Genomic DNA, 57671 nt, shown 5'->3' on the forward strand with positions numbered 1-57671 from the left:
CGGCGAGCAGGAAGAGCAGCATCATCACCACCAGGGCGAGCGTGCCCGCGCGGGAGGCGTCCCGCGGGTCGCGGACCTCCTCGCCCACGCTGAACACCGACTCGAAGCCCCAGTAGCAGAACACCGCGAGCACCATGCCCTGGGCGAGCGCGCCGAGCGAGGGGATGTCGAAGGGGTTGAACCACTGCAGCGAGAAGGGCTGGTCCCCGGCGAACAGGCCGTAGCCGCAGAACGCGAGCAGCACCCCGTACTCGAAGACCAGCAGGTACTTCTGCAGCCGGGCGGCGAGGTCGAGGCCGCGGACGGCGACCAGCGAGGCGGCGATCAGCACGGCCAGGCCGATCAGGGTGCACTGGAGTGTGGAGTCCGGGTCCAGGCGCAGACCGGCGACGGAGTGGACGGCGGCCTGGCCGAGCAACTGGACGATCGCGGAGCCGGTCACGGTCGTCGTGTAGGCCATGAAGACCACGGTGCCGACGGTGTTGACCCAGCCGGTGAGGAAGCCGAGCCAGGGGCTGAGGGTGCGGCCGACCCAGCGGTAGCTGCTGCCGGCGTCCGGGTCGATGCGGTTGAGCCGCCCGTAGCCGCCGGCGATGGCGAGCACGGGCAGGAAGGCGAGCAGCATGATCGCCGGGAGGTGGAGGCCGACGATGCCGGCCGTCAGCCCGAGGCCGATGCCGATGCTGCTGGTGGCGGCCGTGCTGGAGGCGGCGATCGCCGCCCCGTCGAGCAGGCCGAGGGACTTGCGCATGGAGACGGGGGAGTCGGGCGAGCCGAATCTCGTGCCGGAACCCGTGTCCTGGACGGTTTCTGCCAAGGGAGCACCGCCTTGCGTGTGGTGGGGGAGGAGTGGGGGTGCGGCCGAACGGCCGGTGGCTGGCCATGAAACCGCCGCCCCCGTTACACGTCAATGCTGTTGTCATAAGCTTGGGGCATGGCAGAACGAGTGGTTCCGGAGCCGCAGCGGCGGCGCAGGCGGCCGACCAAGCAGGGCACCGTGCTCTCGGCCGAGATGATCGTCGGCACCGCGCTGCGGCTGGTCGGGCAGCACGGCGCCGAGGCGCTGACCGTCCGCCGGCTCGGGGCCGCGCTGGGGGCCGACCCGAGCGCGATCTACCGCTACTTCCACAGCACCGACGACCTGCTGCTGGCCCTGGCCGACGAACTGGTCGGCCAGGCCCAGGACGGCTGGCGGCCCACCGGCGACTGGCGGGCCGACCTGCGCTCGATCGGCCTGCGGATCCACGCCGCCTACCAGGCCCACCCGCAGGCCGCGCTGCTCGCCGCGCACCGGACCACCGGGCGCGGCCACGAGATGCTGGCGGTGGAGCGGATCCTCGGGGTGCTGCGCCGGGCAGGCTTCCCCGACCACGAGGCGGTGCCGATCTACCACGCCTTCGTCGACCAGGGCCTGGCGTTCGCTGCGCTCGACGCGGCCGCCCTCGCGCTGCCGGCCGCCGCGGCGACGGCGGACCTCCAGGTCTGGCGCCAGCGCTACAGCAGGCTCGGTGCCGACACCCACCCGAACATCGCGGCCACCGCGCCGCTGCTGGAGGCGGAGATGCGGCGCAGCGGGTACCCCTTCGCCCTGGAGCTGCTGCTGGACGCGGTCGCGGCCCGCCACCCCGACGCGGGCGCGCAGGCGGGCACCGGCGCGGCGGAGCAGCCGGTGCGGGCCGCGGAGCAGCCCGCGGACCGGACGCCGGAGGAGACCCCCGGGCGGCCCCGAGTGGCCCAGGATCCGGGAGCTCGATCGGACCTGTCGGCCGGTCCGCCCGCTCCGTAGCCTCGGTCGGGTGACCACCAGAGTCGACTTCTACTTCGATCCCGTGTGCCCGTTCGCCTGGATCACCTCCCGCTGGATCCTGGAGGTGGAGCGCCGGCGCGAGCTCGACCTCACCTTCCGGGTGATGAGCCTGTCCGTCCTGAACGAGGGCCGCGAGGACCTCCCCGAGCGGTACCGCCGGCTGCTCGACACGGGGTGGGGGCCGGTGCGGGTCTGCATCGCCGCCGCCGAGCGGTTCGGCGAGCACGTCCTGCGCGACCTCTACACCGCGCTCGGCACCCGCCTGCACGAGCAGGACCGGGAGGCCGACGACGCCGTCCTGCGCGAGGCGCTGGTCGAGGCCGGCCTCCCCGAGGAGCTGGCCGAGGCCGCCACCGGCACCGCGTACGACATCGCGCTGCGCAAGAGCCACCACGAGGGGATGGACCCGGTCGGCGAGGAGGTCGGCACGCCGACCATCCACGTCGACGGCACCGCCTTCTTCGGGCCGGTGCTCACCGCGATCCCACGGGGCGAGGACGCCGTCCGGGTCTTCGACGGCGTCCGGCTGCTGGCCGGCCACCCGAAGTTCTTCGAGCTCAAGCGCACCCGGACCGGCCCGCTGGACTTCTCCTGAGGGCTGCGCCCGGGGTCGGTCCGGCCCGCACGGGCGGGCCGGGCCGGGCCGGGCCGGGCTTGCCGCGCGGATGAGCCCGGCGACGGTGGGCCCTTACGATGGCGCCATGAGCGGGAGCCTTCGGCTGTCAGGTGCGCAGAGGTCGCAACAGCACGTCCACGACCGGCCGGGCGGCGAGGGCCGGACCGGGAACGACGAGCGGCTGGAGACGGCCGCGGGCATCCTGGCGCTGCTGGCGGACCGGACCAGGCTGGCACTGATGCAGCGGCTGAGCGAGGGCGAGGCCGACGTGACCACGCTGACCGAGGCCTGTGGCGCGGCCCGGCCCTCGGTCAGCCAGCACCTGGGCAAGCTCCGGCTGGCCGGCCTGGTGAGCACGCGCAAGGACGGGCGGCGGGTGGTCTACGCGCTGCGGCACGGGCACCTGCGCCGTCTCGTCGACGAGGCGCTGAACGTGGCCGACCACCAGCTCGGCGGGCTGCCGCCGCACGACTGAGCCGTGTCGCCCGGTCCGCGCCGCCCGAGTCACGCCGCCCGGGTCGCGGCCCGGGTGCAACGGCCGCAGCAGGCCGGGGCGGCCCGTCCGGAACGCGTCCCACGCCCGTCCCGGACGGGCCCCTCCGACCGGTGCCGACCGGCCCGGCGCCACGGTGGGGCGCGCGCCGGGCCGGCTCACCCTGCTCCGCTACCGGCGCAGGGGGCCTTCGCAGGTGTAGTCGGCGGTGCCGGCCCGGCCGTCCGGCCAGACGTCGACCTTGCCGAACCAGCAGTTCATGTCGGCGAGGTTGTTGGCGGCGCCGCCGCCGCGTGCCAGCAGGTAGTAGTCGACCGTGGCGGCCATGTCCTGGCGGATCCGGCCGGCGTCGGCCGAGTCGGTGAGGTTGGCGGTGATGCGCCCGCTGCAGCTGAAGCGCATCTTGTTGTCCCAGTCGGCGTTGTCCTTGCAGGCGGGGGTGTTCCGGGTGGCGGCGGCGAAGGCGGACTGCACCTCCGAGGCCCAGGCGTAGGCGAGCGCACCGTTCGGGGCGAAGGCGGTCACCGGTACGTAGAGGTCGTCCGCCTGCGGGATGCGTGCGTCCAGGTAGGCGGTGTACTCGGCCTGGAGGCCGGCGTCGTGGCCGAGGCGGTCGCGCCAGGCGTCGTAGCCGGCCCTGTCGTCGGCGCGCAGCAGCCGGTACATCTCGGCCAGCCGGTCGGGGTGCCTCTCGCCGAGCAGGTTGAAGAAGGTCGCCGCGTACGGGTAGGCGCGGAACCCCTGGCCGTCCCAGGTGGCGTGCAGGATCTGGTCGACGGTCAGGCGCGGTGTCCCGGCCTGGTCGTCCCACCCGACCTGGCGGACCATGTACTTGCGCGCCTTGACGCCGCCGTCGCGGGTGGCGCCGGCGAAGTACTCGGCGGTGCCCTCGTTCATGGCGAAGGTGGCGTCCCCCGGCCAGCGGGTGGTGTAGCCGGACTCGGGGATGGCCCAGCGGGCGTTCAGGTAGTGGGTGTACTCGTGCCGGAACAGCTCCTCCAGGCTGAAGTACGACTCCTGGGCGGTGCGCTGGTAGGTGTAGAAGGTGGAGCGGTCCTCCAGGAACATGCCGCCGTTGTTGACGTCGCCGATGCCGAACAGCAGGCTCTGGAACGCCTGGTAGTTCGTCTTGGTGTCGTACAGCTGGACGGTGAGCACGGGGTGCTCGTCGCCCGGCAGCGGCTGGTCGGTGCCGACGACCCGGAAGAACTGGGCCTTGACCTGTTTGGTGGCGTAGTACAGCTGGTCGGCGGTGGCGCGGTCGAGCGCCGTGCGGACGACCAGGGTGCCGTTGTCGTAGCTGTAGGCGTGGGGGAAGAGCTCCCGCTCGACGTCGGCGCGGCAGACCCCGTACCGGGTGCAGAGGCCGAGGTCGTTGACCGGGCCGACCAGGTTGGCCCACGGACGGCTCATCCGGCCGAAGCCGGCCTCGACCTGCTGGAGTTGGCCGCCGATCCGCTGGGTGAGCTCGGGCCTGAGCACGGCGATCTGGCCGAAGCGGCCGTACTCCAGCATCGCGTCGGCGACCGCCCACTCGCTGGACGTGCCCTTGAGGTGGGTGTAGCCGGCGTAGGCGCGGAAGGCCTCACGGTAGTCGGCGTCGGCGGCGACGGCGGCCCGGAACAGGCCCTGCGGGTCCTCGCCGACGTTCGAGATGCCCTGGAAGTCGAGCTGGAGGGCGCCCTGGACGGCCCAGTTCCACCCGGGGTTCCCGACGGCCGCGCTGCCGGGCGCGAACATTCGCATCACCTGCTTGACCAGCCCGAGGCGGTTGGTGCGCAGGCCTGGCGCGGTGCCGGCCTGCAGCAGCTCGCCCATGGTGTCGCCGTTGGCCGTGGTGGGCTCGAAGACGCGGGGGTTGGCGGTGTGGTCGCGGATCGCGCGGTCGATCGCCGCGACGGTGGCGCCGTCGCCGATGTCGACCTCGGGGTGGTAGAAGTCGAAGTACACGGCGACGTGCAGGAAGTACCAGAGCTCGTGCTGGTTGTGGTTGTCGCTGCTGTCGAAGGAGGGTGCCAGTGCGCTCACCCGGGCGGCGACGGCCTGCACGTGCGCGGGCGTCATCACCTTGGCGGTGCGGACGTCCCAGTTGACCAGCAGCGGGCGCAGGCAGTCCTGGTAGGTGTGCGCCGGGTCGGCCAGGAAATCGGCGAGCGCGGTCGGGCCGAGGGCGGTGAAGGCCTCGGGGGTGCAGGCCGCCCCCGGGGTGGTGGCTTCTACGACGGTCGCGGGGCCGACCGGGGCGCCGGGCCGGGTGCCGGTGGTCGGCTGGAGGGCCGCGGCGCCGGGCCAGCCCTGCGGACCGACCGCCGACGCGCCGCCGGGGGCCGCGCGGTGGCCGACCCGGTCCGCGGCGGGCGCGGCGGGCGACGACGCGGCGGCCCGGGTGGTGGCGCCCGGGCCGGAGCCGGCGGCGGCCTGGACGGTCTGTACCAGCGGCGTCGCGAGGGCGGCCGCCAGGGCGGAGGCGAGCAGGGTGTTGCGCACGATGGCAGTCGGGGACACCGGATCTCCTCGGTGAGGTGTGGGGGCGTCATATCCGCGGTCCGCCGCGGGAGTGGGGCCCGGGCGGCGGAGCTTCCTGTCCGGTCGAGGGGCCGGAGGGATGACGCAATGCAACATAGTAATGTGAAATTGCACTGACAAGAGGGTGGCGGGTCGTTATCGATTCGTGTCCCGACAGGTGCTGCGCCCCGGGTTGCGCGCTCTTGAGTGTCCGTCATCCGCCCCTGCGCCCCCCGTCGCACTCCCCGGAGGGTGCAGGTGCGGTGGAGCCCCTTCTGTTGCAGGGGGCTTGACTCCGCCGGTGGTGCGGGCGTTTCCTGTGGGCCAACGCGTTGGAACGTGTTTGGTTCTGGTCTGTTCTGTGAGTTTGAACGTTCAAATCGAAGGGTGCGGTGCAGCATGCTGGTGCGGACGACCCTGCCGGTCACCGAGGTCACCGACTACCTGCGGCAGTTCGACGAGCCTGCGGGCTACCTGGACTTCGCGCGCTTCGGCCCCGTGTCGGCCGGGGTGTGCCGGGTGCTGACCAGGGCGGCCCGGCGGATGCACAGCGGGCACGGCTGGGACACCCTGTCCGAGCTGGACGCCGCCACGCTCGGCGCCGCCCGGTCGGCGGCGGACCTGCTCGGCGCCCGCCCGGAGGAGATCGCCTTCGTCGGCTCCACCTCGCACGGCCTGTTCGCCGCCGCCCACGCCCTCGCCGGCACGGCGCCGGGCCCGGGCGCGGCGCCGGGAGCAGGCGGGGCGTCGGGCGCGGGAGTCGCCGCCGGCACCGTCCTGGTCGGCCGGCGTGACTTCCCCGGCGCCGTCTACCCCTGGCTGCGTGCCGCCGACCACGGCGGCCTCGCGGTCCGCCCGATCGACGGCCCGGTCACCGCCGACGCCGTCCGGGAGCACCTGGACGGCGCCGTGCGCGCCGTCTCGGTCTGCGCGGTGGACGCGGCGACCGGCTTCCGGGCGCCGCTGGCCGAGATCCGGGAGGTGATCGGCCCGGACCGGGTGCTGGTCGTGGACGCCGTGCAGGCGCTCGGCGCGGTCGACCTCGACGCCGGTCCGGCGGACGTGCTGGCCTGCGGCGGACAGAAGTGGCTGCGCGCCGGCTGGGGTGCGGCGCTGCTCCTGGTCCGCGACCGGGTCGCCGGCCGGCTCAGGCCCGGGCTCTCCGGCTGGTCCGGGGTGGTCGATCCGATCGACGCGCCGTACCACCCGCGCCCGCCGCGGCCCGGCGCGGTCGCCCACACCCTCACCAACCCGGACGGGCCCGCCGTCGCCGCGCTCGGCGCGGGACTCGACCTGGTCCGGGCGGTCGGCCCGGCCCGGATCGCCGCCCTGGTGGCGGAGGCGCTCGACAGCCTGCTCGACGCCGCAACGTCGGCCGGCGCCGAGGTGGCGCGGCCGGTCGGCGGCAGCGGGATCGGGCGGCTGCGGATGCCCGGCGCCGACCCCCGGTCGGTGCACCGCACGCTCACCGACTCCGGCCTGGCCACCACCCTGCGCGGCGGCTGGATCCGGCTCTCCCCGCACGCCTCCACCGGGCCGGAGGCGGCCGCCCGGCTCGCCGGGGCGCTGCGCTCCGTCCCCGTGGCCTGACCGGCCGCGGCCCCGCCCGGCCCACCGGGCCGTCCACGCCTCTCCCCGCCCCGTACGCCGCCCGACTCGTCCGGTTCCGTCCCGCCGCCCCGAAGTCCTGACGGCCCGACGTCCCGCACCCCCGAAGCCCCGCACCGCCCCCGGCCCGGCGTCCCGTGCCGGCCGCCCGACCCCCGCCCGTTCCGGGATGTCCGCCCCACGGCCGCGGCGGGGCCGCCAACCCCTCAGAGAGGACTGCCATGTCACACCTTTCCCGCCGCGACCTGCTGCGCGCCTCCGGAGCCGGCCTGTTCGCCCTGGCCGCCGGCGGCTCCCTCGCCGCCTGCGGCTCGGGCTCCGACTCCGGTTCCGGCGGCGACGCCGCCACCGGCACGGTCACCGTCTGGTCCTGGACCACCGCGGCCGAGGCCCTGCGCGGCGTCGTCCCCGCCTTCGAGAAGGACAACCCGGGGATCAAGGTGGACGTCCAGGACGTCGGCAACCCGGCGATCTGGGACAAGATCACCGTCGGCCTGGCCGCCGGCGGCCAGGGTCTCGCCGACGTTCTCCACATCGGGTGCGACTACCTCCCCGGCTACCTGGAGAAGTTCCCCGGCGGCCTGGCCGACCTCTCCGCACTCGGCGCCGACGCCCACAAGGAGAAGTTCTCCAAGGGCCTCTGGCCCGTCGTCACCGGCAAGGACGGCAAGGCCTACGCGCTGCCGTGGGAGGTCAACTCGCTCGGCTTCTTCTACCGCAAGGACTACTTCGACAAGGCCGGCCTCGACCCGAACACCTTCGGCACCTGGGACGACGTGCTCGCCGCCGCGCCGCAGTTCAGGGCGGCCAACCCCGGCGTCTCGCTGATCGCCGTCAACAAGCCGGCCGCCCCCGCCGAGGACCTCGACTTCCTGCAGTCGCTGATGCAGCTCCAGGGGTCGTTCTACTTCGACCTCAAGGGCAGGGTCACCATGGGCTCGCCCGAGGCGGTCCGGGCGCTCACCATCATCAAGCGCCTCGACGAGGCCGGGCTGGTCGGGGACGCCGCCGGCGACCACGGCTGGGTCAACCTGCTGAAGGCCGGCAAGGTCGCGGTCTGCCCCAACCCCGCCTGGGCCGTGCACTACCTGGAGACCAAGGTCCCCGACCAGAAGGGCAACTGGCGGCTCGCCAAGCCCCCGGCCGTGGTGACGGGCGGCAAGCGGACGGCGATCGTCAACTCCACCCACCTGGCCGTCGCCGCCTCCAGCCCGCGGCGCGTCGCCGCCTGGCGGTTCGTCGAGTACGCCCTCACCCGGCCGGCCTCGGTCAACAGCATGTTCGACGCCGGCGGCGTCTTCCCCGCGCTCACCGCCGCGTACGCCGACCCGATGTACTCCGCGCCCAGCCCCTTCTACGGCGACCAGCCCGTCCTGAAGACCTTCACCGACCTGCTCGGCGAGGGCGCCGACGCCACCAACTACTCCGGCGACTACGCCCGCGCGCTCAAGCTCGCCAGCGACGCCCAGGTCAAGGTCTTCCTCAAGGGCGGTGACCCGGCCACCGTCCTCCAGGACGCCGCCAAGCAGCTCGCCCAGCAGACCGGCCGCAGCATCGCATGACCACCGCCACCCGCCTCGCCGCCCCCGCCGCGCCCGCCCCCGCCGGTCGGCGGGCCGCCCGCCGGCGCCGGCGCGCCCTGCCGTACCTGCTGCTGGCCCCGGCGCTGATCCTCTTCGGGTTCTTCAAGGCCTACCCGATCGTCTCCTCCCTGCTGCTCTCGCTGACCACCGGCTCCGGTGCCGCCACCCGCGACGCCGGCCTGGCCAACTACCGCCGGCTGCTCGACGATCCGCTGTTCTGGACGGCCCTGCGCAACACCGCGCAGATCCTGGTGCTGCAGGTCCCGCTGATGCTGGGCCTGGCCCTGCTGCTCGCCGTCGGGATCAACTCCGCGCTGGTCCGCTGGCGCGCCGTCTGGCGGCTCGGCGTCTTCATGCCCGCCGTCACCGGCCTGGTCGCGACCGGCGTCCTGTTCGCCTTCCTGCTGCGCACCGACCACGGCGCGGTCAACTGGCTGCTCGACCTGGTCGGCCTGCCCGCCGTGGACTGGCTCGGCAGCCCGTTCTGGTCGCGGATCGCCATCGTCCTCGTGCTGACCTGGCACTACACCGGCTACAACGCCGTCATCTACCTCGCCGGGCTCCAGGGCATCCCCAGGGAACTGTACGAGGCCGCGATGGTCGACGGTGCCGGCCCGCTGCGCCGCTTCCGGTCCATCACCGTGCCGGCCCTGCGCCCGGTGCTGCTCTTCACCGTGGTGCTCTCGACGATCGGCACCCTGCAGCTGTTCGACGAGCCCTACGTGCTGACGCACGGCGGGCCGGACAACGCCACCCTCACCGTCTCGATGTACCTGTACCAGAACGGCTTCCGCTACTTCGACTTCGGCTACGCCTCCGCCATCGCCTACGTGCTCACGCTGCTCGTGTCGGTGCTCGGCGCGGTGCAGATGCGCCTGATGGGAGAACGCGAATGACCACCGGTCCCACCTTGGCGCGCCCCCGCACGCCGGGCCCCCGCACGCCGGACGACGGCGCCGCCCCGCCCGCCCCCAGCGGCCGGGCGGGCCGCGGCCCAGGCCGGTGGCGCGGCTGGCCGCTCACCTTCCTGCTGGCGGCCGTCGCCGGGCTCTCGGTGGGCCCGTTCTACTGGCTGCTGGTCGCCGCCACCCACAAGGACTCGGAGATCTTCTCCTGGCCGCCCGGCCTGCTCCCCGGCGGCAGCCTCGGGGACAACCTGGACCGCCTCCAGGCCAAGATCGGCGTGGGCCGGGTCCTGCTCAACTCCCTGGTGGTGTCGGGCCTGCAGACGGTCGGCGCACTGATCGTGGCGCTGCTGGCCGGCTACGCCTTCGCCAAGTTCCGCTTCCGCGGCCGCTCGTTCCTCTTCGTCCTGCTGCTCTCCACCCTGGTGGTCCCGGAGCAGGTCATGCTGGTGCCGCTGTTCAAGATGATGCGGAGCTTCGGCCTCCTCGACAGCTACCAGGCGATCGTGCTGCCCGGCCTCTGCGTCCCGTTCGCGATCTTCCTGATGCGCCAGGCGCTCGCCGGGATGCCCGACGAACTGCTGGACGCCGCCCGGGTCGACGGCGCCGGTGAGTTCCGGGTCCTGTGGAGCGTGGTCGTCCCGGTCATGCGCCCCGTGCTGGCAGCGCTGTCGATCTTCCTCTTCCTGGGTGCGTGGAACCAGTTCGTCTGGCCGCTGATCGCGCTGCGAAGCCCCGAGATGCACACCCTGCCGGTGGCCCTCGCCACCCTCCACGGCGTGGAGGCCTCCACCGACTACGGCGCGATCCTCGCCGGGACCGCGCTCTCCACCGTGCCGATGATGGTCCTCTTCCTGGTCCTCCAGCGGCAGTTCATCTCCGGCCTGCTGGCCGGCGCCACGAAAGGCTGATCATGACCGACATCTGGGAACCGCACGGCCCCGCGGCCGGCGGCAAGCTCCGGCCCCTGGACGCCGACGGCCTCGCGCTCTCGGTCAGCGGCGCCGCCACGGCCCGGACCACCGGCGAGGGCGTGGTCGAGGTGACCGCCGACCACGAGGGCGACGTCCGGATCGAGTGGCGCGTCCCGTGCGTGGACGCCACCGCCTTCTGGACGCCCGAAACCAGGGCCACCGGCTGGCTGCCCGCGGCCTGGAGCGCGCCGCGGCGGGTCACCCTCACCCGCGGCGCCCCGGTGGCCGCCCTGGTCGGCACCGGCGACGTCGCCATCTGCGCCTTCGCCGCCGACCGCGACGACGTGCTGGCCGGCGCCGGGGTGGTCGAGGAGACCGGCGAGTTCCGGTTCTGGGTGCAGGCCACCGGCCGGCTCACCCTCCGGATCGACACCTCCCGCCGCCACTTCGCCCGCTGTCTGGCCGGCATCGCCGGCTGGTGGTGGGCCGATCGCGAGGTGCGCGTCCCCGACGCCGCCCGCCTGCCCGCGTACTCCACCTGGTACTCCCTGCACCAGAACGTCAGCCCCGAGGCGGTGGAGACCCAGGCCGCGCTCGGCAAGGAGCTCGGCCTCGACACGATCATCGTCGACGACGGCTGGATGACCCGGGACCGCACCCGCGGCTACGGCCACTGCGGCGACTGGGAGCCCCTCTCGCTGCCGGACACCGCCGCGCACGTCCGGCGGGTGCACGAGCTCGGCGTCGCGTACCTGCTCTGGTACGCCCTGCCGTTCATCGGCAAGGACAGCGCGGCGTTCAAGGAGCTCGGCGGGTACGCGCTGGCCGACGCCGGCCACATGGGCGCGATCGTCGCCGACCCGCGCTACCCGCAGGTGCGCGAGCACCTCGTCGGCCGGCTCGCCCGCGCCGTCGAGGAGTGGGGCGCGGACGGCCTGAAGATCGACTTCATCGACTGGTTCGGCGTCACCGACCCACCGGAGCCCGGCCCCGGGGCGGACAGCGCCACCGTGGACGAGGGCCTGGTGAAGCTCCTCGCCGACCTGCGCCGCCGGATCACCGCCGTCCGGCCCGACGCCATGCTGGAACACCGCCAGCCCTACGTCAGCCCCGGGCTCTGGCCGTACGCCACCATGATCCGCGCCACCGACTGCCCGCTCAGCCCGGGTGAGAACCGGCAGCGCACCGTCGACACCCGGCTGGTGGCCGGCCCGGTCGCGGTCCATGCCGACATGCTGATGTGGCACCCGGAGGAGTCGGCCGAGCAGGTCGCCTGCCACCTGATCAACGTGCTCTTCTCGGTGCCGCAGATCTCGGTGGACCTCGCCGTCCAGACCGCCGGGCAGCGGGCGGCGCTCGCCTTCTGGCTCGGCGTCTTCCGGGAGCACCTCGCCACCCTGCAGCTCGGCGAGCTGCGCCCGGCCCGGCCCGACCTCGGCTACCCGATGGTGACCGCGGCCGGTCCGTCGACCGTCGTGGTGGCCCGGTACGCGCCGCTGCCGGTGCAACTGGGCGGGGCGCCGTGGCAGACCCTGCTGGTGGCCAACGCCGACCCGGACCAGGCCGTCCGGCTGGTCGGCGGCGAGGGGCCGGCCGAGGCCACCGTCCAGGACGCCCAGGGGCGTATCGTCCGGCAGGGCGCCGTCGACCTGGCCGGGGACGGGGCCGCCGTCGCGGTTCCGCGCGGTGGCCTGCTGACCCTGCGCCGGCTCTGACCGGCGGCCCAGCCGGTTCGGCGGCCCGACCGCCGGGCCGCCCGACCGCCCGACCGCCCGACCGTCCCGCACCGGAGGACCGATGCCCCAGGGAGCGCCCCGACCGCGCCGAGCCGCCGCCACCATCGAGGAGGTCGCCCGTGCGGCCGGGGTCTCCCGGCAGACCGTCTCCAACGCGCTCAACGCTCCGCAGCGGGTGCGGCCGGACACCCTGGCCAGGGTCCGGGCGGCGATCGAGCGGCTCGGCTACCGGCCGGACCAGTCGGCCCGCGCGCTGCGCACCGGCGCCCGCCGCACCCTCGGCTACCTGGCCCCGGTGGACGACCCCTACGACCCCAACCCGCTGATGGCCGGCTTCCTGGAGGCGCTGGTCGACGCCGCCGCGGCCGCGGGGTACCGGCTGCTGCTGTTCCGCCCGGCCCCGGGGACGACGGACGCCCGGCCGGCCATCGACGAGCTGATCGCAGCCCGGCAGGTGGACGGTCTGGTCCTCGCGGACGTGCTGCGCGAGGACCCGCGGGTCGCCCACGTCGCCCGGACCGGCGTCCCGTTCGCCACCTTCGGCCGGACCGGTCCCGGCGAGCCGCAGCACTGGGTGGACATCGACAACGGCGCCGCGACCGCCGGGGTCGTCCGGCACCTGGCCGACCGCGGCCACCGCCGGATCGCCTTCGCCGGCCCGGCGGGGGAGGCGCTGCCGTGGATGGCCGCCCGCCGGGCCGGCTTCGCCGCGGAGACGGCGCGGCTCGGGCTCACGGCCGCGCTGCCCGGGGCCGGGTCTCCCCCGGCGGCTGCCGCCTCCGGGTCCGGCGTGGCGCAGCTCCGGGCGTTGCTGCAGGGCCCGGACCGGCCGACGGCGGTGGCCGCCGGCAGCGACCTGACCGCCCTCGCCGTGTACGAGGCGGTCCGCGCCGAGGGTCTGGTCGTCGGCCGGGACGTCGCGGTGGTGGGCTTCCACGACACACCGCTCTGCCGGCACCTGCACCCGGCGCTGAGCTCGGTGCGGCTGCCGCTGCGGGCGATCGCGTCCGGGCTGGTCGGGCTGCTGCTGGCCCAGATCCGCGGCGAGTCCGTGCGGGGGGAGGGGCTGGTCCTGTCGACCGAGCTGGTGGTGCGAGCGAGTTCGGGGTGACCGGTACGGACGCACCGGTGTCCGGGGCCGCGCGGTGCACCACCGCGCGCAGCCGCCGGGCACTCCGGAAGCACCCCGCCGGTGCGGCGGGGAACCGGCCGGGCTGCGTGGGGCGCCCGGCCGGGCCGCGGCCGCGCGGGTGGGGTGCGGTCGTGGCGGGGGCGGTGTGGGACGGGTGGAGTCCGTTCCACGCCGCCCCCGGCGTTTCCTCCCGTCCTCCGTCCGCCGGGGCGGACGCTCGCCCCCGAGGCGGCCGCCTCCCGTGCCGGCCGTCGGAAGGTCCTTCCTCAGATGCCGTCCTGTTGGTTAATGTTCGATATTGTTCGTTCATGTGGCAGTGGGAGGAGGAGTCGCGGATGGTGCCGACAGAAGCCGGACCGACGACCAGGACGGTGGTCGCGCTGGCGGACGGCCGGGAGTTGATCTACTTCGACCGGGGGGCGGCGGTGGGACGCGACGCCGTCGACAAACGCCCGCTGGAGCCCGGTCGTTCGGCCTCGCAGGTCCGCCGTGACCCGCTCACCGGGGCCTGGGTGACCATCGCCGCGCACCGCCAGGTCCGTACCTACCACCCGCCCGCGGACGAGTGCCCGCTCTGCCCGTCGCGCGACGGCCGGCTGAGCGAGATCCCGGCCGACGACTACCAGGTGGCCGTCTTCGAGAACCGCTTCCCCTCCCTCGCCGGCGACACCGCCGGCACCGAGACGGCGTCACCGGGCGGCGATCCGCTGCACCTGGCCCGCCCGGGCGTCGGCCGCTGCGAGGTGGTCTGCTTCACCGCCGACCACGGCGCCTCCTTCGCCGGTCTCGACGAGGGCCGCGCCCGGCTGGTGCTGGACGCCTGGACCGACCGCACGGCCGAGCTCTCCGCCCGCCCCGACGTCGAGCAGGTCTACGTCTTCGAGAACCGCGGCGCCGAGATCGGCGTCACCCTGGCCCACCCGCACGGCCAGATCTACGCCTTGCCGTTCACCACCCCGCGCACCGCCCGGACGATCGAGCAGGCCGCCCGCCACCGCGCCGCCACCGGCCGCAACCTCTTCGAGGACCTGCTGGCCGCCGAACGGGCCGACCCCGCCCGGGTGGTGGTCGCCGGCGAGCACTGGACCGCCTTCGTCCCGTTCGCCGCCCGCTGGCCCTACGAGGTGCACCTCTACCCGCACCGCCGCGTCCCCGACCTCACCCGCCTGAGCGAGGCCGAGCGCGCCGAGCTGCCCGGCCTCCTCCTCGACCTGCTGCGCCGCTTCGACCGGCTCTTCGGCAGTGCCGAGGATCCCGTCCGGGCCCCGTACATCGCGGCCTGGCACCAGGCGCCCGCCACCGGCGGCGAGGAACTCGCGCTGCACCTGGAGCTGTTCACGGTCCGCCGCACCGCCGACAAGCTCAAGTACCTGGCCGGGACGGAATCCGGCATGGAGGCCTTCATGAACGACGTCGCCCCCGAGCACGCCGCCGAGCGGCTGCGCGAGGTGGCCGGATGAGCACCGCCGTCTTCCGCGGGCTGTTCGGCCACGCCCCCGAGGGGGAGTGGGCCGCGCCCGGCAGGGTCAACCTGATCGGTGAGCACACCGACTACAACGACGGCTTCTCGCTCCCGATCGCCCTGGAGCAGACCGTCCGGGCCCGGGTGCGCCGCCGTGGCGACGGCCTGCTCCGGCTCGCCAGCACCCGGACGCCGGGCCGGGTCGTCGAACTGGACGTCGCCGCCCTCGCACCGGGCGGCGCCGAGGGCTGGGCCGCCTACCCGGCCGGCGTCGTCTGGACGCTGCGCCGGGCCGGCCACGCCGTCGGCGGCGCCGACGTGCTGATCGACAGCGACGTGCCGGCCGGCGCCGGCCTCTCCTCCTCCGCCGCGCTCGAATGCGCCGTCGCCACCGCGTACGCGGACCTGCACGGCCTCGGCCTGGAACCCGGTGAACTGGCGCTGCTCGCCCAGCGGGCCGAGAACGAGTTCGTCGGCGTCCCGTGCGGGGTGATGGACCAGATGGCCTCGATGTGCTGCCGGGCCGGCAGTGCCCTCCACCTCGACGCCCGCGACCTCGCCACCCGCGACATCCCCTTCGACCCGGCCGCGGCCGGGCTGGTGCTGCTGGTCGTCGACACCCGGGTCCACCACGACCTCGGGGACGGCGCCTACGCCGCGCTGCGGGCCGGCTGTGAACGGGCCGCCGCCCTGCTCGGCCTGCCCGCCCTGCGCGACCTCGCCCCGGTCGGCCTGGACGCCGCCCTCGGCCGCCTGCCGGCCGAACTGCGGCCGCTGGTGCGACACGTGGTCACCGAGGACGAGCGCGTCCGGCAGGCGGTGGACGTGCTGGAGAAGGACCCGGCCGCCCTCGGCCCGATCCTCACCGCGGGCCACGCCTCGCTGCGCGACGACTACCGGGTCTCCTGCCCCGAGACCGACCTGGTCGTCGCCACGGCCGTCGCGGCCGGCGCCCTCGGCGCCCGGATGACCGGCGGGGGCTTCGGCGGTTCGGTGGTCGTCCTGGCCGACCAGGGCGCCGCCGCCGGGGTGGCCGACGCGGTCACGGCGGCCTTCGCCGCCGCCGGCCACACCGCGCCGGACATCCACACCGCCACCCCGTCCCGCGGCGCCCACCGGGTCCGCTGAGTCCGGCCGGGACGGGCGCCCGGTGCCGGTGTCGGCACCGGGCTGACCGGGCCCGCGGTTGCCTGGCCCTGACAGGGCCAGGCAACCGCGGGCGCCGTCCGGGAGACTGGCCGGGTGAGCGCCTCGAACACCCTCAGCGAGTTCCTCCGGACCCGGCGCGCCCGGCTCCGCCCCGAGGACGTCGACCTGCCGGAGTTCGGCGGCCGCCGCCGGGTGGCCGGCCTGCGCCGGGAGGAGCTCGCGCAGCTCGCCGGAGTGAGCGTCGACTACTACACCCGGCTGGAGCAGGGCCGGGTCGGCAACCCTTCCGACGCCGTCCTCGACGCCGTCGCCCGCAGCCTGCGGCTCGACCCCGACGAGGCCCGGCACCTGCACCGGCTGGCCCGTCCCCGGCCGGCCGGCCGGGCCGCCGCACCGCCGGCGCCGCGCGGCCCGCAGCCGGTCCGACCGATGCTCGCCCGTCTGCTGGAGCAACTCCACGACACCCCCGCCATGGTGATGGGCCGCCGGATGGACGTCCTGGCCTGGAACCCGGCCGCCACGGCGCTGTTCGGCGACTACGCCGCGCTCGCCCCCGCCGAGCGGAACATCGCCCGCATCACCTTCCTCGACCCCGCCTCGCGCGAGCTCTACGCGGACTGGGCCGCCTGCGCGCGGGAGAACGTGGCCTTCCTCCACCTGGAGGCCGGCCGTCGGCCCGAGGACCGCCGGCTGGCCGCGCTGGTCGGTGAGCTCTCCATGCGCAGCGAGGAGTTCCGCCGCTGGTGGGCGGAGCACCCGGTGCGGGACAAGACCTCCGGCCGCAAGTCCTTCCACCACCGGCTGGTCGGCCGGCTCGACCTGGCCTACGACACCCTGCGTCCGACCGACGACCCGGACCAGGCCCTGATCACCTACGCCGCAGACCCGGGCAGCCCGTCCGACGACGCCCTGCGGATGCTCCTCACCTGGGCGGCGACCCCGGCCGGCTGACGGGCCGGTCCCGCTGCGCGGGGCGCGGGGACGACGGAGGTCCCCGCCGTGCGGCGGGGACCTCCCGGCCCGGTGCGCGGGCCGCGTGGTGCGGGGCGCTCCCGGCTACTGGTACTGCGTGGTGACGGTGACGCCGCTGAAGTCCTGCTGTCCGGCGGCGAGGCTGAAGTAGACCCAGCCGGCCGGCGGGTTGCTGACGGTCAGCGTCTCGTCGTTCCCGGAGTTGGTGGACTTCGCCAGGTAGCTGCCGGTGGTGGCCCAGTTGCCGCCGCCGTAGTACAGGTCGGCGTTGCCGGTGCCGCCGCTGCTGGTGATGGTCAGCTGCTTGACCCCGGCCGGCAGGTTCAGGAAGTGGTAGCTGTAGTTGCCGGCGGTGGCCGAGAGGTCGTCCCGGCGGCAGTTGTTGTCGAACTGCCGGGTGTCGGCGATGGTGCAGACCGGGGTGGTCGGGACGACCGGGGCGTCCGGCAGCGGGCCGCAGTCGTTGCTCGCGCAGGCGCTCAGCCAGGCGTCGAAGCCGGCGTCGTAGCGGGTGCCGATGGTCTGCTTCAGGATGGTGCGGGCGCCGTTCCAGTCACCCGTGCGGTACTTGGCGAGCACGGCGTCCATGTCGGAGCGGTGCTGCTGCAGCATGTAGCGGGTGGCCAGCCAGCCCCAGCGGTAGACGCGGTCGGAGTTGACGGTGGCGTCGCCGGTCTGGTCGTAGACGGTGTCGAACAGCTCGCTGAGCTTGTAGGTCTTCTTGGCCGCCTCGGCGATCGCGTCGGCGTTGCGCTCGTTGCGGTAGCCGTAGGAGATGTTCTCCGCGATGCCCTCGACCCACCAGATGGTCGGGGTGACGATGCCGGCCTCGAAGTCGCCGTACATGTTGTAGCGGCCGTCGAGGTAGTGGGTGTACTCGTGGTTCAGGTTCCAGATCGAGAACGACGGCCGGAGCCAGGACGCCTCGTGGGCGATGAAGCGGGCCTGGTTGCCCGGCTTGGACGGGTCGCCCTCCTCGTACATGCCGCCGTTGTCGACGTCGATGTCGTAGAAGGCCCAGGCGTACAGCGAGTACTGGTCGTAGTCGTCGAAGACGACGACCTCCAGGTTGGTGTTCACGTCGCCGGGGATGGCGCCCTTGTCGCCGATGATCTTGTGGAAGTAGGCATCCTGGTTGATCAGGCTGGTGCAGGTGGTGGAGAGCTGCGCGGGGGACATGTCCTGCGCCTTGATCCTCAGGCCGTCGTTGCAGGTCTGCTGGATCGGCAGGACCACCGGGATGAGGCGGGCGGCCAGGTCGCAGATGCCGTAGTCCGCGCAGTGGCCCTTGTCGAACTCGCGGGTGGCCCAGCCCAGGTTCATGGTGATCGGGGCGGTGGGACCGGTGTTCGGGTAGCGGTTGATCAGGTCCTTCAGCATCGGCCGCAGCTGGGTCCGCAGCTCGGGGACCTGGAGGCCGTAGCCGAGGTAACGGCCGATGTTGCTGACGACGTCCCAGCGGTTCAGCAGCGAGTCGTTGCGGGTGATGAAGCCGGACCAGGAGGTGAGGATGCCGGTGTCGGCCTTGAGCGCGGCCTTCCAGCCGGTGCTGTCGTTCGTGGACGCGAAGCCGTCCTTGAGGACCCAGTCGAACTCGGCGACGGTGGCCGTCATCCGCTCGGGCCAGGTGCCGGTGTAGTTGTTGAGCAGCCACTTGAAGAAGCCGGCGTAGCGGCCCAGGGTGTCGGTCTGGCCGATCACCTTGACGACCTCGACCAGGAGCTCGCCGTTGGCGGTGGTGGCGTCCTTGCTGTGCGCGTTGGCGAAGAAGGCGTCCAGCGCGCCGCGGGTGGCGGCGGCCAGCGTCGGGCCGTAGCCGCCGATGGTGCCGGGGTTGACCGACTGCTGGTAGTAGCCGGCCCGCAGGAAGAGGACCAGCTGACCGACGGCGGTGCCGTTGTCGCCCGGGTAGGCCGGCGAGGCGTCGCGCAGTGCGTCGGCGACGGTCACCATGTTGGACTCGCGGAAGGCGGTCGCGGCGGTGTTCGCGTCGATGTTGAACAGCGGGTAGGTGCAGTCGACCCGCGGCAGCGCCTTGAGCTGCTGGACCAGCGCGCTGCCCGTGGCGTTGATCACCCCGGACAGGTCCGGGCACGGGTCCCCGGCGGCGGCCGAGAGCTGCTTGGCGGCCTTGACGGGGGCGGTGACCGGGGCGGCCGGCGGGGCGTGCTCCTCGGTGCTGTCCTGCGCGGAGATCTTGTAGGGGCTGTTGCTCTTGGCGTCGGGCGACCTGGGGACGGGGATCGACCGCGGGGCCGCGGCGCCGGTGGCGCTGGTGCCCGTCTGGGCCGCGGCGCCGGCGGGGGCGGCCTGGCTCGCCGGGGCGAAGAGGCCGAGTGCGATGAAGAAGGCCGCGCCGAGCGCAGGGAGCCTGCGCGCGTTGGCCTTGGATATCCGGAAGGGACGCATCTGTGGGGGCCTCCGGGGCCGTTCGGGGCCGCGGAATGGGGCGCGGCCTCTCGATGTGTGACATGTAAAATGTCACACCTGGATGACGTCGGGAAGCCCTGCGCGCGGATTGCGGCCCGCCGCAACCGAAACGTTGTCAGGGATCGCCCGCCGCAACGCCCGAAGCGGGGTGATTCGGGCGCCGGGCGTCCGTGCGCCGCGTCCGCCTCGCGCGCCAGCCGCTCACCCCTGCCGCCCGTGGCGGATGCTGACGGCCGCTCCGCTCGACGGTGTGTGAGGAATAAGCAGGAGCCCATGCTTCGTTCTTGCAAGTGATACGCAATAGTGTGGTGCCGGCACGATCACCACCGTTGAACCCGTCGAAAGGGGCTGTGTCCCACCATGGGCACCTACTCGCTTCCCGACCTGCCGTACGACTACTCCGCGCTGGAGCGGGCGATGTCCGCCGAGATCCTGGAGCTGCACCACTCCAAGCACCACGCGGCCTACGTCAAGGGCGCCAACGACACCCTGGAGCAGCTCGCCGAGGCGCGCGACAAGGAACAGTTCGGCGGCCTGGTCGGCCTGCAGAAGACCTTCGCCTTCCACCTGTCGGGCCACGTGCTGCACTCGCTGTTCTGGCAGAACCTCTCGCCCGAGGGCGGCGACCGCCCCGAGGGCGAGCTGGCCGACGCCGTCGCCGAGCACTTCGGCAGCTTCGAGGCCTTCAAGAAGCAGCTCACCAACGCCACCACCGGCGTCCAGGGTTCCGGCTGGGGCATCCTCTCCTGGGAGCCGCTGGGGCAGCGCCTGATCGTCGAGCAGGTCTACGACCACCACGGCAACGTGGGCCAGAACACCACCCCGCTGCTCGCCTTCGACGCCTGGGAGCACGCCTACTACCTGCAGTACCGCAACGTCCGCCCCGACTACGTCACCCGCCTCTGGGACGTCGTCAACTGGCAGGACGTCTCGGACCGCTTCGCGGCCGTCAGGGCCGCCTGAGCGGCCGCCCGGCCGTAGCGACGCGACGACCCCGGACCGCTCATCGGTCCGGGGTCGTCCCCGTGGTCGTTCCGCCCGGGCGCGGGCGCGGGCCGGAGAGGTCCTAGCCGGCCGGGGAGCCGAAGAAGCCCTCCAGGATGCGCTGCGCGGCCAGGCCGGGAGGCAGCGAGCCGGCGCGCACCTGCTGTTCCAACTCGGGTGCGAGGCGCCGGACTTCAGGGTGCTCGTGGAGCCTGGACCAGAGCTGGTCGTGGACCATGGCCCAGGTCCACTCGACCTGCTGGTCCCGGCGCTTGGCCTGGAGCGCGCCGGTGGCGTCGAGGACCTTGCGGTGCTGCTGGACGCGCTCCCACAGCACGTCGAGGCCGGCGCCGTCGCGGCCGCTGCAGGTCAGCACCGGCGGCGTCCACGGCGCGTCCGGCGCCTGCAACAGCCGCAGGGCACCGGCGAGTTCGCGGGCGGCCGCCTTGGCGTCGGTCTCGTGCGGGCCGTCGGCCTTGTTGACGGCGATGACGTCCGCCAGCTCCAGCACGCCCTTCTTGATGCCCTGCAGCTGGTCGCCGGTGCGCGCCAGGCTGAGCAGCAGGAAGGTGTCGACCATCCCCGCCACCGTCGTCTCCGACTGCCCGACGCCGACCGTCTCGATCAGGACGACGTCGTAGCCGGCCGCCTCCATCACCACCATGGACTCCCGGGTGGCCTTGGCGACCCCGCCGAGCGTGCCGGAGGTGGGGGAGGGGCGGACGAAGGCGTTCTGGTCGACGGCCAGGCGCTCCATCCTCGTCTTGTCGCCCAGGATGGAGCCGCCGGTGCGGCTGGACGTCGGGTCGACGGCCAGTACCGCCACCCGGTGGCCCAGCCCGGTGAGCATCGTGCCGAAGGAGTCGATGAAGGTCGACTTGCCGACGCCCGGAACGCCGGTGATGCCCACCCGGACCGCGCCGCCCGCGTGCGGCAGCAGTCGCCGGAGCAACTGCTGCGCCAGCGTGCGGTGGTCGGGCCTGGTGGACTCGACGAGGGTGACGGCCCGCGCGATCCAGGCGCGCGAGCCGTCCAGGACGCCCGTCGCGTAGCTGTCGAGGTCGATCGTCCGCGGTGGCATGACGGTCAGCGGCTCACAGCTCGTGGCCGAGGTCGGCCGCCAGCGACTTCAGGAGGTCGTAGGCGGCGTCCGGGATCACCGTGCCGGGCGGGAAGACCGCCGCGGCGCCCGCCTCGTACAGCGCGTCGAAGTCCTGCGGGGGGATCACCCCGCCGACCACGATGGTGATGTCGCCCCGGCCGGCCTCGGCCAGCTCGGCGCGCAGCGCCGGCACCAGGGTGAGGTGCCCGGCGGCCAGCGACGAGACACCGACGATGTGCACGTCCGCCTCGACGGCCTGGCGGGCCACCTCGGCCGGGGTCTGGAACAGCGGGCCGACGTCCACCGTGAAGCCGAGGTCGGCGAAGGCGGTGGCGATCACCTTCTGGCCGCGGTCGTGGCCGTCCTGGCCCATCTTGGCGACCAGGATCCGCGGGCGGCGGCCCTCGGCCTGCTCGAACCGCTCGACCAGGTCCCGGGTGCGCTGGAGGGGGGCCGACTGGCCCGCTTCGTCTCGGTACACACCGGAGATCGTACGGATCTGGCCCGAGTGCCGGCCGTACACCTTCTCCAGCGCGTCCGAGATCTCGCCGACGGTGGCCTTGGCCCGGGCCGCGTTGACGGCCAGGTGCAGCAGGTTGCCGTCCAGCGCGCCGCCGCGCTGCGGGCCGGCCTCGGCGGCCCGGGTCAGCGCGTGCAGGGCGGCCCGGGTGGCGGCCTCGTCGCGCTCCTCGCGCAGGCGGCGCAGCTTCTCGATCTGGCGCGCCCGCACCGAGGAGTTGTCGACCTTGAGCACGTCGATCTGCTCGTCGCTCTCCACCCGGTACTTGTTGACGCCGATCACCGGCTGCCGGCCGGAGTCGATCCGGGCCTGGGTCCGCGCGGCGGCCTCCTCGACCCGCAGCTTGGGGATGCCGGCGTCGATCGCCTTGGCCATGCCGCCGGCCGCCTCGACCTCCTGGATGTGCTGCCAGGCGCGGTTGGCGAGGTCGTGGGTGAGCTTCTCGACGTACGCGGAGCCGCCCCAGGGGTCGATGACCCGGCAGGTGCCGGACTCCTGCTGGAGCAGCAGCTGGGTGTTGCGGGCGATCCGGGCCGAGAAGTCGGTCGGCAGCGCGAGCGCCTCGTCCAGCGCGTTGGTGTGCAGCGACTGGGTGTGGCCCTGGGTGGCCGCCATCGCCTCCACGCAGGTGCGGGTGACGTTGTTGAACACGTCCTGCGCCGTGAGCGACCAGCCGGAGGTCTGCGAATGGGTGCGCAGCGACAGCGACTTGGCGTTCTTCGGGTCGAACTGCTTGACCAGCTTGGCCCAGAGCAGCCGGGCCGCGCGGAGCTTGGCGACCTCCATGAAGAAGTTCATCCCGATCGCCCAGAAGAACGACAGGCGCGGCGCGAAGGCGTCCACGTCCAGCCCCACGTCCAGACCCGCCCGCAGGTACTCCACCCCGTCGGCCAGCGTGTAGGCCAGCTCCAGGTCGGCCGTGGCCCCGGCCTCCTGGATGTGGTAGCCGGAGATGGAGATCGAGTTGTACCGCGGCATCTTCTGCGAGGTGTACGCGAAGATGTCCGAGATGATCCGCATCGACGGCTGCGGCGGGTAGATGTAGGTGTTGCGGACCATGAACTCCTTGAGGATGTCGTTCTGGATGGTCCCCGCCAGCTTCTCCGGCGGCACCCCCTGCTCCTCGGCGGCCACGATGTAGAGCGCCAGGACCGGCAGCACCGCGCCGTTCATGGTCATCGACACCGACATCCGGTCCAGCGGGATGCCGTCGAAGAGCTGGCGCATGTCGTAGATGGAGTCGATCGCCACGCCGGCCATGCCGACGTCGCCGGTCACCCGCGGGTGGTCGCTGTCGTACCCGCGGTGGGTCGGCAGGTCGAAGGCGACCGAGAGGCCCTTCTGGCCGGCCGCCAGGTTGCGGCGGTAGAAGGCGTTGGACTCCTCGGCGGTGGAGAAGCCGGCGTACTGCCGGACCGTCCACGGCTGGTTCACGTACATGGTCGGGTACGGGCCGCGCAGGTACGGGGCGATGCCCGGGTAGGTGCCCAGGAAGTCCAGGCCGGCCAGGTCGTCCGCGGTGTACAGCGGCTTGACGCCGATGCCCTCGGGGGTGTCCCAGACCAGCTCGTCGACGTCCTTGCCGGTGGCCCGCCGCCAGGCGGCCCGCCACTGGCCGTCGGTGACGTCCGCGGAGCCGTCCCGGTCCAGCCCGATTCCGGTGAAGTCGGGAATCATCGTGCCACTCCGCTTTCGTCGGTGATCAGGTCGAGCAGGCCGGTCAGGGTCGCCACGGCGTCACCGCCGGCGAACACGAACGCGTCCACCCCGGCGGCCCGGAGGGCCTCGCGCCGGTCGCCCGGCCGGCCGGCCAGCAGCACCCGCCGGGCCCCGGCGGCCTTCAGGGCGGCCGCGACGGCCCCGGCGTGCTCGCCGTACAGCTGGTCGCTGGAGCAGAGGCAGGCGACCGGCGCGCCGGAGGCGGCGAAGGCCTCGGCGAACGCGGCCGGGTCGGTGCCCTCCAGCGCGGTGGTGGCGATGCCGCCGGCCTGGAACAGGTTGGCGGCGAAGGTGGTCCGTGCGGTGTGCGCGGCGGCGCTGCCGACCGAGGCGAGGAACAGCTTCGGCCGCTCGCCGGTGGCCGCCAGGTGGGCGTCCGAGCGGGCGCGCAGCGCCTCGTAGGCCTCGGCGCGCCGGACCCGCGGCAGCCCGCCGGTGGGCCCGGCCGGGGCCGGCTCACGCACCGGGGACTTTTCGTCCAGGTTCGGGAACTCGCTGACGCCGGTGATCGGCTCACGCCGCTCGGCGAGCTTCGTGGAGCGCTCCGCCCAGGTGGCGGCGATCCGCTCGCCGACCAGCCCGGAGCCCAGCGCGGCCCGCTGGCCGCCGGCCCGCTCGATCTCCTGGAACCAGGCCCAGGCGGCGTGCGCCAGTTCGTCGGTCAGCTGCTCGACGTACCAGGAGCCGCCGGCCGGGTCGACCACGCGGGCCAGGTGCGACTCCTCCAGCAGGATCGCCTGGGTGTTGCGGGCGATCCGGCGGGCGAAGGCGTCCGGCAGGCCCAGCTCGCCGTCGAACGGCAGGACGGTCACCGCGTCCGCGCCGCCCACGCCGGCGGCCAGGCAGGCCACCGTGGTGCGCAGCATGTTCACCCAGGGGTCGCGGGCGGTCATCATCACCGGGGAGGTGACGGCGTGCTGGCGCTGTGCCGAGGCCTCCGGCGCCGCGCCCGACACCTCGGCCACCCGGGCCCAGAGCCGGCGCGCGGCCCGGAACTTCGCGATCGTCAGGAACTGGTCGGCGTCGGCCGCGTAGCGGAACTCCAGCTGTCCCAGGGCGGTGTCCACCGGGATCCCGGCGGCGGTGAGCGCGCGCAGGTAGGCGACACCGGTGGCCAGCGAGCAGCCCAGCTCCTGCACCGGGGAGGCGCCGGCCTCGTGGTAGGGCAGGGCGTCGACGGTCAGCGCCCGCAGGCCCGGGTAGCCGTCGGCGCAGCGGGCGGCGAGCGCGGCGGCCTCTTCGAGCAGTGCCTCGGTGCGCCCGGCCTCGCCGGTGCGGGCCTCCAGGCCGAGCGGGTCTGCGCCGAGGCTGCCGGCGGCGGCCCCGGGCGAGACCTCGCGCTCCTGGTAGAGCCTGAACAACTGCTCCGCGGCCTCGACGAATTCGGCGCCCGCGTCGAGGGTGACGCCGGCCAGGTCGAGGTACACGCCGGTGAGCGCCTCGGGCAGCGCCGCGATCGGCAGGGCGTCACCGCCCAGCTCCAGCCAGAGCGAGCTGCCGCCGTTCTCCAGGTCGGCGAGGGCCGCCTCGTTGGTGCGGCGCGCGTCGGCGCCGGCGTGGCGCTGGCGCACGTCCCAGCCGGACACCGCCGCGCCCTGCGCCCGGCCGCCGCGGACGAACGGCGGGAAGCCGGGGTAGCCGGGCTCGGGGGCGGAGTCCTCGGCGGTGTACAGCGGGCGGGCGTGCAGCCCGTCCTGGAGTGCGGTGGTGAGCGCGTGCTCGGCCGCTTCGCCGTCCGCGGGCTGCGCACCCGACTTGCGCAGCACGCCCTCGACGAGGTGCTGCCACTGCTCACGATGTGCGGCCGGGAACTCGGCGGCCAGGGGGAGCCCTTCGGGCGGGACCGTCATGTCCGGCAGGTTAGCGCCCGTCGGCGGGGGTTCAGCAGAGGCGGAGGGTGTGACCTTGCACTCCCTCTGCAATCGGTTGCACTGCCGCCCGCGTGCAGTGACGCACCCCTGCCCGGGAAGCCGCCCGGCGGAGGCGAGCCGCTCGGGTCAGGCCCGGCGGCGGCGCCGGGCCAGATCGACGGCGGCGGCCGGCCACTGCGGGTGCTCGAACCCGAACCCGGCCTCCTGCAGCCGCCCGGGCACCACCGTGCGGCTCTTCAGCAGCAGCTCGGTGTCCGAGCGCAGCGCGAACGCGCCGAGCTCGGCCATCCAGCGGGTGGCCGGCAGGCCCACCGGAATCCCCCAGGCGCGCCTGATCGCCTGCATGAACGCGCGCTGCGTCGCCGGGTGCGGCGAGGCGAGGTTGACCGGACCGGACAGCTCCTCCCGGTCGAGCAGGAACCGCACGGCGCGCACCAGGTCCCGGTCGTGGATCCAGGACAGGTACTGCGAGCCGCCGTGGATCGGACCGCCCAGCCCGCAGCGCGCGAGCCGCAGCATCATGTCGAAGGCGCCGCCGCGGTCGGGGCTCATCACCATCGCGCAGCGCAGCGCGACCTTGCGGGTCTGCGGCGTGGGGGAGATGTCCTGCGCGCGCTCCCAGGCCTTGGCGATGTCGACGCTGAAGTCCCAGTACCGCGGCACGTCCGGCTCGCCGCCGCCGAGGACGCCGCTCTCCTCGTCGTGCGGTGCACCGAAGTGGTGGGCGTAGATGGTGGCGGTGCTCATCTGCAGCCAGACCCGCGGTGGGCGCCTCGCGGCGGCGATCGCCTCGCCGACGACCCGGGCGGAGTCCACCCGGGAGTGCAGCATCTCGTGCTGGTTGGCCTCGGTGTAGCGGCAGTTGACGCTGCGCCCGGCGAGGTTGACCACGGCGTCGGCGCCGTCGACGGCCTCGGCCCAGCGGCCGAGGGTGCGGCCGTCCCAATAGAGCTCGCGGTCGGCGCGCGGCCGGCGGGTCAGGACCAGGACCTCGTGCCCCTCGGTGGTCAGCGCGCGGTCCAGGATCCGGCCGATCTGTCCGGTCCCACCGGGTATGACGATGCGCATCGAGTCCCCCTCTCGTGGTGTGGGTCCGAGCGTAGGGCAAAAGTGAACATGTTCAAAACCGGTCGTCGTCCCGGGATGCACCCCCGGTCGGCAGGCGGGCCTGTTTTGCGCGGCGTCGCGGTTCGCACTAGGTTTCGACGCCGTCGGCGCGGGGGGCCGCGGTGGAGCTGATCAGGGGTCAGGCGGCCGGTGGCCCCGGCCGGGCCGGCGGACGACACCACCTCGGGGGAAGGAAGCAGCACCTTGCGTACCGACCGCACTGCCCGCACCGACCGCACTGCCCCGGTCGACCGCACCGTCGCAACGGCGGTGGCCGCCGCTGCCGCGATCGCCTGCCTCGGCACGCTGAGCGCCTGCGGGCCGGACAACGGCGGCGACCAGAACGCCGCGCCGGGCAAGGCCGCGAGCCCGGCCGCGACCTCCCCGGCCGGCGGAACGGGCGCCGGCGCGCCGCAGCCGTCGGCCGGCGCCGCCAAGCCGTCCGCGGCCGGCTCCGCGTCCGCCGCCGGCACCCGGGACATCCCGGCCGGGGCCTGGATCGACCCGCGCAGCATCCCGCTGGACGCGACCTACCACTGGCCCGCTCCCGCCGGCGCCGCCAAGTCCGTCGCCGGCGCGCCCACGTTCAAACTCCAGGAGCTCTGCCACTCGAAGCTGTCCCCGGACACCGCTGACCTCGGCACCGGCCGGGCGGCCGCGCAGTCCCTGGCCGGCGCCGGCGGCCCCGACCGGTGGCAGGCCCAGCAGACCCTGCTGTACGAGGGCGACCCGCGCCCGAGCAGCGGCGTCGCGCAGAGCGCCCACGCGGTCTTCAGCGACCTCCGGGAGGAGGTCAAGGCCTGCGCGAAGACCGCCCCGGGCGCCACGGTCAAGGTGACCGGCCCCGAGAACGCGGACTACTTCGCCGCGACGGTGACCGTCCCGCAGGCCGGCGGCAACGCCGTCACCCTGCACGAGTACCTGACCGCCCCCGACGGCACGGTGAACGAGCTGGCCGTCTGGACGACCGGCAAGAGCGGTGCGCAGCCCAGGGTCCCGTGGGTCGGCCCGGCCGACGCGGACGTGGCCAAGGCTATGGACTCGGCGCTCTGCACCACCCTCAAGGACTGCTGAGGACCGCCGGAGGCCGCCGAGGCGACCTCCGGCGCCGGCCGACGGCCCGTCCGGCGGCGCAGCCTCCCGCCCCGCCCCCGCCCCTCCCCGGGCGCGGGGCGGCGTCGGCTCCCGGGCGCCGGTCGGGCGTAGAACGGACGGGGTGCCGGAACCGCCGGGCACGCACGACCGGAGGAGGAGCGCGATGAAGAGCGACCCACGCCACGGCCCGCTGGTGCCGATGCTGTTGGCGCTGACCGTCGTCACCGGCATGGTGGACGCCGTGAGCTACCTCGCCCTGGGCCACGTCTTCGTCGCCAACCAGACCGGGAACGTGGTCTTCCTCGGCTTCGCCCTGGCCGGCGCCCCGGGCCTCTCCGCAACCGCCTCGCTCACCGCGCTGGCCGCCTTCCTGCTGGGCGCGCTGGCCGGCGGACGGCTCGGCGAGCTCCTCCCCGGCCACCGCGGCCGGCTGCTCGTCGTCGCGGTCTCCGCCCAGGTGGTACTGCTGGCCGGCGCCACCCTGCTCGCGGCCCTGGCGGGCCACACCGCAACCCCGGCCCGGTACGGCCTGATCACGCTGCTCGGTCTCGCGATGGGGTGGCAGAACGCGGTGGTCCGCCACCTGAGAGTGCCCGATCTCACCACCACCGTGCTGACCATGACCATCACCGCCCTGGCCGCCGACCGGCGGGGCCGCCGCCGCCTCGCCTCCGCCGTCTGGATGCTCGGCGGCGCGCTGCTCGGCGCGCTGCTGGTGCTCCACGCCCGCATCACCGGCGCCCTGGCCGTGGTCCTCGCCCTGCTGGTCGCCGTCGCCCTCCGCACCCGCGCCGCGGGCGCCGCCGGCCCGGGCGCCCCCGCCCCGGCCTGGACCGCCCCGGACGGCGCGCCCTGAGTCCGGGAGGACCCGGCGCGCAGGCCGACGGGATCCGGGAGGGAGGGCCCGGCCCCGTCCGGACCTAGTCGTCCTGCGGACCGCCGGGGCTGTTGGCGGTCCGTCCGCTCCACAGCGGTTCGTGGCGGGCCCACGACTGCGCCCAGGCGCGGTCGGCGCGGCGGTCGAGAACCCGCAGCCGCAGGGCCAGGGCGCCATAGACGCCGGTCCCGAGGGCCGCGAAGCCGGCGAGGCCGAAGCAGACCGCCTCGACGGCGAGGCCGACCGCGGACGGCGGGGCGTCGTGGGGCCTTCCGCCGGGGTCGACCAAGAGGGTGACGGTGGATCCGGCCGCGACGGTGCGGCGCACCTCGACGGTGCCGGTGTGCGGCTGTCCGTCGGGTGCGGTCCAGCCGGCCCGGACGGTGGCGCGCTCCCGGGAGTCGCCGGACCAGTGGGCACCGGGGGTGGCGGTGGGCCGCTCGGTGGCGAGGACGGTGGCCTCGACCGGCGTCAGGCGGGCCCGGTCGGCCGCGGCCGTGCGCACGGCCGCCCGGTGGGCGAGCAGCGCGCCGCCGACGGAGACGGCGAGGGCGAGCAGCAGCGCGAGCGCCGCCGCGGCCCGGGCCCGGCTGCGGGAACGGTCCAGCGGGCGGGCGAGCGGCCCGCGGAGCCGGTGGCGGCGGGTGTCGAAGGCCCGCCGCAGCTGCCGGGCGGCGCGTCGCGGCGGCGACCCGGGCCGGGGCGGGCGGGGTGTGCTGGACACGGCTTGGCTCCTCGGGGTCGGCGCGGGCACGACGGCGGGCGGGGCCCGGACGGGATCGGCGGCGTCCGCCGGGCTCCGGCACCCAATCTCCCCCTGCCGGAAGCCCGGCACAAGAGCCGTGCGCGCTCGTGCCACCGGGACGTCCGGTGTCGCCTCCCCCGTGGCGGAAAGGGACGTTGGGCACTGTCCGACCGGCTGCGGCAGGGACGTTCGGCCCTCGGCGGGGGAGGGGGCGGCGGGGCAGGCTGGGGGACAGCCGCGTCCTCCACGTGCCGGGACGCGGCAGGCCCGGCCCGCTGTGGGGGCTCGTCGGGCCGCGGTGCGGGAGCGGGCGGCGGCGTGGGGCCGCCCCCGCTCCGGCCGCGAGGGCCCTGCGCGTCGAGCGATCGGTGCACGCTCCGAACCGCGTGTGCCCGCGTGTGCCCGCGTGCGCCCGCGCCGGTCCGGCGCCCGCCCGGCGCTCCAGTGCCCCCCTCAGGCCCCTCGTGCCTCCGCCGATCCATCGACTTCGCAGGTCAGTGCCGTATTCTCGCCAGCTATACACTCGGAGTATACCTCTGGTGTATGTTCCTCCTATGAGTGTTCCTTTGACCCTCCTCGGGCTGCTGGAGCGGGAGCCGAGCCACGGCTACGACCTCAAGCGCGACTACGACACCTTCTTCGGACGCGGCAAGCCCCTTCCGTACGGCCAGGTCTACGCCACGCTCGGGCGGCTCGCCCGGGACGGCAAGGTGGTGGCGGGCGAGGCCGAGCCCGGCGACGGGCCGGAGCGCAAGCGGTACGTCATCACCGAGGCCGGTGTGACCGAGTTCGAGCACTGGCTCACCGAGCCCGTCGAACCCGAGCCGAACCTGCAGTCGGTGCTGTTCACCAAGGTCGTGCTCGCCCTGATGCTCGGCCGCGACGCCGAGGTGTACCTCGACACCCAGCGCGCCGCCCACCTGCGGCGGATGCGCGAACTGACGGAACTCCGCCGCAGCGGCGCCCTGGTGGACTCCCTGCTCGCCGACCACGGACTGTTCCACCTGGAGGCCGACCTGCGCTGGATCGACCTGACCACCGCCCGCCTGGACGCGCTCGCCGAGGCGGTGCGCCCGTGACCACGCTGATCGAGGCCCGCGACCTCACCCTCTCCTTCGGCGAGACCCCCGCCCTGCGCGGCGCGAGCCTGGCCGTCGACGCCGGCGAGGTGCTCGCCGTCATGGGGCCCAGCGGCTCCGGCAAGTCCACCCTGCTGCACTGCCTGGCCGGCATCCTCACCCCCAACTCCGGCGAAGTGCACTTCGCCGGACGCCGCCTCGACACCATGACCGAGGCCGAGCGCAGCGCCCTGCGCCGCGACACCTTCGGCTTCGTCTTCCAGTTCGGCCAGCTCGTCCCCGAGTTGACCGCCGAGGAGAACGTCGCCCTGCCGTTACTCCTACGCGGCACCAGGCGGGCGGCCGCACTGGCCGAGGCCCGCCCGTGGTTCGCCCGGCTCGGCCTGGACGGCATGGAACGGCGCCGCTCCGGCGAGCTGTCGGGCGGACAGGCCCAGCGGGTCGCCCTCGCCCGCGGGCTGGTGGCCCGTCCGCAGGTGCTCTTCGCCGACGAGCCGACCGGCGCGCTGGACTCGCTCACCGGCGAGCACGTGATGGAGCTGATGGTCGGCGCCGCCCGCGAGCAGGGCACCGCCGTGGTCCTGGTCACCCATGAGCCCCGGGTCGCCGCCTACGCGGACCGCGAGGCGATGGTCCGGGACGGCAGGGCCAGGACGACCCGGCTCGCGCCGGAGCAGGTGGCCCCGTGATCGCCTTCGCACTCCGCCTCGCCGTCAGCGGTGGGCGGGAGGCCCTGGCCCGGCTGCTCATGATCGCCGCCGCCGTGGCGGTCGGCGTCGGCCTGCTGCTCTCCGCGCTGGCCGGCATCAACGCCGTCGACAGGTCCAACGAGCGGCTGCTGTGGACCAACACCGGCGCGGTGAGCCGCACCGAGACCGCGCCGGTGGACCCGCTCTGGTGGTGGGACCACGGTGACTACTTCGACGGCAAGGCGATCTTCCGGGTCGACGTCGCCGCCACCGGGCCGACCGCGCCGGTACCGCCGGGCCTCGACAGGCTGCCGGCGCCCGGCGAGTACTACACCTCGCCGGCGCTCGCCGAACTGCTGCGCACGACCCCGGCCGTGGAACTGGGCGACCGCTTCCCCGGCCGTCCGGTCGGAGTCATCGGCGACGAGGCACTCTCCTCCCCGGACTCGCTGTACCTGATCGCGGGCCGCACACCGGCGGAGATCGAGCACATGCCCGGGGCGAGCAAGGTGACCACGATCGCCACCGCCCTCCCGCCCTCCTGCGAGCACGACCACTGTCCGGGGCTGGGTGTGCGCGGCGACGCCATGACGCTGATCCTCTCGGTGGTGGCCGGCGCACTGATCTTCCCGGTGGTCGTCTTCATCGGCACCGCGACCCGGCTCTCCGCCGCCACCCGCGAGCAGCGCTACGCGGCGATGCGGCTGGTCGGCGCCACCCCACGGCAGGTCTCGACGGTCTCGGCGGTGGAGTCCACGGTGGCCGCGTCGGCCGGCACCGCCCTCGGCTTCGGCCTGTTCCTCCTGTTGCGCCCGCTGGTGGCGACCGTCCCCTTCACCGGCGACCGGTTCTTCGTCGAGGACCTGACGCTCACCCCGCTCCAGGCGGCGGCGACCGCTCTGGGCGTCCCGCTGGCGGCGGCGGCCGCGGCCCGGCTGGCCCTGCGGCGGGTCGTCGTCTCGCCGCTGGGCGTCACCCGCCGGGTGACCCCGAAGCCGCCGAGCGCCTGGCGGCTGGTTCCGCTGCTGGGCGGCCTCGCCGAGCTCGGCTACTTCGCCGACCGCCGTCCGGAGACCACCGACGGGCAGACCGCGGCCTACCTGACCGGCTTCCTGGTGATCATGCTGGGCCTGGTGATCGCCGGACCCTGGCTGACCATGGCGGCCGCCCGCGGCGTGGCCCGGCGCACCAGCCGGCCGGCCACCCTGGTCGCCGTCCGCCGACTCGCCGACGACCCGAAGGCGGGCTTCCGCTCGGTCGCCGGCCTCGTGCTCGCCCTCTTCGTCACCACGGCGACGGTCTGCATCATCGGCACCATCAACGAGAACCGCGGCACGCTCAGCGGGGACCCGCAGACCCGGGTCGCGGTCGAGCAGAGCGGCCTGGTCGACGACCCCCCGATGACGGACGCCGTGTCGGCGAAGCTGCTGGCCGACATCCGGGCGGTGCCCGGCTTCCGCGGCCTCCTGGTGGGCCACGACAATCCGAAGGCGGTCGGCGCACTGCCGGGTGAGCGCCCCGGGTTCGCGCCGAACCTGGTGCTCTGCACCGACCTCGCCCAGGTCCCGGTGGTGGGCCGCTGCCCGGCCGGCGCGAGCGTCGCCGGCGTCCCGTCGTGGGGCTTCCTGAGCCTGCGGTCGATCTCCCAGATGGAGTGGCCGGCGGCACCGGTCTCCGCGGAGGAGGCGGCCGCGCTGCCCGTGCGCAACGTCTACGTGACCACCGACGGTTCCACCGCGGCCATGGAGCGGGTCCGGACGCTGCTCACCACGGCCCACCCGGGATACGGGCCCCGGACGGTCGGCGACTGGGGTTCCGCCCAGCAGAAGGAGCTGGCCGGGTGGCGCCAGCTGGCCAACGTGGTGCTGCTGACCACCCTGCCGATCGCCGGCTGCAGCCTGGCGGTGAGCGTGGTCGCGGGCCTGTCCGACCGCAGGCGGCCGTTCGCGATACTCCGGCTCACCGGGGCGCCGCTGCGCCTGTTGCAGCGGGTGATCGGGCTGGAGAGCGCGCTGCCGCTGCTGGTGGTGGCGGCGATCGCGACCGGGACGGGCTTCGCGGCGTCCGCGATGTTCCTCAAGTCCCAGATGCACTACGACCTGGTGTCACCGGGCGCGGTGTACTTCGTCCTGGTGGCACTCGGTCTGGCGGCCGCGCTCGGGATCGTCGCCTCGACGCTGCCGCTGCTGAAGCGGATCACCGGCCCCGAGGCGGCCCGCAACGGCTGACCCCGGCCTCCGGGAGGGGCGAGCCTGCGCCCCGGGCCCTACCCCGTCGTCCGCGCTCAGCGGGCGACGGGGTACGCGTACGTGCCCGGGCGCAGGGCGGGCGGACGGTCCGTCAGCCAGCTGCCCAGCACCAGTGCGGACGGGTAGAACATCGGCTCCGGCAGGGCGTCCAGCGGGAACCGTTCCCAGCCGGCGCAGGCGTGCGGTTCGGTGACCTCGGCGACGGCCAGGCTCGGCGGCGCGAGGACGGCCGCGGTCAGCCGGGGCCGGCCGAGCTCGTGGTCGAGCAGGACGCCCAGCACCCGCATCTCCCCGGCCGGCAGCACGATGCCGGTCTCCTCGGCCAGCTCCCGTGCGGCGGCCTGCTCGAAGGACTCCCCGGGGGCGTCCACCTTGCCGCCGGGCAGGCTCCAGGTCGGCGGCTCGCCGGCCGTGGTCCGGCGGCCGATCAGGACCCGGCCGTCCCCGGTGGGGACGATCACGCCGGCGCCGATCAGTGGTGCGGTGGTCAACTCGGTCTCTCCCTCGGGTCGGCGCCTGCCGGTTGGCGCGGTCTACCAGTTGGCGCGCTCGTAGTCCTTCAGGAAGCAGCCGTAGAGGTCCTCGCCCCGTTCGCCGCGGACGATCGGGTCGTAGACCCGGGCCGCCCCGTCGACGAGGTCGAGGGGAGCGTGGAAGCCCTCGTCGTGCAGCCGCATCTTGTCCGGGTGCGGGCGCTCGTCGGTGATCCAGCCGGTGTCGACGGCGGTCATCAGGATGCCGTCGGCCTGGAACATCTCCTCCGCGCTCGTGCGGGTGAGCATGTTCAGCGCGGCCTTGGCCATGTTGGTGTGCGGGTGGCCGGCGCCCTTGTAGCCGCGGGCGAAGACGCCCTCCATGGCGGAGACGTTGACGACGTACTTGCGGCGGGACGTCGAGGCGGCCATCGCCGGACGCAGTTGGCTGATCAGGATGAACGGCGCGGTGGAGTTGCAGAGCTGGACCTCCAGCAGCTCCACCGGGCCGACCTCGCTCACGGTCTGCACCCAGCTGTTGGTGGGCGCGAGGTCCGGGACGAGGCCGCCGGCGTCGATGGCCGTGCCGGCCTCGATCCGGGCGGGCGTGGCGGAGCCGGTGACCAGGGCGAGCGAGGTGACGTCCTCGGCTGAGATCCGTTCGCCCTCGCCGCCCGCCTGGTGTGGCAATGCGGGCAGGTCGACGCTTCCGCTGCCGAACCGGCCGATGGTGGTGGACTGCGGAAGCTCGCCGGCCGGCAGCGGCGCGGACTCGGCGGCGACCAGCTCGCGGTAGGACTCCGGCGGGCGGCGTACGGTCTGCGCGGCGTTGTTGATCAGGATGTCCAGCGGGCCGTCCGCGGCCACCTCGTCGGCGAGCGCCATCACCTGGGCGGGGTCGCGCAGGTCGATGCCGACGATCTTGAGGCGGTGGATCCACTCGGCGCTGTCCGGCATGGCCTTGAAGCGTCGGATCGCGTCGTTGGGGAAGCGCGTGGTGATGGTGGTGTGGGCGCCGTCGCGCAGCAGCATCAGCGCGATGTACATGCCGATCTTGGCGCGGCCGCCGGTGAGCAGCGCCCGCTTGCCGGTGAGGTCGGCGCGGGCGTCCCGGCGGGACCGGTTCTTGACCGCGCAGGCCTGGCAGAGGTTGTGGTAGAAGGCGTCCACCTCGACGTACCGGGTCTTGCAGGTGTAGCAGGAGCGGGGGCGCTCCAGGACGCCGGCGATCTCGGTGGTGGTGACGGTGGTCAGGCCGAACGCGCCGGCCGTCTCGTCGTCGATCCGGGTCGGCGCCCCGGTGGCGGTGCGGGCGGTGACGGCGCGGTCGTTGGCGGTCTTCCGGGCCCGGGTCTCCTGGCGGCGGCGCTGCTTGAGCGTGCGGAATATGCCGCCGACGGCCTGGCGGACGGTGATCGCGTCCGGGTGGTCGACGTGCAGGGTGTCCAGCTCGGCGAGCACGTCGAGACAGAGCCGCAGGCGCTGCGGGTCGAGGCCGGGACCGTAGTCGATCTCCTCCTCGGTGCCCTCGGTGCCCTCGATGCCGCTGTCCTGCCCGATGTCCGTGCCCGCCGTCATGCCCACTGCCGTTTCCTGGTTCGCCTTGCCGTCTACCGCGTGAATGCTACGGGAGGGGGCCCGAGCGGGGCGAAAGCCCGATCGCTTGGAGGAACCTCCAGTCCGGTTCGCGAACCGGTGATCACGGTTTGTGCACTGTGCCGGCGATGGCTCGCGGACTGGCGTCCTCACCGGTGGTTCGGCGAGGATTGGTCCACGGGTCAAGGGAGCCATGTGCGTCCACCCGTTCCCGGCCCAGTCCGCACCCCAGGTGTATCCACTGAACGCCGGAGTTCCCCCCATGCGTTTCCTGAACGATCTTCAGCCCTCGTGCGACCTCACGATCGCGCACTGATCGACGGTCATCGGGCTCTGTGCGCCGGGTGCTGCTGTGGTGCGTCTCGAAGGTGAGGGCGTCTTCGGCTGGAGGTCCTCGGAGCGCGTCCACCGCTGACGCGTCTCCGGGGGCTCGCCCTCCGCGTCGGGTCGTGTACGGGAGGTTTCCCGAATCCGGGCCAGGGCCGGCGAGCTGTCTGGGATACTCGGGCGGGTGACCACCGCGCCGCCGCAGCCCTTCGCCCACCTGAACGCGCCGAAGGCCGAGTTGTACGGACAGGTGCTGGGCGTGTTCGCGCAGGCTCGGGAGCGGTTCATCGTCCACCTGCGTCCGGAGGACGTGGCCGGTGAACTCCGCCGGAGCGCGGACGCGGGTGCTCACACGGTCTCACCGGAGGCGGTCGGCGGGGTGCTGGAGCAGTTGGTGGAGTGGGGCAACCTGCGGGCCGACGCCGACACCGGTCGGGTCACCTCGGTCGAGGACTTCCACCGTGCCCGGTACCTGTACCAGCTCACCCGGCACGGTCAGGCGGCGTTGCGGGCCGTCGAGCTGTACGAGGAAGCGCTCGGCCAGCGCGGTCAGTTGCAGTCCGTGGCGCTCGCGGACATCGCCGAGCAGCTCGGCTCCCTGCTGGCGTTGGCCGAGCAGGACCATCCGGATCCGGTCAAGGCCCATCTGCTGCTGCTCCAGCTCGCCGAGCGGTTCGGCAGCCTGGCTGACAACGCGCAGGCGTTCATGGCCTCGCTCCGGCGGACCATCGACTTCCAGGAGGGCGACGAGGATGCGTTCATCGCCTACAAGGACCGGCTGGTGGAGTACATCGAGCGGTTCATCGCCGACCTGGCCAACCGCGGCGCGCAGATCGCGGATCTGATCGACCGCGTGGAAGGCGCCGGGGTGGCTCGCCTCCTGCTGGCGGCCGCTCGGCGTGAAGCCAGCGACGCCGTTCCCGGCGGGGATGAAGGGGAGGGCGTGGCCGATCAGGCCAGGCAGGCGGCCCTGACCTCCGCGCTTACCGCGTGGGAGAACCGCTGGCGCGGCCTGACCGACTGGTTCCTCAGCCGTTCCAGCCGTCAGCCCTCACAGGCGAGGCTGCTGCGTGGTGCTGCCGTCAGCGCGATCACCGGCCTGGTCAACACGGTCGCGGCGCTCAACGAGCGGCGCGGTGGCCGCACCGACCGCTCGGCCGACTTCCGGGCCCTGGCGCGGTTCTTCGCCGAGGCGCCGGACGACGCGGCGGCGCACCGGTTGTGGCGGGCGGCGTTCGCGCTGACCCCGGCTCGGCATCTGACGGTGGACGCGGCGACGGAGGCGGCCTGGCAGGATGCGGACCTGCCGGCGTCGACTCCGTGGGGCGAGGCGCCGCCGTTGGAGATCAGCCCGCGGTTGCGCGAGACCGGCTCGTACGAGCGGCGCGGGGCGCCGAACCGGGTCACCGACCGGGGCTCGGCGCGGCAGGCGCTGGCCGAGCAGGTCGAGCGGGAGGCGGAGCAGACTGCCGCGGCCAGGGCCAGGCTGGCCACCGCCGGGCCGGTGCTGCTCTCCGCCCTCGCGGGTCCGAACGGGTTGGACGCCCAGGAGTTCCGGCTGTTCCTGGCCGTTCTCGGCGACGCGCTGTCAGCCCGTATACCGGGGGAGAACGAGTCCTCGGCGATCACCGGTGACGGCACGATGGAGATCCGGTTGAAGCTGGTGGACGCGGAGCAGGTGGTGGAGATTTCCACGGTGGACGGCGTTCTGTCCGGCCCCGAGCACGTGGTCGAGATCATCGACCTGGCGCCAGTGGGAGGTTCGGCATGAGCGCCGCGCCGTTGGTCGACGTCCAGGCGGAGCGCCGCAGGGCCGCCCGGGCTCTGCTGGCCGCACCGCTGCTGACCATCGCGGACGAGGAGTTCAGGCTGGTGCGCAAGCACGCGGCCGAGCTCGCGGCCTGGTTCACCCAGGAGACCGGCTGGCGGCTGGTGGTCGATGCGGAGACCGCTCGGCTGTTCAAGTCGCCGGCGCGGTTGGACGACGCGAGCCGGCCGGCCCGTGCTCCGCGGACCAGGGTGCCGTTCACCCGCCGGCGCTACGTGCTGCTCTGCCTGGCGCTCGCGGTGCTGGAGCGCGCGGACGCGCAGATCACGCTCGGACGGCTCGCCGAAGGAGTGCTCACCGCGGCCGGCGATCCGGCCCTGGCGGCGGCCGGGGTGGAGTTCCGGATGGAGCGCCGTGAGGAGCGCTCGGACCTGGTCGCGGCCGTGCGGCTGCTGCTGGAGTGGGGAGTGCTGCACCGGGTGGCGGGTGACGAGGAGGCGTACCTGTCCGCCTCCGCCAATGACGTGTTGTACGACGTGCGCCGACGGGTGCTGGCAGGACTGCTGGCGACCACGCGCGGGCCGTCCACCGTCACGACCGCCGACCCGGACCGGCGGCTCCTCGCGCTGACCGAGGAAGTCGCCCCGGACACGGACGAGTTGCGGCTGCGTTCGCTGCGCCACCGGTTGACCAGGAGGCTGCTCGACGACCCCGTGGTCTACTACGTCGAGCTCCCCGAGGACGAACGCGCCTACCTGGTCTCCCAGCGGCATGCGATCACCCGTCGGATCACCGAATTCACCGGGCTGGTGGCCGAGTCGAGGGCCGAGGGCATCGCCATGGTGGACCCGGAGGACGAGCTGACCGATGTGCGGATGCCCGAGCAGGGGACCGAGGGCCATGTCACGCTGCTGGTGGCCGCCCACCTCGCCACCGTCGACGGTCCGCGCACGATGGCGCAGTTGGTGAAGCTGGTTCGCGAACTCGCCGTCCTGCACTCCGCGTACTGGCGCAAGTCCGCTGCCGAACCGGCCGCCGCGGCCGACCTGCTGGCGCAGGCGGTGGACCGCCTCACCGCGCTGGACCTCGCCACCGTCGACGGCGAAACGGTGTGCGCCAAGCCCGCCCTGGTCCGCTACGCACTGGCCGCACCGACCATCCGAAAGGCCCGCTCCCGCTCATGACCCTGCCGCAGCCCACCAAGACCCGCTGGCAGCCGCTGCGCGCCGGGCTCGTCGACATCTTCTACTACGACGCCGAGGAGTTCCGCTTCCACGACGGCCGGCTGCTGCTGCGCGGCAACAACGGCACCGGCAAGTCCAAGGTGCTCGCCCTCACCCTGCCGTTCCTGCTCGACGGCGAACTCGCGCCGAACCGGGTCGAGCCGGACGGCGACCGGGCCAAGCGGATGGAGTGGAACCTGCTGCTCGGCGGCAAGCACCCCAACGACGAGCGCACCGGCTACACCTGGCTGGAGTTCGGCCGGATCGGCGAGGACGGCACCGCGCAGTACCGGACCATCGGTTGCGGGCTGAAGGCCGTCAAGGGCCGCGGTATCGCCAAGCACTGGTTCTTCACCACCGCCCTGCGCGTCGGTCCGGACCTGCCGCTGCTGTCCCCGACCCGGGTCCCCTACACCCGTGAGCGGCTTCGGGACGCCCTGCAGGGGCACGGCCTGGTGCACGACACCGCCACCGAGTACCGCCGCGCGGTGGACGAGCAGCTGTTCGGCCTGGGCCAGGAGCGGTACGAGGCGCTGGTCGCCCTGCTGATCCAGTTGCGCCAGCCGCAGCTGTCGAAGAAGCCGGACGAGAAGCTGCTGTCGAAGGCGCTGACCGAGTCCCTGCCCCCGTTGGATCCGGCGCTGGTCGGCGAGGTCGCCGAGGCGTTCCGCGGTCTGGACGAGGAGCGGCAGGCGCTGGTGGCGCTGTCCGAGGCGTCCGGGGCTGCCGCGAGCTTCCTCACCCACTACCGCCGGTACGCGCAGGTCGCCGCCAAACGCCAGGCCGGCGTGCTGCGGGTGGCACACAGCCGCTACGAGCACCTGGGCCGCGACCTCGGCGAGGCGGAGGCGGAACACGCCACCGCCGAGGAGGAGCTGGCGCAGACCGAGGCGCGCATGGTCGAGCTCGAGGACGACCGGGTCCGGCTCACGGCCGCCCGTGACGCGCTGAACCGCAGTCCCGAGATGGACGCGGCCAGGGAGTTGGAGCAGGCCGCTCGTACTGCCGAGACCCTGGGCAGGGCCGCGCTCGACCGGGTGGCCGCGCGGGAGACGGCACAGCGCACCGCCGCCGACTGGAGCCGGCGAAGTGCGGCCGCCCTGGCCCAGACGGCGGCGGACCAGGCCGCACTCGACCAGGCCGAGAGCGCCGTCCGCGGCTGCGCCGAGGAGGCCGGGCTCGACCACGCCCCGGTGGCCGAGGCCCTGGCCCGCGACCATGCGCCCTACTCGGACACTCGGCAGGCGGGCGAGCGGGCGGTGGAGCGCCGCCGCCAGGCTGTCACGGGTCTGACCGAGCTGCTCACCACCGCCGAGCGGGCCCGCGACCGGGCTCGGGAGGCCCAGGCGGAGGCGGGCCGCCGCGCCTCGGACCTGGAGGCCGGGCGGGAGCGTGCCGCACTCGCCGTCGAGGCCGTCGCCGACCGGGGCGCCGAACTCGTGGCGGAGTACCGGGCCTGGACCGCGAGCACCTCCGAACTCCGACTCACCGACCCGGACCAGGCGCTGGCCGCCCTGGGGGACTGGACCGAGACCCTGGCGGGCCCGAACCCGGCGGCCGAAGCCGCCGCACATGCCCACCGCGAGCACTCCGCCCGGCTCACCCGCCGGGAGACCGAACTCGACGCCGAGCGCGCCGCGGCCCGGCGCGAGCGGGAGGCGGTGGACGAGGAGCTAGCCCGCCTCGAGTCGGGCGGGCACGACGCTCCGCCCGCCCCGTACACCCGCGACCGGCACGGCCGCACCGGTCGGCCGGGTGCACCGCTGTGGCGGGCCGTCGATTTCGCCGACCACGTTCCGCCCGCCGACCGCGCCGGGATCGAAGCCGCCCTGGAGGCGGCCGGCCTGCTCGACGCCTGGCTCACACCCGACGGCGCCCTGCTCGCCGCGGACACCCATGACGCCGTGCTGCTGCCCGACGGAGTGGCCCGCGGTGCTTCGCTCGCCGCCGTGCTGCGCCCGGCCGTCGACCGGGCCGACCCGATGGCCGCCGCACTCGGCGACGAGACCGTGTCGGCCGTACTCGCGTCGATCGGTCTGGGGACGGACTCGCCGCACCCCAGCCGGGTTGCCACGGACGGCTCCTACCGGCTCGGTGCGCTGGCCGGGGCCTGGAGCAAGCCCGCCGCTCACTACATCGGCGAGGGCTCCCGCGAGGCCGCGCGCCGCACCCGGCTCGCCGAACTGGCCGACCGTCGCACCGGGCTCGCCGCCGCCATCGCGGCACTGGACGAGCAGCGGGCGGCGGTACGCGAACGCGCCGCCGTGCTCGCCGCCGAGTTGCGGACCGTGCCCGCCGACCAGGCACTGCGCGAGGCCCACACCCGCCAGAGCCACGAGGCCGATGCGGTACGGCGCCTGGCGGAGCGTCAGGAGGACGCGGAACGGCTGGCCGTGGCCGGTCACGAGGAAGCGGTCGAAATCGCGGCCCAGGTCGAGGAGTACGCCGCGGACACCGGCCTGACCGCAACCCGGCAGGCCCTCGACGAGGTCCGTGAGGCGCTGTCGGGCTACCGCGCTGCGCTTGCCACCCTGCTGCCGGCGGCCACGGCCCGAGCCCGCTCCGCCGCAGACGCCACCGAGGCCGCCGCCGAGGCGGAGACCTCCGCACATGCCCTGGCCGACGCCGCCGACGCCGCCGAACAGGCCCGCCGGACCGCCGAGGCGGCCGCCGAACGGCACCGAGTGCTCGGCGAGACCGTCGGAGCGAGCGTCGACGAACTCTTCCACCGGCTCGCCGAGACGGACGCCGCCCTGGAGCGGCGCGCCGCTGCGGAGAAGGCCACCCGCGCCGCGCGCGACACGGCCCTGTCGGCCCGGGCCCGTGCCGAAGGCCGTCGGTCCGAGATCCGCACCCGGATCACCGAGGCCACCGCAGAGCGGGACCGCGCGGTCACCGCACTGCGGGCCTTCGCCGCCACCGGCCTGCTCACCACCGCCCTGCCGGAGCTCGTCGTTCCACCGTCGGACGGGCCGTGGGCACCGACCCCGGCCGTGACGCTGGCAAGGGCCGTCCACCAGGAACTCGAAACCGTTGACGACGCAGACCGCCGCTGGGAACTGGTCCAGCAGCGGATCACCGCCGAGCACAAGATCCTCACCGACGCGCTCGCCCGCCACGGCCACTCGGTGGGCATGACCCTGCACGAGGGCGTCATGGTCGTCGACGTCCTCTTCCAGGGCCGCACCCACGACGTGCCGACGCTCGCCTCCGCGCTGCGCGACGAGGTCGAGCAGCGCGGCCGCCTGCTGTCCGCCAAGGAGCGCGAACTGCTGGAGAACCACCTGGTGGGCGAGGTGGCGGGCGTCCTCCAGGAACTGATCGCCCGGGCCGAGGAGCAGGTCCAGGCGATGAACCGGGACCTGGCGGACCGGCCCACCTCCACCGGCATGACACTGCGCCTGCTGTGGCAGCCCGCGAAGGACGCACCGCAGGGGCTCGAAGCCGTTCGCACCCGCCTGCTGCGCCAGTCCTCCGACGCCTGGCGCCCGGCCGATCGCGCCCTGGTGGGGGAGTTCCTGCAGGCCAGGATCGCGCAGGACCGTGAGGAGCACCCCGGCGACTCCTGGGCCGACCAGCTCACCCGCGCGCTCGACTACCGGACCTGGCACATGTTCACCATCCAGCGCCGGCAGGACGGCCAGTGGAAGCCCGCCACGGGCCCGGCCTCCGGTGGTGAGCGGGTGCTGGCCGCCTCCGTCCCGCTCTTCGCCGCCGCCTCCTCGCACTACTCTTCCGGCAGCCCGCACGCGCCCCGCCTGATCGCTCTCGACGAGGCCTTCGCAGGAGTGGACGACGACTCCCGGGCCAAGTGCCTCGGCCTGCTCGCCTCCTTCGACCTCGACGTGGTGATGACCAGCGAGCGCGAGTGGGCCTGCTACCCGACCGTCCCCGGGATCGGTATCGCCCAGCTGACCCGGCGCGAGGGCATCGATGCGGTCCTCGTCACGCCCTGGCGCTGGGACGGCCGCGAGCGCTCCCGCGAACAGCGGCCGGTGCCGTACGTGCCGAACACGGCGGCCGAGCCGCCGCTTGACGAGCAGCTCGCGCTGCTCGGGGACGGTTGATCCGGTGGACTCCGGCACCAGCGGATCGGCGGCCGACCTGCCGCGCCTGCGCAGGCTGCTCGGCGGAGCCGAGACCGTCTGGCTGGTGGAGCGCGCCCGCGAACGGATGGCGACCGGCCGCCCGCTGGACACCCCCGCCACCCTCAAGGACGGCACCGTTGAACAGCGGCGCGCCGTCGAGCTGCTGCTCGGCCGCCGCCTCCGCTCCGGCCGCTCGCTGTCGGTGCCGCTCGCGGAGGTCGACCGGATCCTGCGCGAATCGCTGGCCTGTCCCGACGGGCTGGCGGCCGCCGTCGTCCTGCTCACCGGGCCGGTCGCCGACCGGCGTGCCGAGGCGGCGGCCTCGGCCGACGCGTGGCGCAGCGCCTTCGCACCGCTCGACGCGGTGTGCGACCGAGCCGAACTGGCAGCGTGGCGCGCGCGGATGGAGTCCACCGGCCTGCTCAAGCGGCTCTCCGCCGGAGATCCGGTCACCGCGCGGCAACTGGCGGTGCAGGCAGCGTCGGTTCTCGCGGAGCTGCCCGCCGACCCGGCCGCCGCGCTGACCGTGCCCGTGCTCGCCGCCCGCTGCCTGGCGGACGCGCACGCGCTCGACGAGGGACGGCCGCTGGCCGCACTCGTCCGGTCCGCCGTCAAGGCGCTCGCCGGCCTGTCGGACGGGGCAACCACCGGGGCCGAGGGCCGCCGCATCCTCTGGGCAGCCGTCGGCGTGGCCGTCGACGACCTGTCCTCACGCGTGCTGGCCCTGGGCCTGCCCGGCTCGAACCGGTCCGGTACCGGCCGGATCCTCGCTGCCGCCCGGGAGGACGGCGAGCCGTGCGTCCTGACACTGCGCCAACTCGTCCGCTCTGACTGCGATCTGGGGGATTCGGGCCCGCTGGTGCGGGTCTGTGAGAATCCGGCGGTGGTCGCCGCCGCGGCCTCCTCACTCGGTGCCGACTGCCCGCCGCTGGTCTGCGTGGAGGGGAGCGTCTCGATGGCCGCCCGCACCCTGCTCGCCCGGCTCTCCGCGGAGGGCAGCCGCCTCGCCTACCACGGGGACTTCGACTGGGGCGGCGTCCGCATCGCCGCGGGCGTCCTGGCCCTGCCGGGCGCGCTCTCCTGGCGCTATGACCGCGCCGCCTACCTCGCCGCCGTCGGCGCCGGGCTCGGCACGCCGCTGATCACGGGCAGCCCGTCGCCGACTCCGTGGGACCCGTCGCTGCGCGCGGCCATCGAGCGCCACGGCATCCGGGTCGAGGAGGAGATCCTGCTGGAGGACCTGCTCGGTGACCTGCGCGGTCCCCTCGTTCGGTGAGTCGCAGGCTTCCGTTTTAGAGGTTCCTACAAGGTGGCCGGGCGGACAGTCGGTCAGCGTTGTGTGGATCTTCAAGGATCGCGTGTGAACTCGCTTTCGACCTGGGTATCGGCAAGTATTGACGGTTGGGTGCGGGGCGCCCGAGTGCGCTCGGCCGGCCGGCCCTAACCGCACCCGAGGTCTACCCTCCCGAAGTCAGAGAGCCTTCTTCATGCGTTTCTTGAACCCCCAGACCGGCACTATTGACGACCGTTATTCGGGACCGTACGACCTCACGTACGACGACGTCTTCATGGTCCCCAGCCGCTCCGCGGTGGGGTCCCGCCAGAGCGTCGACCTCTCCTCGAACGACGGCACCGGCACCACCATCCCGCTGGTCGTCGCCAACATGACCGCGATCGCCGGCCGCCGGATGGCCGAGACCGTCGCCCGCCGCGGCGGGCTGGTCGCCATCCCGCAGGACATTCCCACCGAGGTGATCGCCGAGGTCGTCGGCTGGGTCAAGCAGCGGCACCTGGTGCACGACACCGCGATCACCCTGGCCCCCGGCGCCACCGTCGCCGAGGCGCTCTCGCTGCTGCACAAGCGCGCGCACGGCGCGCTGGTGGTGGTCGAGGACGGCAAGCCGGTCGGTGTGGTCACCGACTCCGACTGCCAGGGCGTCGACCGCTTCACCAGCCTCGCCGACGTCATGTCGCGCGACCTGCTGCTGCTCGACGAGGGCATCGACCCGCGCACGGCGTTCGACAAGCTGAGCGAGGCGCACCGCAAGCTCGCCCCGGTCGTCGACCCCGAGGGCCGCCTGGTCGGCATCCTGACCCGCAAGAACGCGCTGCGCGCCACCCTCTACACCCCGGCCGTCGACGACCGGGGCCGACTGCGGATCGCCGCCACCGTGGGTATCAACGGCGACGTCGCGGGCAAGGCGAAGGCCCTGATCGAGGCCGGCGCCGACGTGTTGGTGGTCGACACCGCGCACGGCCACCAGGAGAGCATGATCAGCGCACTCCAGGCGGTGCGCGGGCTGGACCCGCGGATCCCGATCGTGGCCGGCAACGTGGTCTCCGCCGCCGGTGTCCGCGATCTGGTCGAGGCGGGCGCCGACATCCTGAAGGTCGGCGTCGGCCCCGGCGCCATGTGCACCACGCGGATGATGACCGGCGTCGGTCGCCCGCAGTTCTCCGCCGTCCTGGAGTGCGCCGCAGAGGCGCGCCGGCTCGGCAAGCACGTCTGGGCCGACGGTGGCGTCCGCCACCCGCGTGACGTCGCGATGGCGCTGGCCGCCGGTGCGTCCAACGTGATGATCGGCTCCTGGTTCGCCGGTACCTACGAGTCGCCGGGCGACCTGCAGACCGCCGCCGACGGCCGCCAGTACAAGGAGTCCTTCGGCATGGCCTCGGCGCGCGCGGTGAGCAACCGCACCGCCCAGGACTCCTCGTACGACCGGGCCCGCAAGGCGCTGTTCGAGGAGGGCATCTCGCACTCGCGGATGTTCATCGACCCGGCCCGCCCGGGCGTCGAGGACCTGATCGACTCGATCGTGGCCGGCGTGCGCAGCTCCTGCACCTACGCGGGCGCCTCCAGCCTGGAGGAGTTCCACGAGAAGGCCGTGGTCGGCATCCAGAGCGCGGCCGGCTACGCCGAAGGCAAGCCGCTGCACTCCAGCTGGGCCTGATCGCCCCGGTCCACTCGCCCGGCGGGCTCCCGGCCGAGACCTCCGTCGGGTTCCCCGTCGTGATCCCGGCCGCGTTCGGCGTCGTGCTCCTCGGTGGGCCCGAGCGGGGTGAGCAGGGCGCGGCCGAGCAGGCCGACCGAGCCGTCCAGCGCGTCGGCCAGCGCCGCGGCCGCGCGCGGCGCCCCGCGCAGCTCCCAGAGGGCGCGGGCGCTCACCCAGGCCGCGTCCCGGGCGGTGCCCACCGACCAGGCGCCCACCCGGTGCGTCAGCGGCTCGACCCGCTCCAGCAGGTCCGGCCCGGGCATCAACCGCTCCCGGACGTCCGCCTCCACGCCCGCCAGCAGGCCGTCGATCCGCCGGTAGTCCCCGGCGAGGTGCTCCGGTGCGCAGCCGAGCCGACGACAGGTGTCCACCACCGCGAGCGGCAGGTCGTGCTGGATGTGGGCGTTCATCCCGGCCAGTGCGAACTGCAGCGGGTGCACCCCCGGGTGTGCCCGCCGCTCGAACAGCGGCTGCCAGCAGGCCGGAGGCCGGCGACCCGCCGCGACGGCGTCCACGGCCAGGAGGTAGCGCCCGGCGAACACCGCGTCCAACTCGGCCGTCGCCGCGGGGTCGGCGAAGTACGGCCGGGTCAGCCGGTCGCGCACCACCTCGGTCACGGTGAGGTACATCCGGTTGAACACCGCGACGCCGTCACCCGCCGGCAGGCCTGCGCCGATCGCCCGCAGTCGGCCGATCACTGCGTCCACCCGACGCAGACGCGGCCGCAGACGCGGATGCGGCCGCCGGCCGTGCTCGGTTGCCGTCACTCTCCCAGCTGTTGCTGCCGCCTCCGCCGTACGGGGCATGTGCCACCCTCCGCGATCAACCGTGCACTGATCGCATCATCGTGTCAGTGCGTTGATCGGCCGAGGCGGTGCCGCGCGGGCGGCGGGGCGGTCCGTGTCGTCAGCCCAGCTCGTACTCCAGGGTGTAGGTGTGACGGCCCTCGTCGTCCACGGTCAGCTCGAAGGTCCCGGTGATCCCGGCCAGATCGCCCGCGCCCGTCCCCGACACCACCCGGATCGCCAGCCGCTCGCCGCTGCTGCCGGGTGCCGCGTGCTGGAGGACGAACGACCCCTTCCGCCCGTCCAGCTCGCCGGTGAAGCGCTCCACCGCGACGTACGCCGCCGGCCCGCCGCCGCCGTCCAGCACGGAGAGCATCCGCACCGTGCTCCGGCCGGTCAGGCCGCCCGTGAACTCCTTGGTGATCCGGACCCGGCCGAGCGTGGCACCGGGCTCCTCGTCCGTCTCCTCCGGCTCGAACGCCGTCACCTCGAACGCCCCGCTCGACCTCGCACCCATGGCGCACTCCGTTCATGACGACGGACGGTTCGGCACCCCGCCGACCCGCGCACAGGCTTGCACGAGCCACTGACATCCGCGCCGTGCCGGTGTGCGCGTCGCCCGGGCACGGCCCCGGGGCCCGGGCGCCCGGTCAGCGCTCCCAGCACAGGGCGAGCAGGGCGGCGTCGTCCGCCAGGCCGGAGCCCCCGACCCAGGCGCGGACCTCCGCCAGCAGGGCGTCCAGCACGTCCTCCGGGCTGCCCGCCGTGATCTCCGCCAGCCGCTCCGCCACCGGGAAGAACCGGCCGGCCGCGTTCCGGGCCTCCGAGACGCCGTCGGTGTAGAGCAGCAGCAGATCGCCCGGTCCGGGGTCGAAGGAGCCCACCCGGTAGTGCCCGCCGAGCAGGTCGAGCAGGCCCAACGGCGGGGCGTGCTCCGCCGGCACCAGCTCGGTCACGCGGCCCGCACGGCGCAGCAGCGGGTGCGGGTGCCCGCAGTTGACGAACCCGGGCCGCCCGCCCGGCCCGTCCACCTCCAGCAGCACCGCCGTCACGAACCGGTCGTTCTCCGGTCGGCCCGCCAGCGCCGCGTCCAGCCGCTCGGCCAGCCGGCCGAGGTCCGGCTCCGTCCGGGCCGCCTCGCGGAACACCCCCAGGACGTCCGCCGCCGTCTCCACCGCCGGCAGCCCGTGCCCCTGCACGTCCCCCAGCAGCACCCGGACGCCCTGCGGGCCGTCGGCCGCCTCGTACAGGTCCCCGCCGATCCGGGCCTCGGCCGCGGCCGCGACGTACCGCACGGCGACCCGCAGCGGGCCGAGGTGCTCCGGCGGCGGCCTCAGCAGCGCCCGCTGCGCCGCCTCGGCCACCGTCCGGACCTCGAACAGCTCACGCTCCCGGGTCGCCACCAGGACGACGGTCCCCGCGCTGACCAGCGTGGCGGCCACGACGGTGACCAGCGCGGCCAAGTGCACGGAGGAGGGCAGCCGGCCGTTGACGGACTCCAGCACGGCGACGAGCGCCGTGGCGATCGCCCCGGTCACGAGCGGTCGCAGGGCCCGCCGGGTGGTCGCCCCGGCCAGCATCGGCGCCACCGCGAGCACCGGGGAGAGAGTCGTCCCCGGACCGGTCACCAGGTCCACCACCACCGCCGCGACCAGCAGCAGCACCGCGCCGGCCAGCAGCAACCTGGTCCCCCGCGGCAGGCGCAGCGGCGGCAGGGCGTCCGGCGGGCCGTCGGCGGTCACACGCACACCTCCCGGGGGTGGGTCGGTCAGCGGGCCTCACCGTCCACTCTCCACCGCTCCCGCACCACCCGGCACGTCGGGACACCGCCCGGCGTGATCCGCGGGGCACGCCCTAAGCTGGCGGCGAGATGAGACGCAGGAGCAAGGTGCCACCCGCCCCCCTGCCGCAGCGCCTCGGGGTCGACCCGGTGCACCTGCGGCTGCCCGTCGAGGGCGCGTGGCCGACGCTGCGCGCCTACCTGGAGGAGTGCCTTCCCACCGTCGCGCCGGAGCGGATCGCCGCGCTGCTGTCCCGGCGCGAGATCGTGGGCGAGGCCGGGCCGGTCGGGCCGGACGAGCCCTTCCGGCCCGGCGCGCACCTCTGGCTCCACCGGGACCTGCCCGACGAGGTCCCCGTCCCCTTCGAGCTGGACGTGCTGTACCACGACGACCACCTGGTCGTGGTCGACAAGCCGCACTTCCTGGCCACCACCCCGCGTGGCCGTCACGTGGTCGAGACGGCGCTGTCGCGGCTGCGGCACACCCTCGGCCTCCCCGCCCTCAGCCCCGCGCACCGGCTGGACCGGCTGACCGCGGGCCTGGCGATGTTCGTGGTGCGCCCGGAGGACCGCGGCGCCTACCAGACGCTCTTCCGGGACCGCCTGGTCCGCAAGGAGTACCGGGCCGTCGCGCCGTACGACCCGGCGCTGGCGCTGCCCCGCACGGTGCGCAGCCACATCGTCAAGGAGCGCGGCGTGATCGCCGCCCGGGAGCTGGACGCCCCGCCCAACAGCGAGAGCCGGATCGAGCTGGCCGAGCACCGGGACGGCCTCGCCCGCTACCGGCTGCGGCCGCTGAGCGGTCGCACCCACCAGCTGCGGCTGCACATGAGCGGCCTCGGTGTACCGATCCTCGGCGACCCGGTGTACCCGGTACTGTTGCCGGACCCGGCTCCGGACGACTTCCGCCGGCCGCTGCAACTGCTCGCCTCCGGCATCGAGTTCACCGATCCGCTGACCGGCCGACCGTGCCGCTTCGAAAGCCGCCGCACCCTGGCAGCCTGGTCGGACCCGGCCGGCTGGGCCGGGGGCGCGGCGCCGCGGCGGTAGCCGGCGGACGCGCCCGGGGGAGCCGTTCGTCGGACCGGCGCGGAGTGCGGCCGTTCCGCCCGGCCCGACGACGGCCGGTCGGCCGGTCCGGCAACGGTCGGGCGGTCGGTCTAGGGCGAAGGGACGACCGGGCCCCGGGGCCGGTGGCCGATCCGGGCGGGCCCGTGGCGGAGCGATCGTGGTGCCATGAACGTTCCGCAGAACACCGACATTGCCGCGCACGGCACCGAAACCGCGCACACCGCCGATGCCGCGCACACCGCCGGTGCCGCCCGCGCCGTGTCCGCCGCGCCGGTCGCGGTGGTGACCGGCGCCTCGCGCGGGCTGGGACTGGCGCTGGCCCGGTCGCTCGCCGCCGAGGGCTGGCAACTGGTCGTCACCGCCCGCAACGCGGCCGGACTCTCCGTCGCCGCGGCCGAACTGGCCGCCCTCACCGAGGTCGTCGCAGCGGCCGGCTCGGTGGTGGACGACGACCACCGCGAGCGCCTGGCCGAGGCCGCCGCCGGGCTCGGCGGCGCGAGCCTGCTCGTCAACAACGCCTCCACGCTCACCGGCTACGACCTCGCGGGCGCTCCGCCGCCGCGGCTCGCGGACTTCCCGCTGCCCGGCCTGCTGGAGACGTTCGAGGTCAACGTGCTCGGGCCGATCGCGCTCACCCAGCTCCTGCTGCCCCAACTGCGCGAGCGGGCCGGGGCGGTGCTCAACGTCAGCTCGGACGCCGCCGTCGAGGCCTACGAGGGGTGGGGCGGCTACGGCGCCAGCAAGGCCGCGCTGGACCACGCCTCCGCAGTGCTCGCGGAGGAGGAGCGGGAGCTGCGGGTCTGGGCGGTCGACCCGGGCGACATGCGGACCAGGATGCACCAGGAGGCCTTCCCCGGCGAGGACATCTCCGACCGGCCGCTCCCCGAGACCGTCGTCCCCGCGCTGCTGGCCCTGGTCCACGGCCGCCCGGCCTCGGGCCGCTACCGCGCCGCCGACCTCCTGCCGACGGTGGCGGCGACGACGGGGGACCCGGTGGCCACGGAGACCACCGCCGCACCGGCCGAGCCGGCCCCGGTCGGGGGCGGGCGGTGACCGCGGCCGCCGATCCCGGGATCGACGTCGCCGTCCCGCCCGGACTCTCCGCCCGCGCCCCCGCGGAGGCGCGCGGCACCACCCGCGACGACGTGCGGATGCTGGTAGGCCGCCGCTCCGGCGGCGCCCTCGAACACCGGCGCTTCACCGAGCTGCCCGAGGTGCTGCGCCCGGGGGACCTCCTCGTGGTCAACAACTCGGCCACCCTGCCCGCCGCCCTGGCCGGCACCCTGACCGACGGCACCCCGGTCACCCTGCACCTCTCCTCCGCGCAGCCGGACCGGCTCGGCGCGTACCTGGTCGAGCTGCGCCGGGTGGTCCCGGGCGCCGCGCCCGCCTACTACCCGCCCGACGAGTCGCCGGCCCGTCCGGGCCTGCGGGTGGCACTGCCGGGCGGGGCCCGGGCCGAGTTGACCGAGCCGTTCACCGCCCGCCTCTGGCACGCCCGACTCGACCTGCCCGGGCCCCTGGTGGCGTACCTGGAGCACCACGGCAAGGCCATCAGGTACGGCTACGTGGACCGCGACTGGCCGATCGAGGCGTACCGGACGGTCTTCGCGACCGTGCCCGGCAGCAGCGAGATGCCCAGTGCGGCAAGGCCGTTCAGCGCCGCGGTGGTGGCCCGGCTGGCCGGGTGCGGGGTGCTGGTCGCGCCGGTCACGCTGCACACCGGCGTCGCCTCCCCGGAGGCCCACGAGCCGCCCTACGCCGAACGGTTCGGCGTGCCGGCCGCCACCGCCCGACTGGTCGGCCACGTCCGGGCCGGCGGCGGCCGGGTGATCGCGGTCGGCACCACCGTCGTCCGGGCGCTGGAGTCGGCGGCCGGAGCCGACGGAACCGTCCACCCGGCCGACGGCTGGACCGAGTTGGTGATCACCCCCGAGCGCGGCGTGCGAGTGGTGGACGGCCTGCTCACCGGCTGGCACGAGCCCCGCGCCTCGCACCTGCTGATGCTCGCGGCCGTGGCCGGACGCCCGCTGCTGGAGCGGTGCTACACGGCGGCCGTCCAGCACCGCTACCTGGACTAATCGCAGTGCACCGGGCTTCAGCCCGGTGGTGAAGCGATTCTGAACCCTGCTCTGACCCGAATCCGCAGGTAGTGGAAGCGGTTGGTAGCTGATACGACGACAGGTGCACTGCCGGTTTGAGAAGATCAAGGTTCCTACGCCGTGACCAGCTCAAACGTGAAAGTGCACCTGTCGAGTGAAGACGATATCGCGCCGCCGTACCACCTCCCGCACCCCCGGCCGTCGCTGGAGCCGGTTGCGGGCGCGGGTGGGTGTGCCGGACGGGTCGCTGACGGAGAACGGCGGCTTGGTGCTGGTGGCCGAGCTGGACCGGGCGTTGGGTGTCACCGCCGCGCTGGACGCGGGGATCGGGCCGGTCAAAGCACGTGATCGGGGACTTTCGGGCGGGGAGTTCGCGCTGGCCATGGCTGTGGTGCAGCTGACCGGCGAGGACCATCTGGTCGGCTTCGACCGGCTGCGGGCCGATCGGGTCGGTGAGGCTCTGCTGCCCGCGCCCGTTCCGCCGTCCACGACGGCCGCCACGCTGGCCACCCGGTTCGACCAGGCCCGGCGCGAGGGCATCGAGGCGGGGTGTGCGCAGGTCACCGCGAGCGCGTTGTCCGCGCTGCCGGTCGGCGAGCGGGCCCGGGTGCTAGCCGGGCGGGTGACGATCGACATGGACGCCAAGGACGTCGAGGTCTACTCGGTGCGCAAGGAGCAGGTCGTACGCTCCTACAAGGGCGAGATCGCCGGGCGGGTACACGCCGCGCACTGGGCCCAGACCGGCACCGTGCTGGCCGCCGACCTGCTCGACGGCCGCTCCGACGGACGCACCCACGCACCGGGCCAGGTCGACCGGGCGGTGGACGCGGTGCGCGCGGCCGGCGCGACGGGCCCGGTCCTGTTCCAGGGCGACTCGGGCTACTACGCGGGCAGGGTCGCCGAGAAGATCGCCGTCCGCGGATGCCTGTTCCGACTCGGCGTCCCGCGCAGCCAGCCACTGTGGCGGGCGGTGGCCCGCGTGCACGAGGACGACTGGACCGACGCTCTGGACTACCCGGGCGCGCAGGTCGCACTGCTGGACTACGTGCCCACCGGATGGCCCGACGGCACCCGGGTGATCGCGCGCCGGGTGCGTTACGACGCCGCCGTACTGTCCGCCGACCCGCGCTCGCGCCGCTCGCGCACCGTCGGCAAGGACCAGCTCGCCCTCGTGTTGGACGGCATCGCCGACACCGCGTATGCCTACTCGTTCATCGCCACCAACGAGAACCTGGACCTGGACGAGGAGATCGCGGTGGCGGAGTGGGAGTTTCGCCGCCGCACCCGGATCGAGGAGTTGTTCCGCGACACTGCCCACGGCGCCGGCCTGAACCATCTGCCGTCCGGCTCCCACGCGGTCAACAGCATGTGGATGTGGGCGCGCGCTGGCCTACAACCTCACCGCGTGGCTGCAGATGCTCAGCCCGCTGGACACGGCCCGGCGCCGCATCGCGACCGTGCGTCGCCTGTTGATCCGCCGGGCCGCCCGCTGCACGGTCACCGCCCGTCGCCACGAACTCCACTTCACCGCCACGGCAGGTGAGTTGATCGCCAACACGCTCGCCCGGATCCGCGCTCACCGGCACCTCCCAGCCGTCTGACCGGCCCGCCCGACCGGGCCCGAACCACCCGCACCAGCCCTGGAAAGCCGCCCACCCGACGCGCCAGCCGGGACATCGTCCTGCCCGCACGCGCCGGACCCGCGCCGACGGCCAGCACAGAGATCAACTGGCTGGCCGCCGATCACTACCTGCGGATTCGGGTCTGACCCGAATCCGCAGGTAGTGGCCGACGGCCTGTCAGTTGGTCTCTTTGCTGGCCGTCGGCGCCGTTGTGGCGTGGCCGGGTAGGCCGGTGGCCCGGCTGTCGCGCGGGTGGGCGGCTTTCCAGGGCGGTGTCGGGTGGTTCGGGCCCGGTCGGGGCAGTCGGTCAGGCTGCTGAAAGGTGCCGGTGGGCACGGATCCGGGCCAGCGTGTTGGCGATCAGCGCACGGGCCGCGGCGGTGAAGCGCAGTTCGTGGCGGCGGGCGGTGACCGTCCATCGGGCGGCGCGGTGGATCAGCAGGCGTCTCACGGTGGCGATGCGGCGGCGGGCGGTGCCGATGGGGGCGAGCATCTGGAGCCACGCGGTGAGGTTGTAGGCCAGGAGCGCGCCCCACGTCCACATGCCGTTGACCGCGTGGGAGCCGGAGGGAAGGTGGTTGAGTCCCGCGCCGTGGGCGGTGTCGCGGAACAGTTCCTCGATCCGGGTGCGGCGGCGGAACTCCCACTCCGCGGCCGCGATCTCCTCGTCCAGGTCCAGCTCCTCGTTGGTGACGAAGAACGAGTAGGCGTATGCCTGGTCCTCCAGACCCTCCAGGGCCAGGGCGAGCTGGTCCTTGCCGACGGTGCGCGAGCGGCGCGAGCGCGGATCCGCGGACAGCTCGGCGGCGTCGTAACGCACCCGGCGCGCGATCACGCGGGTGCCCTCGGGTCAGCCGGGCGGAGCGTAGGCCAGCACGGCGACCTGCGCGGTCGGGTAGTCCAGAGCGTCGATCCAGTCGTCCTCGTGCACGGCGGCGACCGCCCGCCACAGCGGCCGGCTGCGCGGGACGCCGAGTCGGAACAGGCATCCGCGGGCCGCGATCTTCTCCGCGACCTTCCCGGCGTAGTAACCCGTGTCGCCCTGGATGAGGACCGGACCGGTGGCTCCGGCCGTGCGCACGGCGTCCACCGCCCGGTCGATCTGACCGGGGGCGTGGGTGCGGCCGTCCGAGCGGCCGTCCAGGAGGTCGGCGGCCAGGACGGTGCCGGCCTGGGCCCAGTGCGCGGCGTGCACCCGGCCCGAGACCTCGCCCTTGTAGGAACGGACGACCTGCTCCTTGCGGGTCGAGTAGACCTCGATGTCCTTGGCGTCCAGGTCGACCGTCACCCGCCCGGCCAGGATCCGGGCCCGCTCGGCGACCGGGAGTCCGGCCAGCGCGCGGGCGGTGACCTGCGCACACGCCCGCTCGATACCCTCCCGCCTGGCCTGGTCGAACCGCGCGGCGAGCGTGGCGGCCGTCGTGGACGGCGGGACGGGCGCAGGCAGCAGCCCCTCACCGACGACATCCGCCCGCAGCCGGTCGAAGCCGACCAGGTGGTCCTCGCCGGTCAGCTGCACCGCTGCCAGCGCCAGCGCGAACTCACCCCCGGACAAGCCCCGGTCACGCTCCTTGACCGGACCGACCGCCGCGTCCAGCGCGGCCGTGACGCCCAGCGCCCGGTCCAGCTCGGCCACCAGCACCAGGCCGCCGTTCTCGGTCAGCGACCCGTCCACCCCGCCCAGCTGGGCGTTCAGCCGGGTCCAGCGCCTACCGGGGGCACGGAAGGCGGTACGGCGACGCGATATCTTGTTCACCTGGCAGGTGTCCTTGCCGGTAGAGCGATCAGGCGTAGAGAACCTCGATCATCTCAAACCGGCACGGACACCTGTCGTCGTATCAGCCGCTACACCGCACCACTACCTGCGGATTCGGGTCTGACCTGTGCGGTGGGCACCCTCCCGCACTGTGGACGGTGCCCACCGCAGACCGTCAAGCCGGACGGTTCTGCTGCTCGATGTACTGCCGGACTATCGACAGCGGCGCGCCGCCGACTGATCCGGCGAAGTACGAACCGGACCACAGACGCTGTGCCCGCCAGTAGTGCTTGACCAGCTCGGGGTACTCCTGCCGCAGCCGGCGCGAGCTGACGCCTTTGAGCGAGTTGACCAGCTTGGACAGGGCGACCTTCGGCGGGAAGTTCACCAGCAGGTGGACGTGGTTGTTCTCGCCGTTGAACTCGACCAACTCCACCTCGAAGTCGGCGCACACGTCCCGCATGATCTCTTCGAGCCGGGTCAGATGCCGCTCGGCGAACACCTTGTGACGGTACTTCGTCACGAAAACCAAGTGCGCATGCAGGGCGAAAGCGCAGTGCCGACCAGTGCGGATGTTCTGATACTCAGCCATAAACCAAAATGGTACGGTGCTGACCGTGCAGCTCAGGTACAGCTTCCGCGTGTACCCGAACGGGCCTCAGCGTTCCGCGCTGGCCAGGGCGTTCGGGTGTGCACGGGTGGCCTTCAATGATGCCCTCCGGGCACGTGAGACCGCCCGCGCCGCCGGGCTGCCGTTCATCCCGTCCGGCGAGCTGTCCAAGCAGCTCACGGCCGCGAAGAACACCCCCGAACGGGCATGGCTCGGCGAGGTGTCCGCCGTGGTGCTGCAACAGTCCCTCCGGGACCTGGACACCGCCTACCGGAACTTCTTCGACGGCCTCAAGGGCATGCGCCCGAAGATGGGACCGCCCCGGTTCAAGTCCCGCAAGGACACCCGGCAGGCGATCCGCTTCACCGCGAACGCCCGATGGAAGATCACACCGGGCGGCGACCTATCGCTGCCGAAGATCGGCGACGTGCGGGTGAAGTGGTCCCGCGCCTTGCCGTCCGTGCCATCCTCGGTGACGGTGATCAAGGACAGCGCAGGCCGGTACTTCGCCAGCTTCGTTGTCGAGACGGACCCCGAGATCCTTCCCGAGACCGAGCCGGTCACCGGTCTCGATCTCGGCCTCGGACACTTCGCCGTCCTCTCGGACGGGCGGAAGATCGACGCCCCGAAGTTCCTCCGGCGCGCAGAGAAGAAGCTCAAACGCGCACAGCAAGCCCTGTCCCGTAAGGCCAAGGGCAGCAAGAACCGCGAGAAGGCCCGTCACAAGGTCGCTCGCAACCACGCACGGGTGGCCGACGCCCGGCGCGAGTTCCACCACCAGGTCTCCACCGGACTGATTCGCGAGAACCAAGCAATCGCGGTGGAAGACCTGGCGGTCAAGGGACTCGCCCGCACACGGCTCGCCAAGTCCGTGCACGACGCCGGATGGTCGGCGTTCGTCACCATGCTGGAGTACAAGGCCGCGAAGTACGGCCGGAACCTGATCAAGATCGGCCGCTTCGAGCCGACCTCCCAGGTTTGCTCCCACTGCGGCGTCAAGGACGGCCCCAAGCCGCTGAACATCCGCGTCTGGCAGTGCCAGGCGTGCGGCGTCTGGCTGGACCGGGACGTCAACGCCGCCGTCAACATAGCCACGGCCGCCGGACTGGCGGTGTCAGCCTGTCGAGCGCGGGTAAGCCGGGGACCCGTCCCCGCACAGCGCGAAGAAGCAGGAACCCACCGAGACGGTCAGACGACCGTGGTAGGAATCCCCGCCCTTTAGGGCGGGGAGCGGAAGTCAACTCTGGCACGAGTTCGGCGACGTCAACCTGCTCCTGCCGGACTGACCCGGGCCGGTGCGGGCCGGACGGGCCGGTGCGGGTTGGGCATGCCGGACGTGTGCCGACCGCAGTGCCGGCCTCCGCCGCTCAGGCGGCCGGCTCCGCGAACAGCGTCCGCGCCGCGTGCCGGGTGTCCAGGTACTCGCGCACCGCCGTGATCAGCCCGTTCTCGACGGTGAAGATCCCCAGGCACCGGTTGTCGTAGGCGGAGCCGTTGGCGGCCGTGCCGCGGGCCGTCCACTCGGCGACGACCTGCGGGCCGTCGGCGATCAGGCCGGTGAGGGTGATCTGCGGGGCTCCGCCGGGGGCGAACAGGGTGCCCACCGATCCGAGGAAGTCCTCGACGATGGCGGCGCGGCCCCGCCAGACCCGCGACAGGGGCAGGTCGCCGGGGTACTCCCAGGTGGCGTGCTCGGCGAAGCAGGCCACCGCGGTGGGGAGGTCGCCGTCGGCGACGGCGGTCACGTAGTGCTCCACGACGGCACGGGGGTCGAGCTGGTCCACGGTGGGCTCCTCGGGTCGGTCGGGCCGTTGGGTTGACGGACCCAGCCAATGCCCCCGGCCCCGGGCGGGCGAACAACCGCACCGGTCCGACGACAACTACCCGTTGTCCGCCCAGGCCGGCCGGGGTGCGGCGCGCCCGAGGGCCGGGCTGCGGGCGCCCGCAGCCCGGCCCTACCGGCCCGACGCCCCCGGCGGCAGCTCCAGCTCGAACCAGACCACCTTGCCGTCCCGGGTGCGCCGGCTGCCCCAGCGGTGCGCCAACTCGTTGACCAGGTGCATGCCGCGCCCGCCTTCGTCCTCCTCCCGGGCACGCCGCATCCGGGGTGAGCCGGCGTCCCGGTCGG

Annotated in this window: 45 protein-coding genes and 1 pseudogene (2 of these 46 cut by a window edge); 28 read left to right on the forward strand and 18 right to left on the reverse strand. The window is 74.1% G+C overall.

Annotated features, from left to right (window positions below; all coding sequences use genetic code 11):
• Positions 1 to 751, reverse strand: the 5' portion of a protein-coding gene (locus tag ACF9IK_RS29345; RefSeq protein WP_395298717.1) for an APC family permease. The gene continues 704 nt to the left of window position 1, outside the view; 751 of the gene's 1455 nt are visible here — the first part of the coding sequence; it begins with the start codon at positions 749 to 751; the stop codon falls past the left edge of the window.
• A 183-nt stretch (positions 752 to 934) separates the two neighbouring features.
• On the opposite strand from ACF9IK_RS29345, the pseudogene ACF9IK_RS29350 reads away from it, so the two are divergent.
• From ACF9IK_RS29350 to ACF9IK_RS29360, 3 genes and pseudogenes are all read left to right on the forward strand, one after another.
• Positions 935 to 1627 (forward strand): annotated as a pseudogene (locus ACF9IK_RS29350) (TetR/AcrR family transcriptional regulator); the annotation flags it as partial.
• Positions 1628 to 1796: 169 nt separating this feature from the next.
• Positions 1797 to 2402, forward strand: a complete 606-nt coding sequence (locus tag ACF9IK_RS29355) for a disulfide bond formation protein DsbA (RefSeq protein ID WP_395297084.1) — start codon at positions 1797 to 1799, stop codon at positions 2400 to 2402.
• 106 nt (positions 2403 to 2508) lie between these two features.
• Positions 2509 to 2898, forward strand: coding sequence for an ArsR/SmtB family transcription factor (locus tag ACF9IK_RS29360; protein ID WP_395297085.1), 390 nt, complete (start codon positions 2509 to 2511; stop codon positions 2896 to 2898).
• A 189-nt stretch (positions 2899 to 3087) separates the two neighbouring features.
• Here ACF9IK_RS29360 and ACF9IK_RS29365 read toward each other — a convergent pair whose 3' ends face one another.
• The gene (locus ACF9IK_RS29365) at positions 3088 to 5421 is read right to left on the reverse strand and encodes a collagenase (protein ID WP_395297086.1); all 2334 of its coding nucleotides are present in this window, start codon (positions 5419 to 5421) and stop codon (positions 3088 to 3090) included.
• Positions 5422 to 5820: 399 nt separating this feature from the next.
• Here ACF9IK_RS29365 and ACF9IK_RS29370 point away from each other — a divergent pair, with 399 nt between their 5' ends.
• The 9 genes from ACF9IK_RS29370 to ACF9IK_RS29410 all read left to right on the forward strand — a co-directional run bounded on the left by ACF9IK_RS29370 (position 5821) and on the right by ACF9IK_RS29410 (position 16861).
• A complete protein-coding gene (locus ACF9IK_RS29370; protein ID WP_395297087.1) occupies positions 5821 to 7011 on the forward strand; it encodes an aminotransferase class V-fold PLP-dependent enzyme in 1191 nt (396 codons plus the stop codon).
• Positions 7012 to 7250: 239 nt separating this feature from the next.
• Positions 7251 to 8591: an ABC transporter substrate-binding protein gene (locus tag ACF9IK_RS29375; RefSeq protein WP_395297088.1), complete on the forward strand. Its 1341-nt coding sequence runs from the start codon at positions 7251 to 7253 to the stop codon at positions 8589 to 8591.
• Entirely contained in the window at positions 8588 to 9508 is a 921-nt protein-coding gene (locus tag ACF9IK_RS29380) for a carbohydrate ABC transporter permease (RefSeq protein ID WP_395297089.1), read from the forward strand. The genes ACF9IK_RS29375 and ACF9IK_RS29380 overlap by 4 nt, the downstream gene beginning before the upstream one ends.
• The gene (locus tag ACF9IK_RS29385; protein WP_395297090.1) at positions 9505 to 10428 is read left to right on the forward strand and encodes a carbohydrate ABC transporter permease; all 924 of its coding nucleotides are present in this window, start codon (positions 9505 to 9507) and stop codon (positions 10426 to 10428) included. The genes ACF9IK_RS29380 and ACF9IK_RS29385 overlap by 4 nt, the downstream gene beginning before the upstream one ends.
• 2 nt (positions 10429 to 10430) lie before the next feature.
• On the forward strand, positions 10431 to 12146 hold the full coding sequence (locus ACF9IK_RS29390; RefSeq protein WP_395297091.1) for a glycoside hydrolase family 36 protein: 1716 nt from the start codon (positions 10431 to 10433) through the stop codon (positions 12144 to 12146).
• An 82-nt stretch (positions 12147 to 12228) separates the two neighbouring features.
• Complete coding sequence (locus ACF9IK_RS29395) at positions 12229 to 13278, forward strand: LacI family DNA-binding transcriptional regulator (protein WP_395297092.1); 1050 nt, start codon at positions 12229 to 12231, stop codon at positions 13276 to 13278.
• A 329-nt stretch (positions 13279 to 13607) separates the two neighbouring features.
• On the forward strand, positions 13608 to 14759 hold the full coding sequence (galT, locus tag ACF9IK_RS29400) for a galactose-1-phosphate uridylyltransferase (RefSeq protein WP_395297093.1): 1152 nt from the start codon (positions 13608 to 13610) through the stop codon (positions 14757 to 14759).
• Positions 14756 to 15889, forward strand: a complete 1134-nt coding sequence (gene galK / locus ACF9IK_RS29405) for a galactokinase (protein ID WP_395297094.1) — start codon at positions 14756 to 14758, stop codon at positions 15887 to 15889. The genes galT and galK overlap by 4 nt, the downstream gene beginning before the upstream one ends.
• Before the next feature lie 114 nt (positions 15890 to 16003).
• Positions 16004 to 16861: a helix-turn-helix transcriptional regulator gene (locus ACF9IK_RS29410; protein WP_395297095.1), complete on the forward strand. Its 858-nt coding sequence runs from the start codon at positions 16004 to 16006 to the stop codon at positions 16859 to 16861.
• 105 nt (positions 16862 to 16966) lie between these two features.
• Here the strand turns inward: ACF9IK_RS29410 and ACF9IK_RS29415 are convergent, their stop codons facing one another.
• Complete coding sequence (locus tag ACF9IK_RS29415; protein ID WP_395297096.1) at positions 16967 to 19291, reverse strand: M9 family metallopeptidase; 2325 nt, start codon at positions 19289 to 19291, stop codon at positions 16967 to 16969.
• Positions 19292 to 19672: 381 nt separating this feature from the next.
• On the opposite strand from ACF9IK_RS29415, the gene ACF9IK_RS29420 reads away from it, so the two are divergent.
• Positions 19673 to 20275 carry a superoxide dismutase gene (locus tag ACF9IK_RS29420; RefSeq protein WP_395297097.1) on the forward strand — a complete coding sequence of 201 codons (603 nt, stop codon included), beginning with the start codon at positions 19673 to 19675 and terminating at the stop codon, positions 20273 to 20275.
• 103 nt (positions 20276 to 20378) lie between these two features.
• Here the strand turns inward: ACF9IK_RS29420 and meaB are convergent, their stop codons facing one another.
• The 4 genes from meaB to ACF9IK_RS29440 form a co-directional block, all read right to left on the reverse strand.
• Positions 20379 to 21377 carry a methylmalonyl Co-A mutase-associated GTPase MeaB gene (gene meaB / locus ACF9IK_RS29425; protein ID WP_395297098.1) on the reverse strand — a complete coding sequence of 333 codons (999 nt, stop codon included), beginning with the start codon at positions 21375 to 21377 and terminating at the stop codon, positions 20379 to 20381.
• A 13-nt stretch (positions 21378 to 21390) separates the two neighbouring features.
• Positions 21391 to 23595 (reverse strand): methylmalonyl-CoA mutase, encoded by a 2205-nt coding sequence (scpA, locus tag ACF9IK_RS29430; RefSeq protein WP_395297099.1) that lies wholly within the window; start codon positions 23593 to 23595, stop codon positions 21391 to 21393.
• Complete coding sequence (locus ACF9IK_RS29435) at positions 23592 to 25487, reverse strand: methylmalonyl-CoA mutase family protein (RefSeq protein ID WP_395297100.1); 1896 nt, start codon at positions 25485 to 25487, stop codon at positions 23592 to 23594. The genes scpA and ACF9IK_RS29435 overlap by 4 nt, the downstream gene beginning before the upstream one ends.
• 147 nt (positions 25488 to 25634) lie before the next feature.
• Positions 25635 to 26576, reverse strand: coding sequence for a TIGR01777 family oxidoreductase (locus ACF9IK_RS29440; RefSeq protein WP_395297101.1), 942 nt, complete (start codon positions 26574 to 26576; stop codon positions 25635 to 25637).
• Between the two features lie 243 nt (positions 26577 to 26819).
• Here ACF9IK_RS29440 and ACF9IK_RS29445 point away from each other — a divergent pair, with 243 nt between their 5' ends.
• Together ACF9IK_RS29445 and ACF9IK_RS29450 are read left to right on the forward strand one after the other, a co-directional pair.
• Positions 26820 to 27689, forward strand: a complete 870-nt coding sequence (locus ACF9IK_RS29445; RefSeq protein ID WP_395297102.1) for a hypothetical protein — start codon at positions 26820 to 26822, stop codon at positions 27687 to 27689.
• Positions 27690 to 27873: 184 nt separating this feature from the next.
• On the forward strand, positions 27874 to 28566 hold the full coding sequence (locus ACF9IK_RS29450) for a YoaK family protein (protein WP_395297103.1): 693 nt from the start codon (positions 27874 to 27876) through the stop codon (positions 28564 to 28566).
• Between the two features lie 64 nt (positions 28567 to 28630).
• On the opposite strand, the gene ACF9IK_RS29455 is transcribed toward ACF9IK_RS29450, so the two are convergent.
• Positions 28631 to 29311, reverse strand: coding sequence for an Rv1733c family protein (locus tag ACF9IK_RS29455; RefSeq protein WP_395297104.1), 681 nt, complete (start codon positions 29309 to 29311; stop codon positions 28631 to 28633).
• A 575-nt stretch (positions 29312 to 29886) separates the two neighbouring features.
• Between ACF9IK_RS29455 and ACF9IK_RS29460 the strand changes: the two genes are divergently transcribed.
• The 3 genes from ACF9IK_RS29460 to ACF9IK_RS29470 are packed head-to-tail and all read left to right on the forward strand — an operon-like array spanning position 29887 to position 33328.
• Positions 29887 to 30411, forward strand: a complete 525-nt coding sequence (locus ACF9IK_RS29460) for a PadR family transcriptional regulator (RefSeq protein WP_395297105.1) — start codon at positions 29887 to 29889, stop codon at positions 30409 to 30411.
• Positions 30408 to 31100, forward strand: a complete 693-nt coding sequence (locus ACF9IK_RS29465) for an ABC transporter ATP-binding protein (RefSeq protein WP_395297106.1) — start codon at positions 30408 to 30410, stop codon at positions 31098 to 31100. Before ACF9IK_RS29460 ends, ACF9IK_RS29465 begins: the two co-directional genes overlap by 4 nt.
• Positions 31097 to 33328 carry an ABC transporter permease gene (locus ACF9IK_RS29470; protein WP_395297107.1) on the forward strand — a complete coding sequence of 744 codons (2232 nt, stop codon included), beginning with the start codon at positions 31097 to 31099 and terminating at the stop codon, positions 33326 to 33328. The genes ACF9IK_RS29465 and ACF9IK_RS29470 overlap by 4 nt, the downstream gene beginning before the upstream one ends.
• Positions 33329 to 33384: 56 nt before the next feature.
• Here ACF9IK_RS29470 and ACF9IK_RS29475 read toward each other — a convergent pair whose 3' ends face one another.
• Together ACF9IK_RS29475 and ACF9IK_RS29480 are read right to left on the reverse strand one after the other, a co-directional pair.
• A complete protein-coding gene (locus ACF9IK_RS29475) occupies positions 33385 to 33840 on the reverse strand; it encodes a nucleotide triphosphate diphosphatase NUDT15 (RefSeq protein ID WP_395297108.1) in 456 nt (151 codons plus the stop codon).
• A gap of 42 nt (positions 33841 to 33882) precedes the next feature.
• Positions 33883 to 35400 (reverse strand): SDR family NAD(P)-dependent oxidoreductase, encoded by a 1518-nt coding sequence (locus tag ACF9IK_RS29480; protein WP_395297109.1) that lies wholly within the window; start codon positions 35398 to 35400, stop codon positions 33883 to 33885.
• Between the two features lie 529 nt (positions 35401 to 35929).
• On the opposite strand from ACF9IK_RS29480, the gene ACF9IK_RS29485 reads away from it, so the two are divergent.
• From ACF9IK_RS29485 to ACF9IK_RS29505, 5 genes are all read left to right on the forward strand, one after another.
• Positions 35930 to 37516, forward strand: a complete 1587-nt coding sequence (locus tag ACF9IK_RS29485) for a TIGR02677 family protein (RefSeq protein WP_395297110.1) — start codon at positions 35930 to 35932, stop codon at positions 37514 to 37516.
• Positions 37513 to 38697, forward strand: a complete 1185-nt coding sequence (locus tag ACF9IK_RS29490) for a TIGR02678 family protein (RefSeq protein ID WP_395297111.1) — start codon at positions 37513 to 37515, stop codon at positions 38695 to 38697. Before ACF9IK_RS29485 ends, ACF9IK_RS29490 begins: the two co-directional genes overlap by 4 nt.
• Entirely contained in the window at positions 38694 to 42803 is a 4110-nt protein-coding gene (locus tag ACF9IK_RS29495) for a TIGR02680 family protein (protein ID WP_395297112.1), read from the forward strand. The genes ACF9IK_RS29490 and ACF9IK_RS29495 overlap by 4 nt, the downstream gene beginning before the upstream one ends.
• A 4-nt stretch (positions 42804 to 42807) precedes the next feature.
• Positions 42808 to 44100: a TIGR02679 family protein gene (locus ACF9IK_RS29500; protein ID WP_395297113.1), complete on the forward strand. Its 1293-nt coding sequence runs from the start codon at positions 42808 to 42810 to the stop codon at positions 44098 to 44100.
• Between the two features lie 211 nt (positions 44101 to 44311).
• A complete protein-coding gene (locus tag ACF9IK_RS29505) occupies positions 44312 to 45775 on the forward strand; it encodes a GuaB1 family IMP dehydrogenase-related protein (RefSeq protein ID WP_395297114.1) in 1464 nt (487 codons plus the stop codon).
• Here the strand turns inward: ACF9IK_RS29505 and ACF9IK_RS29510 are convergent.
• The 3 genes from ACF9IK_RS29510 to ACF9IK_RS29520 all read right to left on the reverse strand — a co-directional run bounded on the left by ACF9IK_RS29510 (position 45736) and on the right by ACF9IK_RS29520 (position 48344).
• Positions 45736 to 46524 carry a DUF5995 family protein gene (locus ACF9IK_RS29510; RefSeq protein WP_395297115.1) on the reverse strand — a complete coding sequence of 263 codons (789 nt, stop codon included), beginning with the start codon at positions 46522 to 46524 and terminating at the stop codon, positions 45736 to 45738. The two genes, ACF9IK_RS29505 and ACF9IK_RS29510, sit on opposite strands and share 40 nt — an antisense overlap.
• A gap of 199 nt (positions 46525 to 46723) precedes the next feature.
• Positions 46724 to 47119 carry a DUF3224 domain-containing protein gene (locus tag ACF9IK_RS29515; protein WP_395297116.1) on the reverse strand — a complete coding sequence of 132 codons (396 nt, stop codon included), beginning with the start codon at positions 47117 to 47119 and terminating at the stop codon, positions 46724 to 46726.
• A gap of 133 nt (positions 47120 to 47252) precedes the next feature.
• Complete coding sequence (locus ACF9IK_RS29520) at positions 47253 to 48344, reverse strand: PP2C family protein-serine/threonine phosphatase (protein ID WP_395297117.1); 1092 nt, start codon at positions 48342 to 48344, stop codon at positions 47253 to 47255.
• A gap of 128 nt (positions 48345 to 48472) precedes the next feature.
• On the opposite strand from ACF9IK_RS29520, the gene ACF9IK_RS29525 reads away from it, so the two are divergent.
• The 4 genes from ACF9IK_RS29525 to ACF9IK_RS29540 all read left to right on the forward strand — a co-directional run bounded on the left by ACF9IK_RS29525 (position 48473) and on the right by ACF9IK_RS29540 (position 53098).
• Positions 48473 to 49432 carry a pseudouridine synthase gene (locus ACF9IK_RS29525; RefSeq protein WP_395297118.1) on the forward strand — a complete coding sequence of 320 codons (960 nt, stop codon included), beginning with the start codon at positions 48473 to 48475 and terminating at the stop codon, positions 49430 to 49432.
• Between the two features lie 186 nt (positions 49433 to 49618).
• Positions 49619 to 50506 (forward strand): SDR family NAD(P)-dependent oxidoreductase, encoded by an 888-nt coding sequence (locus ACF9IK_RS29530; RefSeq protein WP_395297119.1) that lies wholly within the window; start codon positions 49619 to 49621, stop codon positions 50504 to 50506.
• Positions 50503 to 51534 carry an S-adenosylmethionine:tRNA ribosyltransferase-isomerase gene (locus ACF9IK_RS29535; RefSeq protein WP_395297120.1) on the forward strand — a complete coding sequence of 344 codons (1032 nt, stop codon included), beginning with the start codon at positions 50503 to 50505 and terminating at the stop codon, positions 51532 to 51534. Before ACF9IK_RS29530 ends, ACF9IK_RS29535 begins: the two co-directional genes overlap by 4 nt.
• A 175-nt stretch (positions 51535 to 51709) precedes the next feature.
• Positions 51710 to 53098 carry a transposase gene (locus ACF9IK_RS29540; protein ID WP_395297121.1) on the forward strand — a complete coding sequence of 463 codons (1389 nt, stop codon included), beginning with the start codon at positions 51710 to 51712 and terminating at the stop codon, positions 53096 to 53098.
• 386 nt (positions 53099 to 53484) lie between these two features.
• Here ACF9IK_RS29540 and ACF9IK_RS29545 read toward each other — a convergent pair whose 3' ends face one another.
• From ACF9IK_RS29545 to tnpA, 3 genes are all read right to left on the reverse strand, one after another.
• Positions 53485 to 54012: a transposase gene (locus tag ACF9IK_RS29545; RefSeq protein ID WP_395297122.1), complete on the reverse strand. Its 528-nt coding sequence runs from the start codon at positions 54010 to 54012 to the stop codon at positions 53485 to 53487.
• Between the two features lie 15 nt (positions 54013 to 54027).
• On the reverse strand, positions 54028 to 54933 hold the full coding sequence (locus ACF9IK_RS29550) for a transposase (RefSeq protein WP_395292269.1): 906 nt from the start codon (positions 54931 to 54933) through the stop codon (positions 54028 to 54030).
• 175 nt (positions 54934 to 55108) lie between these two features.
• Positions 55109 to 55525 (reverse strand): IS200/IS605 family transposase, encoded by a 417-nt coding sequence (gene tnpA, locus ACF9IK_RS29555; protein WP_395292292.1) that lies wholly within the window; start codon positions 55523 to 55525, stop codon positions 55109 to 55111.
• A 25-nt stretch (positions 55526 to 55550) separates the two neighbouring features.
• Between tnpA and ACF9IK_RS29560 the strand changes: the two genes are divergently transcribed.
• Positions 55551 to 56765 carry an RNA-guided endonuclease InsQ/TnpB family protein gene (locus ACF9IK_RS29560; protein WP_395298428.1) on the forward strand — a complete coding sequence of 405 codons (1215 nt, stop codon included), beginning with the start codon at positions 55551 to 55553 and terminating at the stop codon, positions 56763 to 56765.
• 145 nt (positions 56766 to 56910) lie between these two features.
• Here ACF9IK_RS29560 and ACF9IK_RS29565 read toward each other — a convergent pair whose 3' ends face one another.
• Both ACF9IK_RS29565 and ACF9IK_RS29570 read right to left on the reverse strand, forming a co-directional pair.
• Entirely contained in the window at positions 56911 to 57327 is a 417-nt protein-coding gene (locus ACF9IK_RS29565) for a nuclear transport factor 2 family protein (protein ID WP_395297123.1), read from the reverse strand.
• A gap of 171 nt (positions 57328 to 57498) precedes the next feature.
• Positions 57499 to 57671 carry the end of a SpoIIE family protein phosphatase gene (locus ACF9IK_RS29570; RefSeq protein WP_395297124.1) on the reverse strand. The gene runs 3541 nt beyond the window's last position, so 173 of the gene's 3714 nt are visible here — the last part of the coding sequence; its start codon lies beyond the right edge, outside the window; its stop codon occupies positions 57499 to 57501.

Source organism: Kitasatospora hibisci, from assembly GCF_043950205.1.
GTDB classification, from domain to species: Bacteria; Actinomycetota; Actinomycetes; order Streptomycetales; family Streptomycetaceae; genus Kitasatospora; species Kitasatospora hibisci.

Coding starts and splice junctions, on each gene's coding strand:
- ACF9IK_RS29450 (WP_395297103.1), top strand. CDS start 27,874: ATGAAGAGCGACCCACGCCACGGCCCGCTGGTGCCGATGCTGTTGGCG.
- scpA (WP_395297099.1), bottom strand. CDS start 23,595: ATGATTCCCGACTTCACCGGAATCGGGCTGGACCGGGACGGCTCCGCG.
- ACF9IK_RS29435 (WP_395297100.1), bottom strand. CDS start 25,487: ATGACGGTCCCGCCCGAAGGGCTCCCCCTGGCCGCCGAGTTCCCGGCC.
- ACF9IK_RS29375 (WP_395297088.1), top strand. CDS start 7,251: ATGTCACACCTTTCCCGCCGCGACCTGCTGCGCGCCTCCGGAGCCGGC.
- ACF9IK_RS29495 (WP_395297112.1), top strand. CDS start 38,694: ATGACCCTGCCGCAGCCCACCAAGACCCGCTGGCAGCCGCTGCGCGCC.
- ACF9IK_RS29395 (WP_395297092.1), top strand. CDS start 12,229: ATGCCCCAGGGAGCGCCCCGACCGCGCCGAGCCGCCGCCACCATCGAG.
- ACF9IK_RS29370 (WP_395297087.1), top strand. CDS start 5,821: ATGCTGGTGCGGACGACCCTGCCGGTCACCGAGGTCACCGACTACCTG.
- tnpA (WP_395292292.1), bottom strand. CDS start 55,525: ATGGCTGAGTATCAGAACATCCGCACTGGTCGGCACTGCGCTTTCGCC.
- ACF9IK_RS29490 (WP_395297111.1), top strand. CDS start 37,513: ATGAGCGCCGCGCCGTTGGTCGACGTCCAGGCGGAGCGCCGCAGGGCC.
- ACF9IK_RS29380 (WP_395297089.1), top strand. CDS start 8,588: ATGACCACCGCCACCCGCCTCGCCGCCCCCGCCGCGCCCGCCCCCGCC.
- ACF9IK_RS29480 (WP_395297109.1), bottom strand. CDS start 35,400: ATGACGGCGGGCACGGACATCGGGCAGGACAGCGGCATCGAGGGCACC.
- ACF9IK_RS29415 (WP_395297096.1), bottom strand. CDS start 19,291: ATGCGTCCCTTCCGGATATCCAAGGCCAACGCGCGCAGGCTCCCTGCG.
- ACF9IK_RS29530 (WP_395297119.1), top strand. CDS start 49,619: ATGAACGTTCCGCAGAACACCGACATTGCCGCGCACGGCACCGAAACC.
- ACF9IK_RS29360 (WP_395297085.1), top strand. CDS start 2,509: ATGAGCGGGAGCCTTCGGCTGTCAGGTGCGCAGAGGTCGCAACAGCAC.
- galT (WP_395297093.1), top strand. CDS start 13,608: ATGTGGCAGTGGGAGGAGGAGTCGCGGATGGTGCCGACAGAAGCCGGA.
- ACF9IK_RS29440 (WP_395297101.1), bottom strand. CDS start 26,576: ATGCGCATCGTCATACCCGGTGGGACCGGACAGATCGGCCGGATCCTG.
- ACF9IK_RS29525 (WP_395297118.1), top strand. CDS start 48,473: ATGAGACGCAGGAGCAAGGTGCCACCCGCCCCCCTGCCGCAGCGCCTC.
- ACF9IK_RS29515 (WP_395297116.1), bottom strand. CDS start 47,119: ATGGGTGCGAGGTCGAGCGGGGCGTTCGAGGTGACGGCGTTCGAGCCG.
- ACF9IK_RS29390 (WP_395297091.1), top strand. CDS start 10,431: ATGACCGACATCTGGGAACCGCACGGCCCCGCGGCCGGCGGCAAGCTC.
- galK (WP_395297094.1), top strand. CDS start 14,756: ATGAGCACCGCCGTCTTCCGCGGGCTGTTCGGCCACGCCCCCGAGGGG.
- meaB (WP_395297098.1), bottom strand. CDS start 21,377: ATGCCACCGCGGACGATCGACCTCGACAGCTACGCGACGGGCGTCCTG.
- ACF9IK_RS29460 (WP_395297105.1), top strand. CDS start 29,887: ATGAGTGTTCCTTTGACCCTCCTCGGGCTGCTGGAGCGGGAGCCGAGC.
- ACF9IK_RS29385 (WP_395297090.1), top strand. CDS start 9,505: ATGACCACCGGTCCCACCTTGGCGCGCCCCCGCACGCCGGGCCCCCGC.
- ACF9IK_RS29505 (WP_395297114.1), top strand. CDS start 44,312: ATGCGTTTCTTGAACCCCCAGACCGGCACTATTGACGACCGTTATTCG.
- ACF9IK_RS29420 (WP_395297097.1), top strand. CDS start 19,673: ATGGGCACCTACTCGCTTCCCGACCTGCCGTACGACTACTCCGCGCTG.